The 50,496-nt window shown below is 70.8% G+C and carries 49 protein-coding genes (1 of these 49 running past the window's edge); 25 read left to right on the top strand and 24 right to left on the bottom strand.

Annotated features, from left to right (window positions below; all coding sequences use genetic code 11):
• Nucleotides 1-109: 109 nt before the first annotated feature.
• The 7 genes from ACZ5CW_RS32805 to ACZ5CW_RS32775 are packed head-to-tail and all read right to left on the bottom strand — an operon-like array spanning nt 110 to nt 5,287.
• Nucleotides 110-442: a TcmI family type II polyketide cyclase gene (locus ACZ5CW_RS32805; RefSeq protein WP_468607824.1), complete on the bottom strand. Its 333-nt coding sequence runs from the start codon at nt 440-442 to the stop codon at nt 110-112.
• Between the two features lie 21 nt (nt 443-463).
• The gene (locus ACZ5CW_RS32800; protein WP_468607822.1) at nt 464-943 is read right to left on the bottom strand and encodes an SRPBCC family protein; all 480 of its coding nucleotides are present in this window, start codon (nt 941-943) and stop codon (nt 464-466) included.
• Between the two features lies 1 nt (nt 944).
• On the bottom strand, nt 945-1,199 hold the full coding sequence (locus ACZ5CW_RS32795) for an acyl carrier protein (protein WP_468607820.1): 255 nt from the start codon (nt 1,197-1,199) through the stop codon (nt 945-947).
• 21 nt (nt 1,200-1,220) lie between these two features.
• Nucleotides 1,221-2,465, bottom strand: a complete 1,245-nt coding sequence (locus ACZ5CW_RS32790) for a beta-ketoacyl synthase N-terminal-like domain-containing protein (protein ID WP_468607818.1) — start codon at nt 2,463-2,465, stop codon at nt 1,221-1,223.
• A 7-nt stretch (nt 2,466-2,472) separates the two neighbouring features.
• Nucleotides 2,473-3,732 carry a beta-ketoacyl-[acyl-carrier-protein] synthase family protein gene (locus ACZ5CW_RS32785; RefSeq protein WP_468607816.1) on the bottom strand — a complete coding sequence of 420 codons (1,260 nt, stop codon included), beginning with the start codon at nt 3,730-3,732 and terminating at the stop codon, nt 2,473-2,475.
• On the bottom strand, nt 3,729-4,166 hold the full coding sequence (locus tag ACZ5CW_RS32780; RefSeq protein WP_468607814.1) for a cupin domain-containing protein: 438 nt from the start codon (nt 4,164-4,166) through the stop codon (nt 3,729-3,731). The genes ACZ5CW_RS32785 and ACZ5CW_RS32780 overlap by 4 nt, the downstream gene beginning before the upstream one ends.
• A 35-nt stretch (nt 4,167-4,201) precedes the next feature.
• The gene (locus tag ACZ5CW_RS32775; RefSeq protein WP_468607812.1) at nt 4,202-5,287 is read right to left on the bottom strand and encodes a SchA/CurD-like domain-containing protein; all 1,086 of its coding nucleotides are present in this window, start codon (nt 5,285-5,287) and stop codon (nt 4,202-4,204) included.
• A gap of 201 nt (nt 5,288-5,488) precedes the next feature.
• On the opposite strand from ACZ5CW_RS32775, the gene ACZ5CW_RS32770 reads away from it, so the two are divergent.
• Nucleotides 5,489-7,135, top strand: coding sequence for an FAD-dependent oxidoreductase (locus ACZ5CW_RS32770; protein ID WP_468607810.1), 1,647 nt, complete (start codon nt 5,489-5,491; stop codon nt 7,133-7,135).
• Nucleotides 7,136-7,208: 73 nt separating this feature from the next.
• Here the strand turns inward: ACZ5CW_RS32770 and ACZ5CW_RS32765 are convergent, their stop codons facing one another.
• The gene (locus tag ACZ5CW_RS32765; protein ID WP_468607808.1) at nt 7,209-7,679 is read right to left on the bottom strand and encodes an RDD family protein; all 471 of its coding nucleotides are present in this window, start codon (nt 7,677-7,679) and stop codon (nt 7,209-7,211) included.
• A gap of 210 nt (nt 7,680-7,889) precedes the next feature.
• On the opposite strand from ACZ5CW_RS32765, the gene glnA reads away from it, so the two are divergent.
• Nucleotides 7,890-9,299: a type I glutamate--ammonia ligase gene (glnA, locus tag ACZ5CW_RS32760; protein WP_468607806.1), complete on the top strand. Its 1,410-nt coding sequence runs from the start codon at nt 7,890-7,892 to the stop codon at nt 9,297-9,299.
• Between the two features lie 155 nt (nt 9,300-9,454).
• Here the strand turns inward: glnA and ACZ5CW_RS32755 are convergent, their stop codons facing one another.
• Both ACZ5CW_RS32755 and ACZ5CW_RS32750 read right to left on the bottom strand, forming a co-directional pair.
• Nucleotides 9,455-9,889, bottom strand: a complete 435-nt coding sequence (locus ACZ5CW_RS32755) for a DUF7144 family membrane protein (RefSeq protein WP_468607804.1) — start codon at nt 9,887-9,889, stop codon at nt 9,455-9,457.
• Nucleotides 9,890-10,042: 153 nt separating this feature from the next.
• Entirely contained in the window at nt 10,043-11,032 is a 990-nt protein-coding gene (locus ACZ5CW_RS32750; RefSeq protein ID WP_468607802.1) for a GlxA family transcriptional regulator, read from the bottom strand.
• A gap of 85 nt (nt 11,033-11,117) precedes the next feature.
• On the opposite strand from ACZ5CW_RS32750, the gene ACZ5CW_RS32745 reads away from it, so the two are divergent.
• The 4 genes from ACZ5CW_RS32745 to pspAB all read left to right on the top strand — a co-directional run bounded on the left by ACZ5CW_RS32745 (nt 11,118) and on the right by pspAB (nt 13,761).
• On the top strand, nt 11,118-11,708 hold the full coding sequence (locus tag ACZ5CW_RS32745) for an isochorismatase family protein (protein ID WP_468607800.1): 591 nt from the start codon (nt 11,118-11,120) through the stop codon (nt 11,706-11,708).
• Nucleotides 11,709-11,853: 145 nt separating this feature from the next.
• The gene (locus tag ACZ5CW_RS32740) at nt 11,854-12,108 is read left to right on the top strand and encodes an SCO2583/SCO2584 N-terminal domain-containing protein (RefSeq protein WP_468607797.1); all 255 of its coding nucleotides are present in this window, start codon (nt 11,854-11,856) and stop codon (nt 12,106-12,108) included.
• Nucleotides 12,109-12,211: 103 nt separating this feature from the next.
• Complete coding sequence (gene htpX / locus ACZ5CW_RS32735) at nt 12,212-13,141, top strand: zinc metalloprotease HtpX (protein ID WP_468607795.1); 930 nt, start codon at nt 12,212-12,214, stop codon at nt 13,139-13,141.
• 35 nt (nt 13,142-13,176) lie between these two features.
• Nucleotides 13,177-13,761 (top strand): PspA-associated protein PspAB, encoded by a 585-nt coding sequence (gene pspAB / locus ACZ5CW_RS32730; protein WP_468607793.1) that lies wholly within the window; start codon nt 13,177-13,179, stop codon nt 13,759-13,761.
• Between the two features lie 16 nt (nt 13,762-13,777).
• On the opposite strand, the gene ACZ5CW_RS32725 is transcribed toward pspAB, so the two are convergent.
• A complete protein-coding gene (locus tag ACZ5CW_RS32725; protein WP_468607791.1) occupies nt 13,778-14,047 on the bottom strand; it encodes a hypothetical protein in 270 nt (89 codons plus the stop codon).
• A gap of 163 nt (nt 14,048-14,210) precedes the next feature.
• Here ACZ5CW_RS32725 and ACZ5CW_RS32720 point away from each other — a divergent pair, with 163 nt between their 5' ends.
• A complete protein-coding gene (locus ACZ5CW_RS32720; protein WP_468607789.1) occupies nt 14,211-14,969 on the top strand; it encodes an alpha/beta hydrolase in 759 nt (252 codons plus the stop codon).
• 49 nt (nt 14,970-15,018) lie between these two features.
• Here ACZ5CW_RS32720 and ACZ5CW_RS32715 read toward each other — a convergent pair whose 3' ends face one another.
• On the bottom strand, nt 15,019-15,333 hold the full coding sequence (locus ACZ5CW_RS32715; RefSeq protein WP_468607787.1) for a hypothetical protein: 315 nt from the start codon (nt 15,331-15,333) through the stop codon (nt 15,019-15,021).
• Nucleotides 15,334-15,497: 164 nt separating this feature from the next.
• On the opposite strand from ACZ5CW_RS32715, the gene ACZ5CW_RS32710 reads away from it, so the two are divergent.
• Nucleotides 15,498-15,866 carry an arsenate reductase family protein gene (locus ACZ5CW_RS32710; protein WP_468607785.1) on the top strand — a complete coding sequence of 123 codons (369 nt, stop codon included), beginning with the start codon at nt 15,498-15,500 and terminating at the stop codon, nt 15,864-15,866.
• A gap of 119 nt (nt 15,867-15,985) precedes the next feature.
• Nucleotides 15,986-16,747, top strand: coding sequence for a hypothetical protein (locus tag ACZ5CW_RS32705; RefSeq protein WP_468607783.1), 762 nt, complete (start codon nt 15,986-15,988; stop codon nt 16,745-16,747).
• 3 nt (nt 16,748-16,750) lie between these two features.
• On the opposite strand, the gene ACZ5CW_RS32700 is transcribed toward ACZ5CW_RS32705, so the two are convergent.
• Nucleotides 16,751-17,608 (bottom strand): alpha/beta fold hydrolase, encoded by an 858-nt coding sequence (locus ACZ5CW_RS32700; protein WP_468607781.1) that lies wholly within the window; start codon nt 17,606-17,608, stop codon nt 16,751-16,753.
• A gap of 69 nt (nt 17,609-17,677) precedes the next feature.
• Here ACZ5CW_RS32700 and ACZ5CW_RS32695 point away from each other — a divergent pair, with 69 nt between their 5' ends.
• The 8 genes from ACZ5CW_RS32695 to ACZ5CW_RS32660 all read left to right on the top strand — a co-directional run bounded on the left by ACZ5CW_RS32695 (nt 17,678) and on the right by ACZ5CW_RS32660 (nt 25,878).
• Nucleotides 17,678-18,151 (top strand): MarR family winged helix-turn-helix transcriptional regulator, encoded by a 474-nt coding sequence (locus ACZ5CW_RS32695; RefSeq protein WP_468607779.1) that lies wholly within the window; start codon nt 17,678-17,680, stop codon nt 18,149-18,151.
• A 196-nt stretch (nt 18,152-18,347) separates the two neighbouring features.
• Nucleotides 18,348-19,379: a glutamine synthetase gene (gene glnII / locus ACZ5CW_RS32690; protein WP_468607777.1), complete on the top strand. Its 1,032-nt coding sequence runs from the start codon at nt 18,348-18,350 to the stop codon at nt 19,377-19,379.
• A gap of 84 nt (nt 19,380-19,463) precedes the next feature.
• The gene (locus ACZ5CW_RS32685; RefSeq protein WP_468607775.1) at nt 19,464-19,769 is read left to right on the top strand and encodes a hypothetical protein; all 306 of its coding nucleotides are present in this window, start codon (nt 19,464-19,466) and stop codon (nt 19,767-19,769) included.
• Between the two features lie 730 nt (nt 19,770-20,499).
• A complete protein-coding gene (locus ACZ5CW_RS32680) occupies nt 20,500-21,084 on the top strand; it encodes a winged helix-turn-helix domain-containing protein (protein ID WP_468607773.1) in 585 nt (194 codons plus the stop codon).
• A 63-nt stretch (nt 21,085-21,147) separates the two neighbouring features.
• Nucleotides 21,148-22,194 (top strand): NAD-dependent epimerase/dehydratase family protein, encoded by a 1,047-nt coding sequence (locus ACZ5CW_RS32675; RefSeq protein ID WP_468607771.1) that lies wholly within the window; start codon nt 21,148-21,150, stop codon nt 22,192-22,194.
• A gap of 31 nt (nt 22,195-22,225) precedes the next feature.
• The gene (locus tag ACZ5CW_RS32670; protein WP_468607769.1) at nt 22,226-23,512 is read left to right on the top strand and encodes a sensor histidine kinase; all 1,287 of its coding nucleotides are present in this window, start codon (nt 22,226-22,228) and stop codon (nt 23,510-23,512) included.
• Nucleotides 23,497-24,150 carry a LuxR C-terminal-related transcriptional regulator gene (locus tag ACZ5CW_RS32665; protein WP_468607767.1) on the top strand — a complete coding sequence of 218 codons (654 nt, stop codon included), beginning with the start codon at nt 23,497-23,499 and terminating at the stop codon, nt 24,148-24,150. Before ACZ5CW_RS32670 ends, ACZ5CW_RS32665 begins: the two co-directional genes overlap by 16 nt.
• 174 nt (nt 24,151-24,324) lie before the next feature.
• Entirely contained in the window at nt 24,325-25,878 is a 1,554-nt protein-coding gene (locus ACZ5CW_RS32660; protein WP_468607765.1) for a DUF1996 domain-containing protein, read from the top strand.
• A 79-nt stretch (nt 25,879-25,957) separates the two neighbouring features.
• On the opposite strand, the gene ACZ5CW_RS32655 is transcribed toward ACZ5CW_RS32660, so the two are convergent.
• Nucleotides 25,958-26,350, bottom strand: a complete 393-nt coding sequence (locus ACZ5CW_RS32655; protein WP_468607763.1) for a hypothetical protein — start codon at nt 26,348-26,350, stop codon at nt 25,958-25,960.
• Nucleotides 26,351-26,468: 118 nt separating this feature from the next.
• Here ACZ5CW_RS32655 and ACZ5CW_RS32650 point away from each other — a divergent pair, with 118 nt between their 5' ends.
• From ACZ5CW_RS32650 to ACZ5CW_RS32630, 5 genes are all read left to right on the top strand, one after another.
• Nucleotides 26,469-27,035, top strand: coding sequence for a tetratricopeptide repeat protein (locus ACZ5CW_RS32650; protein WP_468607761.1), 567 nt, complete (start codon nt 26,469-26,471; stop codon nt 27,033-27,035).
• Between the two features lie 48 nt (nt 27,036-27,083).
• A complete protein-coding gene (locus ACZ5CW_RS32645) occupies nt 27,084-28,994 on the top strand; it encodes a hypothetical protein (protein WP_468607759.1) in 1,911 nt (636 codons plus the stop codon).
• Nucleotides 28,995-29,070: 76 nt separating this feature from the next.
• Nucleotides 29,071-29,967, top strand: coding sequence for a metal-dependent hydrolase (locus ACZ5CW_RS32640; RefSeq protein WP_468607757.1), 897 nt, complete (start codon nt 29,071-29,073; stop codon nt 29,965-29,967).
• Complete coding sequence (locus tag ACZ5CW_RS32635) at nt 29,967-31,016, top strand: PDR/VanB family oxidoreductase (RefSeq protein ID WP_468607755.1); 1,050 nt, start codon at nt 29,967-29,969, stop codon at nt 31,014-31,016. Before ACZ5CW_RS32640 ends, ACZ5CW_RS32635 begins: the two co-directional genes overlap by 1 nt.
• 60 nt (nt 31,017-31,076) lie before the next feature.
• Nucleotides 31,077-31,769: a TetR/AcrR family transcriptional regulator gene (locus tag ACZ5CW_RS32630; RefSeq protein WP_468607842.1), complete on the top strand. Its 693-nt coding sequence runs from the start codon at nt 31,077-31,079 to the stop codon at nt 31,767-31,769.
• A 4-nt stretch (nt 31,770-31,773) separates the two neighbouring features.
• On the opposite strand, the gene ACZ5CW_RS32625 is transcribed toward ACZ5CW_RS32630, so the two are convergent.
• From ACZ5CW_RS32625 to ACZ5CW_RS32615, 3 genes are all read right to left on the bottom strand, one after another.
• Complete coding sequence (locus ACZ5CW_RS32625; protein ID WP_468607754.1) at nt 31,774-32,136, bottom strand: 5-carboxymethyl-2-hydroxymuconate Delta-isomerase; 363 nt, start codon at nt 32,134-32,136, stop codon at nt 31,774-31,776.
• Between the two features lie 32 nt (nt 32,137-32,168).
• On the bottom strand, nt 32,169-37,568 hold the full coding sequence (gene pulA / locus ACZ5CW_RS32620; protein WP_468607752.1) for a pullulanase-type alpha-1,6-glucosidase: 5,400 nt from the start codon (nt 37,566-37,568) through the stop codon (nt 32,169-32,171).
• Between the two features lie 456 nt (nt 37,569-38,024).
• Entirely contained in the window at nt 38,025-38,369 is a 345-nt protein-coding gene (locus ACZ5CW_RS32615) for a hypothetical protein (RefSeq protein WP_468607750.1), read from the bottom strand.
• Here ACZ5CW_RS32615 and ACZ5CW_RS32610 point away from each other — a divergent pair.
• Nucleotides 38,347-39,384 (top strand): hypothetical protein, encoded by a 1,038-nt coding sequence (locus tag ACZ5CW_RS32610; RefSeq protein ID WP_468607748.1) that lies wholly within the window; start codon nt 38,347-38,349, stop codon nt 39,382-39,384. The genes ACZ5CW_RS32615 and ACZ5CW_RS32610 overlap by 23 nt on opposite strands.
• On the opposite strand, the gene ACZ5CW_RS32605 is transcribed toward ACZ5CW_RS32610, so the two are convergent.
• The 6 genes from ACZ5CW_RS32605 to ACZ5CW_RS32580 form a co-directional block, all read right to left on the bottom strand.
• Nucleotides 39,359-40,825: a hypothetical protein gene (locus ACZ5CW_RS32605; protein WP_468607746.1), complete on the bottom strand. Its 1,467-nt coding sequence runs from the start codon at nt 40,823-40,825 to the stop codon at nt 39,359-39,361. The two genes, ACZ5CW_RS32610 and ACZ5CW_RS32605, sit on opposite strands and share 26 nt — an antisense overlap.
• 168 nt (nt 40,826-40,993) lie before the next feature.
• Complete coding sequence (locus ACZ5CW_RS32600) at nt 40,994-42,370, bottom strand: alpha-amylase (RefSeq protein WP_468607744.1); 1,377 nt, start codon at nt 42,368-42,370, stop codon at nt 40,994-40,996.
• Nucleotides 42,371-42,504: 134 nt separating this feature from the next.
• Entirely contained in the window at nt 42,505-44,190 is a 1,686-nt protein-coding gene (locus ACZ5CW_RS32595; RefSeq protein WP_468607741.1) for a glycoside hydrolase family 13 protein, read from the bottom strand.
• A 166-nt stretch (nt 44,191-44,356) separates the two neighbouring features.
• Complete coding sequence (locus ACZ5CW_RS32590; RefSeq protein WP_468607739.1) at nt 44,357-45,262, bottom strand: sugar ABC transporter permease; 906 nt, start codon at nt 45,260-45,262, stop codon at nt 44,357-44,359.
• Between the two features lie 19 nt (nt 45,263-45,281).
• Nucleotides 45,282-46,286 carry a carbohydrate ABC transporter permease gene (locus ACZ5CW_RS32585; protein WP_468607737.1) on the bottom strand — a complete coding sequence of 335 codons (1,005 nt, stop codon included), beginning with the start codon at nt 46,284-46,286 and terminating at the stop codon, nt 45,282-45,284.
• Between the two features lie 106 nt (nt 46,287-46,392).
• Nucleotides 46,393-47,667 carry an extracellular solute-binding protein gene (locus tag ACZ5CW_RS32580; RefSeq protein ID WP_468607735.1) on the bottom strand — a complete coding sequence of 425 codons (1,275 nt, stop codon included), beginning with the start codon at nt 47,665-47,667 and terminating at the stop codon, nt 46,393-46,395.
• A gap of 377 nt (nt 47,668-48,044) precedes the next feature.
• Between ACZ5CW_RS32580 and ACZ5CW_RS32575 the strand changes: the two genes are divergently transcribed.
• Nucleotides 48,045-49,079, top strand: coding sequence for a LacI family DNA-binding transcriptional regulator (locus ACZ5CW_RS32575; RefSeq protein WP_468607733.1), 1,035 nt, complete (start codon nt 48,045-48,047; stop codon nt 49,077-49,079).
• Nucleotides 49,080-49,147: 68 nt separating this feature from the next.
• On the top strand, nt 49,148-50,008 hold the full coding sequence (locus tag ACZ5CW_RS32570) for a phosphatase PAP2 family protein (RefSeq protein ID WP_468607731.1): 861 nt from the start codon (nt 49,148-49,150) through the stop codon (nt 50,006-50,008).
• On the opposite strand, the gene ACZ5CW_RS32565 is transcribed toward ACZ5CW_RS32570, so the two are convergent.
• Nucleotides 49,990-50,496, bottom strand: the final stretch of a protein-coding gene (locus tag ACZ5CW_RS32565) for a bifunctional [glutamine synthetase] adenylyltransferase/[glutamine synthetase]-adenylyl-L-tyrosine phosphorylase (protein WP_468607729.1). 2,493 nt of this gene lie beyond the right edge of the window; the window shows 507 of its 3,000 coding nt (coding positions 2,494-3,000); its start codon lies off the right edge, out of view; its stop codon occupies nt 49,990-49,992. The two genes, ACZ5CW_RS32570 and ACZ5CW_RS32565, sit on opposite strands and share 19 nt — an antisense overlap.

The raw sequence follows: 50,496 nt of genomic DNA, 5'->3' as shown, positions 1-50,496 counted from the left end.
CCCCCCCCCCCCCCCCCCCCCCCCCCCCCCCCCCCCCCCCCCCCCCCCCCCCCCCCCCCCCCCCCCCCCCCCCCCCCCCCCCCCCCCCCCCCCGGTGGCCGGACGGGGTTCAGGCGCCGGCGTCGCGCTCCCAGAGGTAGAAGCGCTGCGCCATGGCGTCCTTCGGGGACCGCCAGGTCTGAGGGTCGTACGCGCTGACGTACGCCGAGAGACGCTCGCTGACCCCCTTGAACTCCGGGTGCGACGTGACCTTGGCGATCGCCGGTCCCGGTTCGCGCTCGGACTCGATGAGGTGCATGTACACATCGCCGAACTGGAAGAGGCTGCGCCGGACGACACCGACGAGGTGCGGCAGCTCTCCCCGGTCGGACTCCGCGAACACCTTCGCGATGTCGGGGGCGGAACCCGGGGCCATACGGGCGACGATCAGGGCCTGGTGCACGGTCTTCTCCTGTCGTCCGGCTCAGTCGGCCAGGGCCGGCGCGGGCCGCTGACCGGCGGCCGCCTTCTCGATCTTGTCCCGGATCAGGGCCATCTGGACCTTGGAGTTCCTGTTGATGTTGTCGGTCATCCAGGCGTCGTCGACGGGCGCGTCCGGCTTCATCGCGAAGTCCTGCGTCCAGACCATCCGGGTGCCGGCGGGGACCTCCTCGTACCGCCAGTGGATGTCCATGTGGGCGAAGGGCCCGGTCTCGACCCGGCGGGCCTTGACGGTGAGGCTGTCGCGGTGCGGCTCGCGCTCGGAGACCCAGCTCCACACCGTGCCGTTGTCGTCCGGGTGCATGGTCAGCCGGAACTTCGTTCTGTTGCCCACCTTCTCGAGGACCTCCACGGACGCGTACTCGCTGAACAGCTGCGGCCATCGCTCCAGGTCGTTGGTCATGTCCCAGACCAGGTCCAGCGGGGCGGCGATGACGATCTCGTTCTGGGTGTGTCCTGCCATCTCAGGCTCCTGCCATCAGGGTGGTGTTGACGAGGTTGAGGAACTGCTGGGGCGTCTTGCAGCGCTCCGCGTCGACCGGCATCGGGGTGCCGTGCGCGTTCTCCAGCTCGCCGACGATGCCGAGCAGGCCCAGCGAGTCGACGCCGAGGACGTCGAAGCCCGTCTCCGGCTTCTCCTGGAGCTGCTGCGGGCTGACGGTGACCCCGGCAGCCTTCTTCATCAGCAGGGCGAGTTCTTCCACGGTGATCTGGGGCATTGCCTTCCTCCTTTGCTGTACTCACTGCGCGGCGCCGTGCCGCAGCACCAGCGCCGAGTTCGACCCCATGAGTCCTCGGCTGAGGACCAGCGCCGTCCGCAGTTCGGCGACCCGGGCGCGGCCGGTCACGAGGTCGAGGTCGTGGCAGACGTCGAAGACGTTCGGCGTCGGCGGGATCAGGCCGTGCTCCATCGCGAGCACGGCCGCCGCGGTGTCCAGCACGGGGGCCGCGCAGTACCCCCGGCCGGTCCCGGTCTTCGGTGCCGTGACCGGCACCCGGGTGCCGTGGCCGCCGAGGGCGTCGGCGAGCGCCAGCGCCTCGGCCCGGTCCGCCTCCGGCACCCCGAGGGCGTCGGCGAAGACCACGTCGACCTCCTCGGGGGCGCAGTCGGCCTCCTTGAGGGCCTGCCGGATGGCCTGGGCGAGGCCCTCCCGGGTCGCCGCCCAGCGGGAGGCACCGGTGAAGGTCGCCGCGTGGCCCGCGACGACCGCCCGGATCTCGGCGCCGCGTTCCCGGGCGGCGCACGCCGCCTCGACCACGAGCATCGCGCCGCCCTCGGCGGGTACGAACCCGCACGCCGCGGCCGTGAACGGGCGGTACGCCCGGGACGGATCCGCCTCACGGCTCAGTTCCTCGTAGCCGAGCTGGCAGACCATCGAGTACGGCGCGAGCGGCGCCTCGGTGGAGCCGGCCACGATCACGTCGGTGCCGCGCCCGACCGCCCGTGCCGCGTGCGCGAGGGCGTCCAGGCCGCCGGCCTCGTCGGAGGCGACGACGGAGCAGGGTCCCTTGAAGCCGCGGCGGATGGAGACCTGGCCGGTGCTCGCCGCGTAGAACCAGGCGATGGACTGGTAGGGGCCCACGAACCGGCTGCCCTTACCCCACAGTCGCTGCAGTTCGCGCTGGCCGAACTCGCCGCCGCCGGACCCGGCGGCGGTCACCACGCCGATGGAGTACGGCGCGTCGGCGGTGTCGGCCTGCCCGAGCCCGGCGTCGTCCAGCGCGAAGTCGGCCGCGGCCATGGCGTAGTGCGTGAACCGGTCGGTCTGGACGAGGAAGCGCTCCTCGATCGTCGCGGCCGGGTCGAAGGCGCGCACCTCACCGGCCACCCTGAGGGGAAGGTCCTCGCAGCCCTCACGGGTGACCCGGTCGAGGACGCTGAGGCCCTCCTGGGTGGCCTTCCAGAAGGTGTCGGTGCTGGTGCCGTTGGGCGCGACCACACCGATGCCGGTGACGGCCGCACGCCGGTCCTGGGGTTCGCTCATCGTGTCCTCACTCCCTCGGCCGGGTCAGGATCACCGCGGACTGGAAGCCACCGAACCCGCTGCCCACGGACAGCACGCTGTTCAGCTTCCGTTCGCGGGCGACGCGCGGGACGTAGTCCAGGTCGCACTCGGGGTCGGGGATCTCGTAGTTGGCGGTCGGCGGTACGACCTGCTTGGCGAGAGCCAGCACGCAGGCGACCAGCTCGATGGCGCCGATCGCCCCGAGGGAGTGCCCCACCATGGATTTGATGGAACTCATCGGGGTGTCGTAGGCGTGGTGGCCCAGCGCACGCTTCACGGCCGCCGTCTCGTGGCGGTCGTTCTGCCGGGTGCCGGAGCCGTGCGCGTTGACGTAGTCGATCGCCGTCGGGTCGAGCCGCGCCTGGTCGAGGGCGGTCGATATGGCTCGCGCCATCTCCAGGCCCTCCTTGGTCAGACCGGTCATGTGGTAGGCGTTGCCGAAGGTGGCGTAGCCGCCGAACTCGCAGTACACGTGGGCACCGCGGGCACGGGCGTGCTCCAGCTCCTCCAGGACGAGCACCGCACCGCCCTCGCCCATGACGAAACCGTCACGGTTGTTGTCGAAGGGCCGGGAGGCGTGCGCGGGGTCGTCGTTGTTCGGGGACGTGGCCTTGATCGCGTCGAAGCAGGCCATGGTGATCGGGGAGATCGGGGAGTCCGAGGCGCCCGCGATGCATATGTCGGCCCGGCCCTCCTGGACGGTGTGGAAGGCGTACCCGACGGCGTCCAGGCCGGAGGTGCAGCCGGTGGAGACGGTCTGCACGGGACCCTGGGCGCCGAAACGTTCCGCCACCGCGGAGGCCACGGTGCTCGGCGAGAACGCCCGGTGCAGCTGCGGCTCCGCCTCGGTGTGGTCGACGTCCCAGCGCTGACCGCGATGGCTGACCAGGACGTAGTCGTGCTCCAGCCGGGTGGTGCCGCCGACGGCGGTGCCCAGGGAGACCCCGACCCGCCAGGGGTCCTCCCGGCCCAGCTCGAGACCGGAGTCCCGCACCGCCTCGTCGCCGGCGGCCAGGGCGAACTGTATGTACCGGTCCGCCCGCTCCACCTGTTCGGCGTCCAGGCCGTGCGCGGCGGGATCGAAGTCGCACTCGGCCGCGATCCGCGACCGCAGCCCGGCCGGGTCGAAGAAGGTGATGCCCCGCGTCGCGGTACGGCCTTCGGCCAGCAGATTCCAGAACGCCGGTACGCCGATCCCGCCCGGAGCCACGATGCCTATGCCGGTGACCGCCACGCGCCGGTTCATGAACGGACCTGCCCCCGGCCGGCCGGCTCGGCGGCGACGGCGGCGGGCTCCGTCTCCTCCGTGTCGACGTGGCCCAGGTTCGGGCGCGGGGCGAGCGGGCCGAGGTGGAAGACGATGCGCGCCTCCACGTTGCCCACGTTGCGGAACCGGTGCCGCATGTTGATGGGGATCATCAGCCCCTGCTCCGGCCGGAGCGGGTGCGGCTCGCCGTCCAGGTCCACCTCCAGCTGCCCGCACACGACGTACACGAACTCCTCGGAGTGCGGGTGGTAGTGCTCGCCGATGCGGTCGCCCGGGCCGATGATGGCCACGCCCATGAATCCGCTGGTGGAACCCACCGTGGCCGGGGTGAGCATGGCGCGCAGGTCGCCGCCGCGCCGGGTGTTGGGCTCGACCTCGCTGAGGTCCACGATCTTCGGAAGGGGTTTGATCACGACGTTCCTCCGTGGGTGTGCTGCGCCTGACGGGGTCAGGCGTCCGGCGAGCGACGGTCGGTGATGAGTTCCATGCCGACGGCTTCGCCGTCCAGCAGGGCGTTCAGCGGGGCCTGGGCCGCGGACTTCGGCAGAGCGGGGTCGGCGCCCAGGCCGGGGCGGACGTCGACCAGCCGTACGACGACGTCGTCCCGCTGGAAGATCGTGCTGCCCAGGACCGGGCCGGCCGGGTCCTCCACCGCCGCCTCGTCCTGCCGGGCGAGCAGTTCGGCCAGCTCCATCCCGCGGCCCGGCCGGGCCGGGTAGTACAGCGCGTACCGCTCGCCCTCGGGCAGCTCGTCCGCGGTGACGTGGTGCACGGCGGGCAGCGCCGCCCGGGTGAAGAACACCCGTGCGGACTCCTGGTCGTTGAGGTCCCGGTCCTGCTCCAGGTACGGGTTGATGGCCTCCTCGACGGCCCGCACCTCGGGCTGCCGGGCCACGTGCCGCAGCGCCGCGAGCAGGTCGCCGCGCACCTCGATGGCCCGCACGACCCGGTTGCCGTGCATGAACAGGGAGGTGCGGCACAGGCGGGTGGTGTCGTCGACCCGCGCCTCGGGCGAGGCGTAGTTCGCCAGGATCTGAGCGACCTTCTTCTCGCTGCCCGGCTTGACGGTGAAGGTGAGCGCGTGCCGGATCACGCCGTCGCCGATGCGCGGGGACGACTGGAGCCGGCGCTGCGTGTCCGCCGCGCCGGCCGCCTCGCCACCGGTCTCGCGGACGATGTGGAAGCGCAGCGACCTGGTGTCGCGGATGCAGCTGTGCATCGGCTGCACCATCCGCACGTGCTCCTCGCTGTTCACCCAGGCGAGAAACGGCGGGGCGCTCTCCCACTCACTGGTGATGAGCCATTGGGACGGATTCTCGATCGACTGGCACAGCTGGTCGCTGACGTGCCCGGGAACGGTCGAGACCTGTTTGCCCATTTCCTCGTAGGCCTCCAGGAACTGCTGCTGGGCGCCGTCGTACACGTCCACCAGAAGGACGACCCGGAGGCGGGAACCGTCGAACACGGACTGGGAGACCCGCTTCGACACCTGACGCGTCAACTGCTGCGAAAACTTTTCCGACGTGGTGGTCATGCTGCGCACATCTCCTTCAGGGGGGCAGAGGCGAACGCCGGCCGCCGTGACGCGACGTCAGCGCCTTTTGATCCTGTGCCGGTCCCCCGATGCGCGCGACTCGCGTGAACCACGCGGGTGATTGAGCACGCGGAAGCCCTCCCAGAGGGCATGGAAACTCCGACACACCCCGCACCCCCACCCCTGCCTCAGGAGTCCTTGATGCAGCAGAAAGCCGATCACCAGGTGCCCGTCCTCATCGTGGGCGGCTCTCTGGTGGGCCTGTCCCTCTCCCTGTTCCTGGGCCGTCTCGGCGTACGGCACATGCTCGTCGAGCGGCACTCCGGGACCTCGATCCACCCACGCGGCCGCGGCAACAACGTGCGGACGATGGAGCTGTTCCGGGTGGCCGGCGTCGAGCCGGACATCAAGACGGCGGCCTCGCTCCTCGCCGACAACCACGGCATCCTGCAGACCCCGACCCTGGTCGGCGACGCCGGCGAGTGGCTGTTCAAGGAGATCGACCCGGGCGGCGGCCTCGCCAGGTTCAGCCCCACGGGATGGTGCCTGTGCAGCCAGAACGACCTGGAACCGGTCCTCCTGAAGGGGGCCCGCGCCCTCGGCGGCGACCTCAGGTACTTCCACGAGCTGGAATCCTTCGAACAGGACCCCGAAGGAGTGACGGGGTACGTCCGGGACCGCGACAGCGACCGGCTCTACACGGTGCGCGCGGACTACCTGGTCGCGGCCGACGGCCCGCGCAGCCCCGTCCGGGGCCGGCTCGGCATCGGGCACAGCGGGCCGGGCGACCTCTTCGCCAACGTGAGCGTCACCTTCCGGTCCAAGCTGCTCGCCGACGTCGTCGGCGACCGGCGCTTCATCTGCTGCTACCTCACCGACCCCGGGGCCGACGGGGCGCTGCTGCCCGTCGACAACAAGGAGAACTGGGTCTTCCACGCCCCCTGGCACCCGGAACACGGCGAGACGCTGGAGGAGTTCACCGAGGAACGGCTCCAGCGGCACATCCGTCATGCGGTCGGCGCACCCGACCTGGACGTCGAGATCACCGGGAAGGCGTCCTGGCGCGCCGCCGAACGCGTCGCCGAACGGTACGCGGCCGACCGGGTCTTCCTCGCCGGCGACTCCGCGCACGAGATGTCCCCGACGGGCGCGTTCGGCTCCAACACCGGCATCCAGGACGCCCACAACCTCGCCTGGAAGCTGGCCGCAGTCCTGGGCGGCTGGGCCGGACCCGGACTGCTGGAGACCTATGACACCGAGCGCCGGCCCGTCGCCCTGGCCACCAGCGCCCGTGCCTCGGCCCGCTCCGTGGAGCACAGCCATCCCGGTTTCGCCCCGGCCCCCGGCATCGGCGGCGGCAAGCGCGGCGGCATCCTCAACGTCGTCCTCGGCTACCGCTACCCGGAGGGCGCCGTCCTGGGCGCCGACCCGTCCCAGCCGGTCGTGCCCGACGGGATGCGCCTGACCGGGGAGCCGGGCTCCCGGGCCCCGCACCTGTGGCTGCGCCGCGCGGGAGAACGGCTCTCCACGCTCGATCTCTACGAGCGGTCACTGGTCCTGCTCAGCGGCGCCGGGTCGAGCGCGGGCACCGCCTGGCACGCCGCCGCCCGCCGCCTGGCCGACACGGACGGCGTACCACTGGAGGCCTACCGGATCGGCGCGGCGGCGGATGCCGATCTGGTATACGACACGGAGGGCGACGACTGGGCGGCGGTCCACGGCACAGCGGACGACGGGGCGGTGCTGGTGCGGCCGGACGGGTTCGTGGCCTGGCGCTCCGCGGGCGCCGTCGGTGATCCGGAGGCCGAGCTGCGGAAGGTGCTGGCGGAGGTCCTGCGGACGCGGTGAGGCCCCGTTCACGGCCCCGTGACACGGCGAAGGCCACCCGCACCGGCCGGTGGGGTGGCCTTCGGGCCGTGCGTCAGATCCGTACCTCGACCGTCCTCGCGAGCCGGTCGTGCAGGCCGCGGCCGTCCCGGTCCCAGATCAGGGCGGGGATGGCGAGGCACAGCAGGACCGTGCGCAGCAGGGAACGCAGCGGGTTGACGGTGCCGGTCTCCAGGGACAGGACCCGGATGCCGAAGAGCCGCTTGCCCGGGGTGAAGCCGATGGTGCCGACGGTCAGCGCGCTCATGACGAAGAAGACGCCGAGCGCCCAGTTACTCGTCGCGGGCACCTGATAGCCGTTCGTGACCAGGCCGTATGCGATCAGGAGACTCAGGGCCCAGTCCACGACCAGAGCGCCGAGCCGCCGCCCGGGCCGTGCGATCGAGTTCGGCCCCTGCTCCGGGAGACCCAGCTGCTCGCCCCGGTACCCGAAGTCGGCACCGGCCTCTTCCAGGGCCGCGCGCGGCCCGGAGAGCCACGATCCGATTGCCTGCCTGTTGTCCACCCGTCCACGGTACTGTGCCCGGTTCCGGGCAGTACACGGAGGGGTGTGCGGGAGCTACGGTGGACACGTGGCCGGTTAACTTCTGCGAAACAATCGGGTCACGCCCGAGAAATCACCCGTCCCTAGGGTCGAGACCAGCGTGTGCCACCGCACTGGCCGCACGAACGATCTACCACCCCGGCGAGGACGGTCGGGAGTAGGAGGAGCTGGATGTTCCAGAACGCCGACGAGGCCAAGAAGTACATCGCGGACGAGGACGTCAAGTTCGTCGACGTCCGTTTCTGCGACCTGCCGGGCGTCATGCAGCACTTCACGTTGCCCGCCGAGGCGTTCGACCCCGACGACGAGCAGGCCTTCGACGGGTCGTCGATCCGCGGTTTCCAGGCCATCCACGAGTCGGACATGGCCCTGCGCCCCGACCTGTCCACCGCGCGCATCGACCCGTTCCGCCGGGACAAGACGCTCAACATCAACTTCTTCATCCACGACCCGATCACGGGCGAGCAGTACTCCCGTGACCCGCGCAACGTGGCGAAGAAGGCGGAGGCGTACCTGGCGTCGACCGGTATCGCCGACACCGCGTACTTCGGTCCTGAGGCCGAGTTCTACGTCTTCGACTCGGTCCGCTTCTCGACGGGCGCGAACGAGTCCTTCTACCACATCGACTCCGAGGCGGGTGCCTGGAACACCGGCGCCCTGGAGAACAACCGTGGGTACAAGGTCCGCTACAAGGGCGGCTACTTCCCGGTCCCGCCGGTCGACCACTTCGCCGACCTGCGCGCCGAGATCTCCCTGGAGCTGGACAAGCAGGGCCTGAAGGTCGAGCGCCAGCACCACGAGGTGGGCACCGCCGGCCAGGCGGAGATCAACTACAAGTTCAACACGCTGCTCGCCGCCGCCGACGACCTGCAGCTCTTCAAGTACATCGTGAAGAACGTGGCCTGGCGCAACGGCAAGACCGCGACCTTCATGCCGAAGCCGATCTTCGGTGACAACGGCTCGGGCATGCACGTGCACCAGTCGCTGTGGAGCAACGGCGACCCGCTGTTCTACGACGAGGCCGGTTACGCGGGCCTGTCGGACACCGCCCGCTACTACATCGGCGGCATCCTCAAGCACGCCCCGTCGCTGCTGGCCTTCACCAACCCGACGGTGAACTCGTACCACCGCCTGGTGCCGGGCTTCGAGGCGCCGATCAACCTGGTGTACTCGCAGCGCAACCGCTCCGCCGCGATGCGCATCCCGATCACCGGCTCGAACCCGAAGGCCAAGCGCGTCGAGTTCCGCGCCCCGGACTCCTCCGGCAACCCGTACCTGGCCTTCTCCGCCCTGCTCCTCGCGGGTCTGGACGGCATCAAGAACAAGATCGAGCCGGCCGAGCCGATCGACAAGGACCTCTACGAGCTGGCTCCCGAGGAGCACGCGAACGTGGCCCAGGTCCCGACCTCGCTGAACGCCGTTCTCGACTCGCTCGAGGCCGACCACGAGTTCCTCCTCCAGGGCGACGTCTTCACGTCCGACCTGATCGAGACGTGGATCGACTTCAAGCGCACCAACGAGATCGCGCCGCTGCAGCTGCGTCCGCACCCGCACGAGTTCGAGCTGTACTTCGACGTGTGATATCGCCCCAGGTCAGAGCGGGTAACCGCTCCCCTGGGCCGTCTGTGGGCCGTCGGCCGGCTCTCCCAGCGCGGGAGAGCCGGCCGACGGCTTTTCGGCTCGCGGCCTCAGCGGCGTGGACACGGGGAAGGTCGCGGCCGGTGGGCGTGTTCGGGTCAGTCGTGGGCCTCCCTGTGCATGCCCATGCACAGGGCCCAGACGATGAAGATGTTGATGGCGACCAGTGCCAGGGCCCATAGGGGGTAGTACGGCACCCACAGAAAGTTGGCGAGCGCGCCCAGGCCGGCCACGAGCACACCGAAGAAGCGTGCCCACAGCGCTCCGGTGAGCACGGCACAGCCTGCGATGACGACGACGATTCCCAGAATGAGGTGGACCCAGCCCCAGCCCGCCAGGCTGAAATCGAACACGTAGTGACGTGTCGCGAGGAACAGGTCGTCCTCAGCGACGGCAGCGATTCCCTCGAAGATCGCCATTGCCCCGCCGAAGATCATCAGTGCTGCGGCGAATACGGTGGTACCGGACGTGGGCCCATGCCAGGGGCGCGGGGCGGAGTTGGCCCATTCGGGTTGGGGGGCGTCACGCGCCATGTCGGCCTCCTCGGGTCGCAGAGCCATCCGGTCAGCCGGGCCTCCTGGACTGACTCGATCCCTGATCTCAGCGTGGCACGACGGCACTCCGTCGGCATTCCGACGCCGTGGCGCCCGAGTCGCCGTCCCGCGGAAAGGGGCCCGGGTCGTGGCTCAGCGGGTGTGCCGGAACCGGCTGCGGTACTCCGTGGGTGTCGTGCCGAGCTTGCGGCGGAAGGCGCGGATGAGGGTGTCGACCGTGTGGAAGCCGCAGGCGGTCGCCACCCGGTCCAGGGTGTCGTCGGTGGACTCCAGCCGGTTGCGAGCCGCCTCGACGCGGGCCGACTCGACGTAGGAGGCGGGGGTCGTCCCGAGTTCCGTCTTGAACAGCCGGGTCAGCTGGCGCTCGCCGACATGGGCGAAGGCGGCCAGATCGGCGACCGTGAGCGGTGCGGTGACGTTCCGCGTGACATGGCGGCGCAGCTCGTCCATGCGCCGGGTGGTCGAGACGGGCTCGATGGGCACGCTGAACTGGCTCTGGCCACTCGGCCGCTTCAGGTACATGACGAGCTGCCGGGCGACGCGCAGCGCGACGGCCTCGCCGAAGTCCTCGGCGACGAGGGCCAGGGAGAGGTCCAGGCAGGCGGTGATGCCCGCGCCGGTCCACACCGTGCCGTCGCGGATGAAGATGGGGTCGGCGTCGACCTCGACCGAGGGGTGGTCGGCGGCCAGCTGCTGCGCGGTCGACCAGTGGGTGGTGGCGCGCTTGCCGTCGAGCAGTCCGGCGGCGGCGAGCAGATGCGCCCCCACGCAGACGGACGCCACGCGCCGGGCCCGGCCGGCGAGGATCTTCACCCACTCGACCACGCCGGCGTCGGTGAGGGCGTGGACCCGGCGCCGGTCGTCGACCTCGACCGCGCCGGGGACCAGCAGGGTGTCGATGGCGCGCGCCACGGCCTGGGCGAAGGTGAGGTCGGGCAGGATCCGCACCCCGGCCGAGGTGGTGACGGGGTCCAGGGTCTCGGCGGCCAGGACGACGTGGCAGCCGGCGGCGTCGTCCGTCTCCCGGCGCAGCAGCGCGAACACCTCGGGCGGGCCGGTGACGTCGAGCAGGTCGACCCCATCGAAGAGAAGCACGACGATGAACCGTTCGATCCCGCTCACCAGGGCTCCCGTCCCCCTTGGATGTCCGAATCTGCAAGTTACACGACATTGCCGCCATAGGGAGAGCGCTCATAGCGTTGCGGCCATGGGAACGACAACTCTGCGTGAACTCAACGGCTTTGATCAGACCCCGGCCTCGCTCGCGGACTCGACGCTGATCCTGATCGACTACCAGAACACCTACACCCGGGGCGTGATGGAGCTGGCGGGCTGGCAGGCCGCGCTCGACGCCGGCGCCGAGCTGCTGGCCCGGGCCCGGGCCGCGGGCACGACGGTCATCCACGTCGTCAACGACGGCGGCGCGGGCACGCCGTACGACATCCGCGCCGAGATCGGCCGGATCCACCCGAAGGTCGCTCCCGTCGAGGGCGAGGCCGTGGTCGTGAAGCAGGTGCCGAACGCGTTCCTCGACACCGATCTGGCCGACCGTGTGGACGCCGCCGGGCACCAGGACGTGATCATCGCCGGTTTCATGACCCACATGTGCGTGGCCTTCACCACCCAGGGCGCCTTCCTGCGCGGCAACCGGCCCACCGTGGTCGCCGACGCCAGCGCCACCCGGCCGCTGCGGACGGCCGTCGCCGAGGTGTCCGCCGAGCAGGTCCACCACAGCGCGCTCGCGACGATCGAGGACCTGTACGGCGTCGTCGTCCCCACCGCCGCGGCGCTGGGCTAGGGCCTGGCGTCACATCCCCGTCGCCGCCCGAAGGGCGGCCCCGCGGCCGCCGGCGATCGGCGTGCAACCTTTCCCGCTTCCCAGCCTTCCTATTGTCGGGGGATCATGCCTCCTGACTCTGTCGGACGAGAGAGGTTGAACGGGGATGGCGGAACAGGACGACTGGAAGGGCGAGTTCGATCATGCCTGGGCGAACTCGGCCGAGCACAAGGAGCCCTCTGCCCGGGCCCGGATGCTCGCCGCCCGCTGGCGGGAGAGCCCACCGGACCCGGCACCGTTCCGCGCCGACCCGGACCCGGTGGCACGGCGCCGGTCGTCCTGGGCGTCGACGGCCATGGTGATCGGCTGCGTGGCCGTGGTGATGATCCTGATCGGGTACGTCCAGCTGCGCTCCTCCTAGCGGGAGGCTTTGCTGCTCCTAGGGCCGATCGCGACCTTCTCATGGCATCCGGCAGGTGCACACTGGACAGCGGGACGAGTGCCTGACTGCGGGGTGATGCAAGATGCAGAGCCGCTTCCGGAGCGATCGGCGGCTGACCGTGCGCATGGGTCTCACGCTGTTCCTGCTCGGGTTGCTGTACGTGGGATTCGTCGGCGCGCTGATCGTGCTGCTGAAGTCCTGGCTGCTGGTCGTCGTCCTGGTCGGGGCGATGTTCGTGGCGCAGTTCTGGTTCTCCGACCGGATCGCCATGTTCGCGATGCGCGGGCGGGTGGTGGAGCGGGAGGAGTCTCCCGAGCTGCACGCGGTGGTCGACCGGCTGTGCGCGCTCGCGGACATGCCGAAGCCGGTGGTCGCCCTGTCGGAGATGGACATGCCGAACGCGTTCGCGACCGGACGCAATCCCGATCATGCGGTGGTCTGCGTGACCACGGGGCTCCTGCGGCGGCTGGAGCCGGCCGAGCTGGAGGGCGTGCTCGCGCACGAGCTGTCGCACGTGGCGCACAAGGACGTCGCGGTCATCACGATCGCGTCCTTCCTCGGGGTGATCGCGGGGCTGATCGTGCGGTTCGCCTTCTACTCGCAGCTCCTCGGCGGGGGCCGCAGGGACCAGAACGCCGCCGTGGTCTTCGCCGCCGTGATCGGCGTCTCCGCGGCCGTGTACGCGATCAGCTTCCTGCTGATCCGGGCGCTGTCCCGGTACCGGGAGCTGGCGGCCGACCGGGCCGCCGCGCATCTGACCGGCCGGCCCTCGGCGCTGGCGTCGGCGCTCACCAAGGTGTCCGGGGACATCGCCCGGATCCCGACCAAGGACCTTCGCACGGCCCAGGCGTTCAACGCGTTCTACTTCACCCCGGCGACCGGCAAGGAGCCCGGCATCGAGCGGTTCTTCTCCACCCACCCGTCCCTGGAGCAGCGGCTGGACCAACTGGGGCGGATCTCCGCGGAGCTGGGCGAGGCCGCCGCCGGCGGACGGCCGGCCGGGGAACGCTGAAGAAGGACATGGCGCTGCGGAAGGCGGGCTGAGCGTTGGGGCTGCTGGACATCCTGCTGGGGCGTACGAAGCCGGTCGCGCCCGACCTCGACCAGCTGTTCGCGTTGCCCTCGGCGGCCGTCACCCTGCAGGCGGCGGCCGGTTTCACCCCGACCGGGTGCGGGGCGGTGTGCTTCGCCACGGTGGAGGGCGCGGCCTTCGAGCAGACCCACCGGGAGGTCCAGGCGCTGCTCGACGCGGACGCCGACCGCACCGGCCCGCCGGTGGAGCTGCGCGAGGACGACTACGGCTACTCGTGGCTGGTGTCCCGGCGGGCCCCCGACCAGCTGCCGCAACTGGTCAACGACCTGCACGCGGTGAACAGCTCGATGGAGATCAACGGTTTCGGCCCCCAGCTGCTGTGCTCGCTGGCCGCGTTCGCGGACGACGCCGGACGGCCGCTGGCGCTCGTCTACCTCTACAAGCGGGGCGCCTTCTACCCGTTCGCTCCGCTGCCCGGTGCCGCCGAGCGGCGGGACAACGCGCTGGAGCTGCGGGTGAAGGCGGCGCTCGGGAACGATCTGCGGATCGAGCAGGACCTGGGCCGCTGGTTCCCGGTGTGGGGCGCCCCCGGCCTGTGACCGGGGACGACCTGGCTCACTTCGGCCGCTCCTGGCGCCGGGCCTCGAAGGGGCGCTCCCGCCGGTAGCGGCGCTCCCACCGGGCCTGCCGGTCCCGGCGCTCGCGGTAGGCCCGGTAGCTGTCGGGGGCGGCGCCCGCACCGGCGGGCGGGGGTGGCGCGCCGGGCGAGCCACGCCCGTGCGTCGCGTACAGGCAGAGCAGCGCGACGGCGACGAGCCACCAGAGGTGGTTTCCGCATCCGAGAATCACCAGGACGACGGTCCCGGTAGCGACGATGCCACGCATGTCGGACCTCCGTGGGGTGAGTGGGGCAACGGGCAGGGGTGTGGTGTGCGGGTGACGGGGGTGGAGTGTGTCGGCTTCGCGCCGTTTGTACAGCGTAGGGAGGCCGCACCCGCGGCCGCATCCCGTTTTCGGGGCGCGGGCCGGCCGTGAGTGAATGGCGCGCATGGCCGAACTCTCCCCTTTCACCTACGACTACGACGGCGAGCGCCTCAGCGGAGCCGTCGCCGGCTCGCCGGGCCGGGCCACCGTGCTCCTGCTGCACGGCGCGGGCAACGGCTGCAAGGAACGGCTCCTGCCGCTGCTCGAGGAGTTCGCCGGGCAGGGCTGCCACGCCCTGGCGTTCGACTTCTCGGGGCACGGCGGCAGCAGCGGCGCGCTGGCGCAGTCGAGTCTGAAGCGGCGGTTCGAGCAGGCGGTGGCGGTGCTGGACGCCCATGCCCCGGCGGGCGACCCGCTGGTGCTGGTCGGGTTCAGCATGAGCGGCCAGACGGTCGCCGACCTCGTACGGCGCTACGGGCGCCGGGTGGCGGCGGTCGGGCTGTGCGCGCCCGCCGTCTACGCCCCCGAGGCCTGGGACGTGCCCTTCGGTGACGGCCGGGGCCGGTTCAGCGCGATCATCCGCACCCCGGACAGCTGGCGCGGCTCCCCCGCGTTGGACGTCTACGCGGCGTACGAGGGCCGGGCGGTGCTGGCGGTGCCGGGCACGGACGCGGTCATCCCGCCGGCCGTGACGCGGGCCGTGCAGGACGCGCTGTCGGCCCGCGCCGAGTACACCCGCCTCGCGCTTCCCGATGCCGAGCACCGGCTGGGCCTGTGGTTCCGTGACCACGCCGGGGACCGGAGGCGGTTCGTGGCCTCGTTGCTGAGGGAACCCGACCCCGCGGAGGACGGGCGGAACGGCCCTGTGCGCGGGGTGCGGTGAGCGAGGGGTGCCGGGTGCCCCGGTGGTCGCGGGGCACCCGGCGCCGGGCTCACCGGCTGTAGCGCATGAACGCCCGCACCATGTGGCACGTCGTGTCGGACGGCGGACGCATCCCGATCTCCTCCGCCGTGCTGCGGATCGTCTCGTTCCGGGCCTGGTCCGGCAGGTGGATCCCGGAGTCGAGCAGGGCTATGGCGAGGCGCATGGCCTTCAGGCGCCGGTTGTGCGTGACGTACCACTCGCGCGGCCGCCCGGCCGGCAGCGGCCGCTTCGCCACGGGCTCGTAGGGCGAGTCGAACAGCACGGAACGTCTGGCGGTGGACTGGGTCGGCAACGGCTTCGTCTTCAGGGCGGCAGCGGGCACGGGCATCCTCCTGTCGCGGTCAGGACATCATCGGCAGAGTCCGGAGATGTCCTCGAACACTGCTTCTATTCTACGGCCCACCACTGACAAAAGCCCCTGGCCACAAGGGCTTTCGAGACCGCTGTGACGCAGGTGGAAGACGGTTTTCGCGTACCGTGTGACCCATGGAAATCTGGATCAATCCGGCCTGCTCCAAGTGCCGCAGCGCGATCAGCCTGCTCGACGCCGAGGGGGCCGAGTACACCGTCCGCCGGTATCTGGAGGACGTTCCGGGCGAGGACGAGATCAGGGCCGTGCTCGAGCGACTGGGCCTCGAGCCGTGGGACATCACCCGCACCCAGGAAGCGGACGCCAAGGAGCTGGGGCTCAAGGACTGGCCGCGGGACGGGAGCGCACGGGACCGGTGGATCACCGCGCTCGCCGAGCACCCGAGGCTCATCCAGCGCCCGATCATCACCGCGGACGACGGAACGGCCCTGGTGGCCCGCACCGAGGACGCCGTGCGCGAGGCTCTCTCCCACAACAAGAGCTGAACGGATCTCAACTCCACTGTGATCGAGGTTACTTCGACGACTCCCGTAACCGCTGAGTAACCCCGTTCGGCATCTCGTACATAGCGGCGTACGCTCCCCTACCTCTTCAGGAGGCGCGCATGTCGCGCAGGAGAACTCTCGGCACGAAGAAGAAGATCGCGCTGTTCGTCACCGCCGCGGCGGTGGCGGGCGGTGGGGCCTTCGCACTGGCGGCCACCTCGAACGCCGCGCAGAGTCCGCAGAAGGCGAAGACGCTGTCCGCCGGTGAGTCGAACGTCTGTCAGGGGCTGGCCACGGCCCATGGCAACAACGACAAGTTCATCGCGGACCAGAAGGCGAACCCGGACGCGCAGTCGGCGGCCCGGATCGCCAACCGCGAGGCGGTCATCAAGCAGATCGAGGTCCAGCAGAAGGCCTCCGGTTGCACCGTTGGGGAGTCGGCTCAGGGCTCCCAGGCGGCGCAGGGCGCGGACCAGCAGGGCGCGGGCCAGCAGGGCGCGGACCAGCAGGGCGCGGACCAGCAGGGCGCGGGTCAGCAGGGCGCGGACCAGCAGGCCGGGGGCGCCCAGGAGAGCGCCGCGCCCGGTCAGGCCGGCGCCGCGGGCGACGACGGCGCCGGCGCCGCGGCCTCCGGCCAGCAGGTGTGCAAGGGCTCCACGGTGACCCTCTCCGGTGAGGGCGGCGCCCCGGCCGCGTCCAGCAACCAGTTCCCGGCGGGGACGACCCTGAAGGTCACCAACCTGGACAACAACAAGTCCACGACGGTGAAGGTCGCCTCGGTCTCCGGCAGTTGCGTCCTGCTCAACAACGCGGCCTTCGAACAGGTCCGGGAGCCGGGCAAGTTCCTCATCCGCCGTGCGGTGATCGAGAAGGTGGGGTGAGGCTCAGGAACCGGACAGGAAATCGATGAGGTGGCGGGTCAGGTCGGGCGGTGCCGTCTGCGGCAGCGCGTGATGCGAGACATCCGGCAGTACGGCGGTCTCCACGCACGGCAGCATCGCGCCGGCCCGGCTCACCACCCTGGTGGGGTCATGGGTCCTGCTGTTCGCGGCCACGAGCAGCAGGACCGGCACCCGCAGGGCGCGCAGCGCGTCCGGCGCCGGGCAGGGTCCGGTCACCGGCCGCGCGGCCGGGAATCCGGCGGCGGCCTCCTGCAGCTCCAGCCAGTCGGGGTCCAGGAACGCACCGCCGGTCTCCCAGGCGAGGAACGCGCGGACGCGGCGGGGCGTGGGGCGCAGCAGCATCGGCAGGGCGTGACGCAGGTACGCCGCCTCGAACCCGGCGAAGCACCGGGTCGGGTCCAGGAGGAACAGGCGGCGTACCCGGCCCGGGGTGCGCAGGGCGTGGTGCAGCGCGATCCAGGCGCCGTAGGAGTGTCCGCCCACGTCGGCTGCGGTGACGCCCAGCCCGTCCAGGACGGCGTCCAGCCAGTCGGCCAGGTCGGCGACCGCACGGGGGTGGCGGTCGCCGGCCGGCGCGCTCAGGCCCGGGGCGCCGATCAGGTCGACGGCGTAGACCCGGCGCAGCCGGGAGAGGGCGGCCGCCTGGGCGTACCAGGAGGCGGAGGTCGCTCCGCCGCCGCCCGGGAGCAGGAGCAGCGGGGGCGCGTCGCGCGGACCGCAGGCGTTGACGCGGGTCTCGCCGAAGGGCGTGGGCACGGTGCGCGACTCCCGGTCCCCCGGCCACTTCGCCATGACCTTGTCGTACGCAACCCGGAACCTGTCCCGGTCGTATCCGGTCATGGCAGCGCCCCCTTATTATCTCGGTCAGCAAGATATTCGCTGAGCGAGATAGTAGTCCGGAGGGCCTTCATGTCCACCCCGCCCGACCCCGCCTCGGCGCCCGAGCTGGAGATCGTCCATCTGCTGCGGGCCGCCACCGTCGAACTCGGCCTGCACAGCGCCCGCTTCGCGCAGCGCCACGGCATGCACCCGACGGACGTGCGCGCCCTGATCGCGCTGATGGACGCCCGGCGGGCGGGCGAGGAGATGAGCGCGGGGCGGCTCGGGGCCGCGCTCGGGCTCAATTCGGCGGGTACGACCGCTCTCGTCGACCGGCTGGAGCGGGCCGGGCAGGTGCGCCGGGTGCGCGGCGCCCGGGACCGGCGGAAGGTCGTCGTGGAGGTGGAGGACCGCGCCGTGGACCTCGGCTGGACGTTCTTCGGGCCTCTGATCGAGCGTTCGGTGGAACTGCTGCGCGGGTACGACGACCACCAGCGGGACGCGATCCGGGATTTCCTGCACGGGGTGCGGGAGGCCGCGGCCGGGCCGGAGCGGGCGGAGTGAGCCGCCCTGCCCGGGCCGGCGTGACCTCACCAGGTGACCCGCGCCACAGCATGACCAGGTAACACGGGGTTCACATACGGGCAACGGACGGGAAACCGCCTGTTGACAAGCTGCGCGGCAGATCGAGCGGCGCCCCAGTGCCGCAGCGCCGCAGCACCCCGCGTGCACCTAACCCACCCCCGAAGGATGTGGCCCCGTGACCTTCAAGGCTGAGTACATCTGGATCGACGGCACCGCGCCGACGGCCAAGCTGCGTTCCAAGACGAAGATCATCACGGGTGCCCCGGCCGGTCTCGAGTCGCTTCCGATCTGGGGCTTCGACGGCTCCTCCACCAACCAGGCCGAGGGGCACTCCTCGGACCGCGTGCTCAAGCCGGTCTTCACCTGCCCGGACCCGATCCGCGGCGGTGACGACATCCTCGTGCTGTGCGAGGTCCTCGACATCGACATGACCCCGCACCGGTCCAACACGCGGGCCGCGCTGGCCGAGGTCGCCGAGCGGTTCGCCGCGCAGGAGCCGATCTTCGGCATCGAGCAGGAGTACACCTTCTTCGACGGCTCCCGCCCGCTGGGCTTCCCCGAGGGCGGCTTCCCGGCCCCGCAGGGCGGCTACTACTGCGGTGTCGGCGCCGACGAGATCTTCGGACGCGAGATCGTCGAGGCCCACCTGGACAACTGCCTGAAGGCAGGCCTCGCCATCTCCGGCATCAACGCCGAGGTCATGCCCGGCCAGTGGGAGTTCCAGGTCGGCCCGGTCTCCCCGCTGGAGGTCTCCGACCACCTGTGGGTGGCCCGCTGGCTGCTGTACCGCACCGCCGAGGACTTCGGCGTCTCCGCGACCCTGGACCCCAAGCCGGTCAAGGGCGACTGGAACGGCGCGGGCGCGCACACCAACTTCTCCACCAAGGCCATGCGTGAGGGCTACGACGCGATCGTCACCGCGTGCGAGTCGCTCGGCGAGGGATCCAAGCCGCTGGACCACGTCAAGAACTACGGCGCCGGCATCGACGAGCGCCTGACGGGTCTGCACGAGACCGCCCCGTGGGACAAGTACTCCTACGGCGTCTCCGACCGCGGCGCCTCCGTCCGCATCCCGTGGCAGGTCGAGAAGGACGGCAAGGGCTACATCGAGGACCGCCGCCCGAACGCCAACGTCGACCCGTACGTGGTGACCCGTCTGCTGGTCGACACCTGCTGCACCGCGCTGGAGAAGGCCGGCCAGGTCTGATCCGTCCCGCCACGCCCAGGGGCGCCCGCCGACACGGCGGGCGCCCCTGCCGCGTAGGGTGCGCCGTCGTGGAGACCGACCGGGGTGAAGCTCACCCCCGCCCACGGACCGGCCGACGAAGTACCGGACCTGCCGCGCGCCGTGGAGGCCGAGGACGCGGAGGCACGCGAACGGCTCGCCCTTCAGAGGCCCGGACACCGGTTGGCACCGCACTCGCTGATCGGCGGCATCGCGGACGGCGCCGGGCCGCCCGCCGAACGCGCCGCCGCGCTGTGGGCCTTGGCCGAGGCACTGCCGGCCCGGGCGCGCTCGGCCCGGCCGCCGGCGCCGTCGGCGCTGCGGGGCGCCGACCCGGTGTCCTGGCCGCCGCGCCGGCGTACCACCGGATGACCGGCGACGCGGGGCTCACGCTGGCCTCCTCGGTGCGGAACTCGCCGACCCGGCTTCGGGACGGGTGACACGGGCCGGCAAACCCGGGCCCATCGCCCCGCCGTTGCCGCCGCTCATCGAGCCGCGGCCGGCCGACGGGCGCACGGCTGCCCCGGGCCGCCGTGGAACCGCCGTGCGAGGTCGCCGAGTCGGTCCGCCGCGCCGCCCACGACCTGTTCGTGGTGGGTGACCCGCACCCCGACCGCCGCCCGCGGCCCGCCGCCCGCGGTCCGCCGTCCGCGGGCTGCCGGCCCCCGCGACGGTCCTCGACCGAGCACCCGTGTCCGGATGCCGAGACGGCGTTCCGGACACGTCGACGTGGAGAAAGCCGCTGACCAGGGCCGTATCGCCGACCCCGGAGCACACGCAACGTCAACTTCACGCCAAGGAAGCGTCCAAGCAGTGAGAGGAGGGTCCTGTCCGGCGCCCTCGTCTGCTTCAATGGGCGCATGGCCAGCTTCCAGAAGTACACCGCGACGGGTCGCCATGACCTCGAGCCCTTCTGGCCTTCCCGTCAGCACCACGACTTCGACCGGGTGTGTTGCCGCGCGATGAACGCGCGGGCCCTCTAAAGCCGTACACCCCGGCCTTCGGCCAGCGCGGAACGACGTACGTCCCCCGGCGCGCCCGACCACGAATCGCGGCCGCCGCTCCCCCCGACGAACTCCTCGCGCGAAAGAGCTGACCTCTCATGGCGACCACTCGTTCCCTCTCCACCGCCACCCTGACCGCCCCCGCCCCGAACGGCACCCGGCACCGGCTGCGCGCCGTCGACCGGGACGAGGTGGTCGACGTCGCGGACTTCCTGCCCCCGGGCGCCACCTGGCTGCCCGCGCCGCAGCACACCCTGCCCGCGCTGCCCGGCCGTCCGCCGATGGTCGGCTACCTGGTGCTGGTCCCGGCCGACCAGCAGCCGCCGTTCCTGCCGGTCGCGGTGCCGGACCAGCCGGAGGCCTCGGAGGCCGGACCGGAGGCGGGCACCGCGCCGCTGGTGCGGATCGACCCCGTGCAGCGCACCGCCAGCGTCGACGGCCGTGAACTCGACCTCACCTACCTGGAGTTCGAGCTGCTCGCGCACCTGGTGGCGCACCCGCACCGGGTGCACACCCGCGACCAGCTGGTCACCACGGTCTGGGGCTACGGCCACGTCGGCGACGGCCGCACCGTCGACGTGCACATCGCCCGGCTGCGCCGCAAGCTGGGCGTCCAGCACCGTCAGTCGATCCAGACGGTGCGCCGGGTCGGCTACAAGTACACCCCGCCGACCGGCCGCTGAGCCCGCTCTGCCGTCGGCAGATTCCCGTACCGGTCCGCGCCCCGACCGGGCATGATCACCGGCATGAGACTTCTTGTGCTGGGCGGTACGGAGTTCGTGGGGCGGGCCGTCGTGGAGGCAGCGCTGGGGCGCGGCTGGGAGGTGACCGTCTTCCACCGGGGACGGCACGAAGCTCCTTCGTCGGTACGGTCGCTGCACGGCGACCGCACCGCTCCCGACGGCCTCGCCGCCCTCGCCGCCGACGACGGCACCTGGGACGCCGTGGTCGACACCTGGTCGTCGGCGCCGCGCGCGGTGCTGGACGCGGCACGGCTGCTGCGGGGCCGTGCCGGACGGTACGTGTACGTCTCCAGCCGGTCCGTGTACGCCTGGCCCTGGCCTCCCGGAGCCGGCGAGGACGCCCCGCTGGTCGAGGGAGCCGCGGCCGGTGCCGGGGCGAGCGACTACCCACGGGACAAGCGGGGCGGCGAGCTGGCGGTCCTGGAGACCTTCGGCGCGCGGGACTCGCTGCTGGTCCGGGCCGGGCTGATCCTCGGCCCGTACGAGAACGTCGGCCGGCTGCCCTGGTGGCTCACCCGGATCGCCCGGGGCGGCCCGGTCCTCGCCCCCGGGCCGCGGGATCTGGCGCTGCAGTACATCGACGTGCGCGACCTCGCCGACTGGGTCGCCGGCGCGGTGGAGAAGGAGCTGAGCGGGCCGTACGACCTGGTGAGCCCGCCCGGCCACACCACCATGGGGGAACTGCTCCGGGCGTGCGTCCGGGCCACCGGCGCCGAGGCCGAGCTGCGCTGGACCGACCCGGCGGTGATCCTGGACGCCGGGATCGAGCCGTGGACCCAGCTGCCGGTGTGGGTGCCGCCGGGCGGCGAGATGTACGAGGCCGTGCACCGCGCGGACGTGTCCCGGGCGGTGGCCACCGGACTGCGGTGCCGGCCGGCGGGCGAGACCGTCGCCGACACCTGGCGGTGGCTCACAAAGATCGGCGGCGTCGCCCCCCAGCGGCCCGACCGCACGGTGAAGGGGGTCGACCGGGACGTGGAGGCGAAGGTGCTGGCCGCAGCGGGGGGTGTACCTGGCACCACCCCCGAAGAGGGGGCCTCGGACGACTGATCCGTCCCCGGCCGTCGGCAAGACTGACGTCATGAACACCGACATGAAGCGCGGCGCTTTCCGGGTCCGTGCGCGAGAAGTCCTCCTGGCCGCCGTACGGGGGCTCGCGCTGGCGCTGGCGATGCTGCCCATCGCCGTGCTGTGCTTCACGCTGAGCCTCGTGTCCATCGCGCTCGTCCCGCTCGGCCTCGGCATCGTCACGACCCCGGGGATCCTGGGCGGAGTGCGGGAATTCGCGGACACGCGGCGGCGGCTCGCGGCGGAGTGGTGCGGGGTGGCGATCCCGTCGGCCTACCGGCCGATACCCGAGGGCGCCAACCCCTGGACCCGCACGGTCGTGATGCTCGGCGACCCCGCGACCTGGCGGGACATGCGGTGGCTGCTGGTCGACATGACGGCCGGATTCTTCACCGCGCTGCTCCCGGCCGTCCTGTTTCTCTACCCCTTCGAGGGGTTCGCGCTGGCGGCCGGGCTGTGGCGGGCCATGACCGGCGGCGCGTACGGGCAGTACGGGCCGTACTGGTACGGCTTCGTGCCGGTGAGCGGGCAGGCGACCGCGTTCGCCGCCGCCGGGCTCGGGGCCGTGATCCTCGTCGTCGCCTACCGCTTCGCCCCGCGCCTGCTGACCGTCCACTTCCGGCTCACCCGGGCCGTCCTCGGCGCCGAGAAGGGCGAACTCACCGAGCGGGTACGCGTGCTGACCGAGACCCGGCGGGACGCGGTGGACACCTCGGCCGCCGAACTGCGCCGCATCGAGCGGGACCTGCACGACGGCGCCCAGGCCCGGCTCGTCGCCATGGGCATGGATCTCGGCACCATCGAGATGCTGGTCGAACGGGATCCGGCCCAGGCGAAGACACTGCTCGCCCAGGCCCGCCGGAACTCCGCCGAGGCCCTGGAGGAACTGCGCGACCTGGTGCGCGGCATCCATCCGCCGGTCCTCGCCGAACGCGGACTGGGGGATGCCGTACGGGCGCTGGCGCTGCGGCTGCCGCTGCCCACGGAGGTGACCGTGGAGCTGCCCGGCCGGGCGGACGCGCCGGTGGAGTCGGCCGCCTACTTCGCGGTCAGCGAGGTGCTCACCAACGCGGTCAAGCACTCCGGCGCCGACCGGATCTGGGTGGACGTGCACCACGCCGACGGCAGGCTGCGGATCACGGTCACCGACAACGGCAGGGGCGGCGCGGCGGTCGGGGCCGGCTCGGGCCTCGCCGGGGTCGAGCGGCGGCTCGGTACATTCGACGGCGTCCTGGCCGTCAGCAGCCCCGCCGGCGGCCCCACCATGGTGACCATGGAGATGCCGTGCGTGTTGTCCTAGCCGAAGACCTCTTCCTGCTGCGTGACGGTCTGGTCCGGATGCTGGAGGCCTACGGCTTCGAGATCGCCGCCGCCGTCGAGTCCGGTCCCGAACTCACCCGTGCGCTGGCCGAGGAGCGGCCGGACGTCGCCGTGGTCGACGTCCGGCTGCCGCCCACGCACACCGACGAGGGCCTGCAGTGCGCGCTCGCGGCCCGCCGGGAGCGGCCCGGGCTGCCGGTGCTGGTCCTCTCCCAGCACGTGGAGCAGCTGTACGCGCGCGAGCTGCTCGCCGACGGCAACGGCGGGATCGGCTATCTGCTGAAGGACCGGGTCTTCGACGCCGAGCAGTTCGTGGACGCCGTACGACGGGTGGCGGCGGGCGGTACGGCGATGGACCCGCAGGTGATCCAGCAGCTGCTGTCCCGGCGGGCCGCCGACGACCGGCCGCTCGGCCGGCTCACCCCGCGCGAGCGGGAGGTGCTGGAGCTGATGGCACAGGGCCGGTCGAACGCGGGCATCGCGGCGCAGCTCGTGGTGACGGAACGGGCCATCGCCAAACACACCTCCAACATCTTCACCAAACTGGGTCTGGAGGTGTCGGACGACGACAACCGGCGCGTTCTGGCCGTGCTCGCCCACCTCGACCGCGACCGGTGAGATTTACCGAACTTCCGCTGCTCAAGCGGTGGTTGGGGCCCCCGTGACACGGGGAACCCGTGATGAATTCGTGAGTGGGCTGAACACCTCCGCAGCGGCGTCCGTATGGAAGGACGCCGCTTCACTCCTGTCGGGCGCCTCGATGCTGCCCCGCAAGGAAGTCAGAGGAGTTCCATGGGACGCAACACACGAAAACGCCGTACGCCGCTGGCCACCAAGGCCATAGCCGCATCGGCGGCCCTAGCGCTCGGTGGGGGCGGGCTGATCTGGGCAAACTTCTACGCCTCGGCACACGAGTCGAACCACCAGACGTGGGGAGGCAACCAGACGAAGGCCGCGACGGCTCAGGTCGCGACGATCTCCTGCCCGGACGTCGGCCAGAAGCTGACGAACGTGCCGAACGCGGCCCGTCAGGGCGTGGCGACGGAGCTGGCGAACCTCGACAAGCAGATCACCGAGGCCTACGCCCGGCTCGCCTCCACCCGGCAGGCGCAGACGAACGACACGAGCTTCGTGCAGAACGCGATCGTCGGCCCCCTGAAGGAGAAGCGTGCCGCGACGATCGACCGGATCCGTATCGACATCCAGCGCGTCGGCGGCTCCTTCGACAACGCGCTGAAGCAGCTCGCCGCCTGCACCACGCAGACCGCCAACCAGACCACCGCCGGTGGCCAGCAACAGAACGGCGGCCAGCAACAGAACGGCGGGCAGCAACAGAACGGCGGGCAGCAGCAGAACGGCGGGCAGCAGCAGAACGGCGGGCAGCAGGGCAACGCCGGGCAGCAGCAGAACATCGGCGGGCAGGCCGGCAACGGCCCGGTCGCGGCGGACTTCGTCGACATCACGAAGGTCCCGGCGAACGTCCAGGGCAAGCCGAACAGGTCGGGCAACGCCTCGACGGGCTCGTTCACCACGCGCTGCGGTGTGAACGCGAACAAGAACTTCAACACCGACAACGTGATCGTGGCGCCCGGCGTGACCAACGGCGCCCACCACCTGCACGACTACGTCGGCAACCAGAAGGTCAACGCGTTCTCCAGCAACAACACGTTCCTGCAGGGCGGCACCAGCTGCCAGAACAGGAACGACCTGTCGTCGTACTACTGGCCGGTGGTCCGCATCCAGGACGGTACCCAGGACTTCGACCAGAACAAGGACGGCGGCGGCAAGGAAGGCAACGTCGGCAAGATCCTGACCCCGGTGCAGGCCCAGATCAAGTACGTGGGCAGCCCGGCGAGCAAGGTCGTCGCGATGCCGCAGTTCCTGCGCATCATCACCGGTGACGCCAAGACCACCACCAACGGTCTGGCGAACGCCAACGCGCACTGGAGCTGCACCGGCTTCGAGAACAAGGTGCAGCTGACGACGCAGTACCCGATCTGCCCGCAGGGCAGCAAGGTGGTGCGCACGTTCGCCTTCCAGAGCTGCTGGGACGGGCAGAACGCCGACAGCGCCAACCACCGCACGCACGTCGCGTTCGCGGACCCCGCGAGCGGTGTCTGCGGGAACGGGTTCAAGGCGATCCCGCAGCTGACGATGCGCCTGGTGTACAACATCACCCCGCCGACCATTCAGAACGGCCAGGTGAAGAACGCCTACGCCGTGGACGGATTCCCGGAGCAGCTGCACAAGGCGGCCACGGACCACGACGACTTCATCAGCGTCACGAAGAACGGCCTGGCCAACAAGATCGCCAACTGCATCAACCGAGGTCAGAACTGCTCCTGACCCCGCAGTAGGCCCATGACAGAAGGCCGGTGACGGAACCCCCTCCCGTCACCGGCCTTCGCCGTGCCCGCCGAGCGCGTCAGCCGCTGTGCGCGTGATGGTCGACGCCGGTCTCCATCTCGCCGCCGAGCGTGCCGCGCAGCGCCTTGACCACCCCGTCGTCGCCGACGGCCACCCATTTGCGGCCCACGAGGTAGTGACCGCCGTAGTCCTTCGCGTCGTTGATCCACTCGCGCTGGCCGCGGTCGGTGGCGAAGGTGGCCAGGATGAACCTGCCGTCACCGTTCCTGCAGATGGCCTGGCGGATCTCGTCGGCGTCGGTCTGTATGTTCGGCTTGCACTTCACCTCGGCCGCCAGGCTCTCCAGGCTGCCGGTCGCGGTGGGCGGCGCCGCCTCGGTGTCCCCGCCCGCGCCGCAGCCCGCCAGCGCGCACACGGCTACGGCGCCGAGCAGCACTCTCGTCAACCTCATCTGTTCCTCCGGTCCTGGTGGGCCAAGCATGCCGCGTGGAGCCCCGGCGCGGGACCCCGTCCAACGGATACGGCTCTCGCGCGGGCTGCGCTCAAATCCGCTGACCGGACGCGCACGCGTGTGCGAAAGTGCCCTGGTGAACCAGAACTGGGAAGACCGCGTGACCGCCGCCTGGGCCTCCTTCGACGACTGGCCGGAGGAGCGCGCGCACGAGTTCCGCGCGGTGATCGACACGCTCGTCGCCGAGTTGCCGGACGACAGCCCGCTGGGCCCCTTCGAGCAGGCCTGCGCCTGGGACTCGACCGGGCACTCGGACAAGGCGGTACCGCTGTACCGGGAGGCGCTCGCGCGGGGACTCGCCGGCTACAAGGGGCGGCGGGCCAGGATCCAGCTGTCGAGTTCGCTCCGCAACATCGGGCAGGCCGAGCAGGGCGTGCAGCTGCTCACCCCCGAACTGGACGCCCTCTCCGACGAGTTGGACGACGCGGTACGGGCCTGTCTCGCACTGTGCCTGTCCAGTCTCGGCCGCGACCGCGAGGGCCTGTCCCTCGTCCTCGGCGCCCTGGCTCCCCATCTGCCGCGCTACCAGCGGTCGATGGCCACCTACGCGCGCGCACTGGTCGGCCCGGAGACGGGACCGGAGACCGACCCGAAGGCGGAACCGAAGGCGGATCCGGAGGCATAACCACCCGTCCGGCGGTGACCTCCCACCGGTTCGCTCGTTCTCCCGGACGTGCAGTCACAGGATGTAGCCCAGCGTCACGCACCCGCCTCCGCCGGACCGGTCGACGTCGAGCAGGCCGAGGCCGCGCTCGTCGAGCACTACCCCCGACTGGTCCGGATCGCCTACCTGGTACTGCCACCCGGCCTCGGCCGCAGCCGCCGGGTACTGACCGCACACTCCCTCACCCAGCGCGCCCTGCCGCGGGGCCGCAAGCAGCCGTCCGGGCTCCCGGCCCAGCCTTCGGGGCGGGAGGACGACCCCGGGTACGCCTACCTCCGCGAGCGCGTTCTGCGTACGGCCCTGGAGGCGGCCCGTCCCCGCCGGCGCCTGCCCCGGCTGTCCGCACTGCCGCCGTCGCTGCCCCAGGTGTGGGGGCTGAGGCTGTTCCCGCGTTCGGGCGGCGCCGACGAACTCGCCCTGGACCAGCGGCTGTCGGCCCTGTCCGGCCCGGCCCGTGCCGCCTATGTGCTGCGCGGCCTGGAGGGGCTGCCCGACGCCGACGTCCACGGGATCCTCGAGGCCGCCGGCGTCGACGACCCGGGCGGAGCGCTGGCCTCGGCGAACGGAGTGCCCGCGCAGCCCGCACTGCTCCGCTCCCCCGAGTTCGACCCCTGCACGCTGCAGGCCCGGCCCACCGACCTGATGCGGCGCCGCCAGCACGCCAAGGCCGTCCTCACCGCGGCCGCCGCCCTCGCGGTGTGCGGGGTGCTGGCCGCCCTGCCGAGCGGCGGCTGGGAGCCCGACGGTGCCGCCGCGCCCGCCTACGCCGGGAACCCGGCCGCTCAGGCCGCCCTCGACCCCGGAAAACTGACCCGCGTCCCCGCCGCCGCCTGGGAGTCCGCGGCACGCACCGACTTCTCCGTGTGGCCCGCGCGCGGCCCGCTCACCGGCGACCTGGCCCTGCTGCGCCGCGCCCTGGCTGTCTGGGCCCGCCCCGGCGAGGCGGTCCACGTCTCGGCGACCCCCGGCACCCAGACCGGCGGCCCGGCCGGACCGCCCCAGCTGCTGTACGCGGGTGTGGTCGACAACGCCCGCGTGGTGATCCTCTACGACGGCCTGCGCATCGCCCGCTACGCCGAGCCGGAGAACGGCACCCAGGGCGCGGCCCTCGACTTCGCCCGCGTCGACGGCGCGACCGATGCCGAGGCGAGCGCGCTGGTACTGGGCCGCTCCGACAGCAACGTCCGCTATCTGTTCGCCCCCTGGGTGCGCAAGGCGGCCGCGCGGGACCTGATGAAGCCGGACTCGGCGGCGACGCCGCTGACCCTCACGGACGGTGTCACCGCACCACTGGCCAGCTCCGCGCTGCAGCCCGGCGCCTGCGCCTCGTGGAACGTGCTGGAGCTGACCGACGCCTCCGGCACCCGGCTCGCCACCGACCTCGGCGAGCTGGTCCCGGCCCACCTCACCGCGGGCCGCCCGGGCTCGGCCGGTGAGGTGTCCGGTGTCGAGGGGCTGCGGGCGTGGGCGCCGTTCGCCTGCTCGCTGGCGGCCGAGCGCTCGGCGGGCATCCGCAGCGTCAACGCCTGGGCCTACGCCCGGCAGCCGCTGCCCGACGGCAGCGGGGCGGGCGACTGGGTGTGCACCCGGGCCGAGACCTGGCGGGGCCGGGGGACGGCCGCGCTGGCCCAGTTCCGCATCCCGGGCAGGCCGGCCGCTACGGTCGTCGCCAAGGGCACCAACGTGCCGGCGTGCGGGCCGCGTGATCCCCATGTGCTGGCCGGGGTGCTGTGGAAGTCCGGCGCCGGGAACTGGTACCTGCTGGCGGCCGGCAGCGAGGGGACCTCGTCGGTCTCGGCGACGGGTGGGGTCACCGCCGCCGGGCGGGGGCCGTTGCTGGCCGCTCGGGCCGAGCAGGGGGCCCGGGCCGACCTGACGGGCACCCTGGCCGACGGGCGGCGCATCCGCGGGCTGCACTGAGCGGTTGCTGACACCAGCGTAAACAAGCTTGGCCGCAGGGGTTCTCAGGCGCCCTACCCATCAGTACATTGACGCCATGTCTCACACGCAGGCCCGGCCGGTGGAGTCCGAGCGCGTCCCGCTCAAGGCCCGCAACGTGTCCTTCTCGTGGGAGGACACCCCGCTGCACTGGGTGCCCGGCGACCCGTTCACCACGCACACCATCAACGTGCTGCACCTCCTGCTGCCCGCCGGTGAGCGGTGGTTCGTGCACGTGTACAAGCAGGCGCTGCCGCTGATCCGGGACGACCGGCTCCGCGAGGACGTCGTCGGCTTCATCGGGCAGGAGGCCATGCACTCCCAGGCCCACGACGAGGTCCTGCCGCACCTGCGCGAGCTGGGCCTCGACCCGACGCCGTACACCGCGCAGGTCGACTGGTTCTTCGAGAAGCTGCTCGGCGACCGCACATTGCCGCCGGGCAAGGCCCGCCGCTGGTGGCTGCTGGAGCGGGTGGCCCTCATCGCGGCCATCGAGCACTACACCGCCTTCCTCGGCGACTGGGTGCTCAACGCGGCCGAGCTGGACCGGCGCGGTGCCGACCCGACCATGCTGGACCTGCTGCGCTGGCACGGCGCCGAGGAGGTCGAGCACCGCTCGGTCGCCTTCGACCTGTTCGAGCATGTCGACGGCAGCTACCGGCGCCGGGTGCGCACCTGGGCCGCGGCCTTCTCCGCGCTGGTGTTCCTGTGGCAGCGCGGGACCCGCTTCTTCATGGAGAACGACCCGACGCTGGCCGACGGCAAGGCGTCCTTCAGGGACTTCCACCAGCGCGGCCGGCAGGGCACCCTGCCCGCCACCGGGGACATGCTGAAGTCCATCCCGCGCTACCTCAGCCGCGCCTACCACCCCTCCCACGAGTGCTCCACCGCCCAGGCCGTTGCCTACCTGGCCTCCTCCCCCGCCGCGCTCGCCGCGGAGAAGGCGGGGTCGTGATGCCGAAGCTGCGTACCGTCGCCCTCGTCGCGGGCGCCGCCCTGCTGACCCGGCAGGCCCTGCGCCGCCGCGTCCAGGTCTCCCCGCTGTGGCCGATGCCCGCCCTCGACCAGCCGATCTCCGGCCGGCCGCGTTCGCGGGCCCTGCGGCTGCTGCTCGCCTCCCACGAGACGATCGCCGACGGGGTCGTACAACTGCGTCTGGAAGGCCGCGGTCTGCCGGGCTGGGAGCCCGGAGCGCACCTCGATCTCGTGCTGCCCTCCGGACTCGTGCGGCAGTACTCCCTGTGCGGGGACCCGGAGGACGCCTCCTCCTACACGGTCGCCACGCGGCTGGTCGAGGACGGCCGGGGCGGCTCCCGTGAGGTGCACGGGCAGCTCGCCGAGGGCATGGAGCTGGAGGTGCGCGGGCCGAGGAATCGTTTCCCCCTCGTGCCGGCACCCTCGTACGTCTTCGTCGCGGGCGGCATCGGCATCACCCCGATCCTGCCCATGCTGCGGGCCCTGCCGCACGGCACCGACTGGCGGCTGCTGTACGGCGGGCGGAGCCGGGCCTCGATGCCGTTCCTGGAGGAGGTCCGCAAGCTGGCCGGGGACCGGCTGACGCTGGTCGCCGAGGACGAGGACGGACGGCCGGACCTGGCCGCGCTGTTCGCGGGCGTGCCGCGGGGGACGGCGGTCTACTGCTGCGGTCCCGAGGGCCTGATGACGGCGGTCGAGGCCCGCCTGCCCGCGGGCGCCACGCTGCACCTGGAGCGGTTCGCGCCCCGGACGTCGGCCGACGGGAACGCGGAGTTCGAGGTGGAACTGCGGCGCAGCGGACGGACGTTCACGGTGCCCGCCGACTCCACCCTGCTGGCCGCCGTGCGCCGCGAGCTGCCGAACACCGCCTACTCCTGTGAACAGGGCTTCTGCGGCACCTGCCAACAGCGCGTGCTGGAGGGCGAGATCGATCATCGGGACGAGCTGCTGACGGACGCGGAACGGGCCGACTCCCTGCTCATCTGCGTGTCGCGGGCCAGAAGCGATCGCCTGGTGCTCGACATGTGAACATCGACGGCCGGATCCGATCGGTAAGGTGTTCGCATGAGTACCGGGGTTCGCCGCAGGATGGGCGTCGAGGAGCGGCGGCAGCAGCTCATCGGCGTCGCCCTCGAACTGTTCAGCAGGCGCTCGCCCGACGAGGTCTCCATCGATGAGATAGCGTCGGCGGCGGGCATCTCACGCCCCCTGGTCTACCACTATTTCCCCGGCAAACTCAGCCTGTACGAAGCCGCGCTCAAGCGTGCCGCGGAGGACCTCGCGGGGCGCTTCGCCGAGCCGCACGAGGGCCCGCTCGGCGCCCGGCTGCTGCGGGTGATGCGCCGCTTCTTCGACTTCGTCGACGAGCACGGCCCCGGTTTCTCGGCGCTGTTGCGCGGTGGCCCGGCGGTCTCCGTGGACGGCGTCCACACGAAGGACCACGTCTCGGCCACCAACGCGCTCATCGACTCCGTGCGGCAGGCCGCCTACGAACAGATGCTGTCGCACCTGGGCGTGACCGGGGCGTCCCCGCGGCTGGAGCTGGTCGTCCGCTCGTGGATCTCGCTCGCCGAGTCCACCGCGCTGCTCTGGCTGGACGGCCGGCGTGTCCCGCGCGCCGAGCTGGAAGTCCAGCTCGTGCACGACTTCGCGGCGCTGGCCGCCGTCAGCGCGGCCCACGACGAGGACATGGCGGCCCTGCTGCGCACGATGGTCGAGAACGAGCCGGCCGACGGCCCCTTCGCGGAGCTGGTCGGCCGGCTCATGTCCCTCGCGACCTGACCGCCTACCGGTCGAACTTCCGGTACGACGCGTCGAGGTCCCGGATCTCGGCGGAGGCGTGCAGGGTGAACGCCGCCTCCTCGACGTGCTCGCGGAGCAGCTCCAGTGCGGCCTCCGTCAGCTTCGCCTTGGTCTCGTCGCTGCGTCCGGCGAGGAGCCCGATCGTCACGTGCACGATGGCGTGCCCGCGCGCCCCGGGATCCTCGTACCCGAACACCGTGTACGCGCTCGGCCGGAACTGCGTCTTGCAGGCCTCCGGCTTCGCCGCCGCGATCTCCACGGTCGCCTCGTGCAGCGCCCTGGCGAAGCCCTCGCGGTCGAAGGCGTTCTCCATGGTGTCGGAGTAGTCGACGGTGATCTGCGGCATGCGCACTCCTGTTCTACGGCAACGGCCTCACCCTAGTTCCCCACCCGGGTGAAGACCGCCACGGTCCGCGCCGGCACGGTGAACGTGCCCGAGCCCGCCGCGTAGGAGGAGGTCCGCACCACCGCGTCCGCGCCCGCGGCCTGCACCGGGTGCAGCCGGTACCGCGTCCCGGCGAGGTCGCCGATCCGCTGCTCCTGCTGCTGCGGGGTGGCGTTGAAGACCACGACCAGGTCACCGAGCCGCATGGTGATCACACCGGGTGTCTCGTCCTTGCCGGACAGCGGGAAGGACAGCCGGTCCTGCACCCGCGCGGCCGTACCGAGGGAGAAGGCCTTCTCGCTCGTACGGATCTTCAGCAGGTCCTGGTACGCGGCCGAGGCCCCGGTGATCTGCGGGCAGCCCACCGTGACCGTGCCGAGCAGCGGCCTCGCGTAGTCCCACTTGGACGCGTTGTCGGCGGCCGGGGGCAGCCCGCGCCCGAAGCCGTTGCCGTCGGCGCAGTCCCAGTGGATGGCGTTGAACCAGTCCCCGCTGTCGAAGGAGTTGCGGTCCAGCGACTTCGAGCGGAGCAGGTCGGTGCCCGCCTGGGACAGGGACGGCCCCTGCGAGAGCGCGGCCGTGGCCATCGCGAGCACCTGCATCCGAGCCCGGTCGGCGGCGGGCGTACCCTTCGAGAGCTTGTAGGTCAGCGCGTCGAACAGCGACTCGTTGTCGTGGGCGTCCACATAGGCGAGGGCGTCGCCAGGAGCGTCCGCGTATCCGGCGGGCGCGCCGTTGTAGTCCACCTGCGCGCCGGTGACCTCCTTGCCGTCCGTGTCCGTGAAGCGGTACCGGGCGAGGTTGCCGGTCAGCCCGACCTTGATCAGGTCCTGGTAGTGCAGCAGCCGCGCCTTCTGCTCCGCCGACGTGCCGTTCGCCGTCGTGGCGTTGGGGTCGGTGTACAGCCCGGACGCGAAGCCCTGGACGCCGGGGTCCGCGTCGAAGGGGCCGCCGCCGCGCACGGCGTCACGGGCGCGGTCGGAGAAGGTGGCGATCCCGGTGCCGGCCATGTTCTTCTGCGTGGCCTGCACGAAGCGGGCGTCGTCCGCGACCTCGCCGAAGTTCCAGCCCTCGCCGTAGAGGATGATCTTCTTGCCGTCGACGCCGTCCTTGGCGGGGGTCAGCGCGTCCAGGGCCTTCCTGACCGCCAGGATGTTGGCCTTCGGGTGGTGGCCCATGAGGTCGAAGCGGAACCCGTCGACCTTGTACTGCTTCGCCCAGGTGACGATCGAGTCCACGACCAGCTTGCCCATCATCGCGTTCTCCGGCGCGGTGTTGGCGCAGCAGGTGCTGTTGGCCACCGAGCCGTCGGCGAGGAGCCGCTGGTAGTAGCCGGGCACGATCCGGTCCAGGACGGAGGTGTCCGCCTGGCCGCTCGCGGCGGTGTGGTTGTAGACGACGTCCATGACGACCCTGAGGCCGTCCTGGTTGAGGGCCTGGACCATCTTGCGGAACTGGACCGTACGGGCCGTGCCGTCGGGGTCGGTGGCGTACGAGCCCTCGGGGACCGTGTAGTGGAACGGGTCGTAGCCCCAGTTGTAGGCGTCCTTCGCGGCGATCTTCGCCACGCACTCCTGCTGCTTGTCGGAGTCGGCGGGGTAGGACGCCAGATCGCAGTCGGTGGTGGCCTGGTCGGCCTTCTTCTCGGGGAGGGTGGCGATGTCGAAGGCGGGGAGCAGGTGCACGTAGGAGGTGCCCGACTTCGCGAGCCGCCTGAGGTGCTCGGAGCCGTCGCTGTTCCTGTCCGTGAAGGCCAGGTAGGTGCCCGGGTGCTTCGAGGTGCGGTCCTCGACCGAGAAGTCCCGGATGTGCAGCTCCTGGATCTGCGCGTCCTTCAGCGGTACGGCCGTGGGCTTGCGCAGGGTCGGCCAGCCGTTCGGCGCGAGGGACCTGTCGTCCAGGTCGACGACGAGACTGCGCTCGGAGTCGGCGGTGAGGGCGACCGAGTACGGGTCGGTGACCTGGTTGGTGACCATCTTCCGGACGCTGGGCGCCCAGACCTTCACGACGTACCGGTAGGGCTTGCCCTTCCAGGACGCCGGTCCGGTGACGGACCAGACGCCGGTGGCGTCGTTCCGGTGCATCGGGACGTCACGGCCGTCCAGGTCGAGCCGGACGGACCGGGCCGTCGGCGCCCAGACGGAGAGCGTGGGCCTGCCGTCGTGGAACACCGGCCCGAGCGCGGCCTTCCTGGCGCCGGGGTAGAGGTCGTCCAGCACGCCGGCGGTCTGCACCCCGGTCGCGGCGAGCACGGCACCGTTGGCCGCGCGCTGCGAGGCGACGAGCTGCCCCTGGACGGCCTCCCGCACCCGGTCCCGGTCGCGCGGGTCGACGGACCAGGCGGTGTAGTCCTTCAGGTGCGGGAACTTCGCCTTCTGGGCGTCGCTGAGGGTGGTCTTCGCCAGTCGCAGCCAGCGCTCGTCGTCGCTGGTCAGCGTCCCGTCCTTGACGGCGATCGAGCCGTTGCCGGAGTACAGCAGCTGGGTGGAGGCGGCGCCGTCGACGCCGTTCCAGGCGAGGGTGTCCCGGTCGATCCAGACCGCCTTGGAGGTGGTCAGGTCGAGGGCGGCGGCACTGCCCGCGGGCTGCGGCAGCAGGTGCTCCTCCTGGCCGTTCAACAGCCACACCTCAGTGCCGTCGGCCTTGAGGTCCAGGGACTGGTCGGTGGGCAGATCCTTGTCGTCGCCCTTGTGGATGATGTAGCTGAGGCTGGTGGCACCCGCGGTGAGCGGTACCTCGTAGACCGCGCCATAGGCATCAGTCTTCACCGGCTTCAGCGGGTCCGACCAGTCGGTGGGGTGCGCGGCACCCGTCCAGACGTGCAGGCCCCAGCCGTCGTAGTTCCCGTCGGCGCGGTGGTAGTGGAGGACGGCCTTGGTGGTGTCCTGGGCCGGGAGGTCGGGCCTCTCGGTGAGCACGTCGGCCTTGCCCTGCTCGACCCACACCTCGCCCGTCCTGGTGACGTCGATGCTCCGGTCGGCGGAGACGTCCTTGGTGCCGTCCTTGTCGATGACCAGGAAGCTGACGTTCGAGGCACCGGGCCTGAGCTTGACGTAGGCGAAGGCTCCGTAGGCGTCCCGGCCGGTGAAGGGGTGGCTGGCCGGCCAGTTCGTGGCCTCGCCGTCGGCGAGGTCTCCCCAGGCGTACAGGCCCCAGTCGGCGTAGTCGCCGTCGGTGCGCTGGTAGTGGACGATCGCGTAGTCCCGGGAGGAGGCCGTGGGGACCTCGGGCGCGGGCGGGGTGCCGGTGGTGCTGCCCGCAGCGGCGCTCGCGGTGTGCCCGGCCGAGTCGATCACGACGGCCTTGTAGCGCAGGGCGGTGCCGGCCGGCACGTCCTTGCCGATGGTCTGGGTGACCTTGTAGGGGGCGTGGTCGGCGGAGCCGAGCGTCTTCCACGAGCCGTCGCCGACCTGGGCGGCGAAGACGACGCGGTTGAGCTGTCCGCCGTCGACGTCGGCGGTGACGTCCACGGTCCCGGTGGCTCCGGTGGCCGGGGCCTCGAGGGTGATCGTCGGCTCGGTGGCGGGCGCGGCGAGGGTGCCGGTGGCCTTGTAGACGACGGCGGAGCCGGCCGGGACGGTGACGGTGACCTTGCGGTCGGCGTCGGACGTCAGCGTGCCGGTGGCCCCGTGGATGCCCCGGTACGACGCGTTCGCCGAGCCGGTCGCGAAGGTGGCCGTCTTGGCCTCGCCCGCGTTGTTGAAGGCGACGACGTATTCCTGGCCGGTCCTGGCGTCCGTACGGGTGAAGGCGTACACACCGGCGCCGTCGGCCGCGTACCGCTCGCTCTGCACGCCGTCCGTCAGGGCCGGCTCGGCCTTGCGGAGCTTGGCGAGGGAGGCGATCTCCCGGTACAGCGGGGCCTTGGTGTCGTAGGCGTCGCTCCCGTGGGTGCGGTCGGTGCCGATCTCGTCGTCGTCGAGGTAGTCGGCGACCCGGGAGGCGAACATCGTCTGGCGGGCGTCCTTGTCACCGCCGGAGCCGGTGAAGCCCTGCTCGTCGCCGTAGTAGACGACCGGGTTGCCCCGGCTGAGGAACATCAGCTCGTTGGCGAGCCGGTCCTTGGCGAGGATCTCGGCGTCGGTCGCCTTCGGGTTGTCCTGCTTCAGGAAGTACCCGATGCGGCCCATGTCGTGGTTGCCGAGGAAGGTGACCTGCTCGTACGCGTTGGCCTTGTCGGTCGTGTACCGGTAGTCGTCACCGAAGACGCTCGCGAGCTTCCGCGCGCTGCCGCCCTGGGAGGCGTAGGCGCGGGCCGCGTCCTGGAAGGGGAAGTCGAGGGTGGCGTCCAGTCGGCCCTGGGTGACGTACGGGGAGGTGACGGAGGTGTCGGCGGAGTAGACCTCGCCGAACATGAAGAAGTTCTTCCGCCCGTGCGCGGCCGCGTACTTGTCCAGCGCGGTCGCCCACTGGGTCCAGAACTCCATGTTCACGTGCTTGACGGTGTCGATCCGGAATCCGTCGATGCCGAAGTCCCGCACCCACCGCTCGTAGATCTTCTCCATGCCGTGGACGACCTCGGGACGCTCGGTCCACAGGTCGTCGAGGCCGGAGAAGTCTCCGTACGTGGTCGACTCTCCGGCATAGGTCGAGTCGCCCCGGTTGTGGTACATCGTCGGGTCGTTGAGCCAGGCCGGGACCTTGCTCTGGCCGGCGACCTTCGGCGTGCGCGGGAAGGAGCCGGTACCGACGGCCGGGAACTTCCCGCCGCCGTCCGCGTAGTCGCTGTCGTCGAACGGCTTCCCGTCCTTGGTCAGGTACGGGAAGGCACCCTTGGAGAGGTAGTCGTACGACTTCTCCTCGTAGTCCACGACGTCGGCGGTGTGGTTGGTGATGACGTCGAAGAAGACCTTCATGCCCTTGGCGTGCGCCTTGGAGATGAGGGTCTGCAGGTCCTTGTTGGTGCCGAAGTGCGGGTCGACCCGGGTGAAGTCGGTGATCCAGTAACCGTGGTAGCCGGCGGAGGCGTTGGCGCCGGTGCCCTGCACCGGGCGGTTCTCGAAGATGGGGGCCATCCAGATGGCGGTGGTGCCGAGGCCCTTGATGTAGTCGAGCCGCTTGGCCAGACCCTTGAGGTCGCCGCCCTGGTAGAAGCCCTTGTCGGTGGGGTCGTAGCCGGTGCTCAGCCGTGAGCCGGTGAGCCCGCCCTTGTCGTTGGACGTGTCGCCGTTGGCGAAACGGTCCGGCATGACGAAGTAGAACTGCTCGCGGGTGTCGTCGTGCCGCGCGGGCTGTGCGGCGAGCCTCGCGTCCGAGGGGGGCGGGGGCGGGGTTGCGGCGTGGGCGGCCAGTGGCTGGATCAGTGCTGCGGTGAGGGCTGCGGCGGTGACGGCCGCGGCTCGTCTCGCTCGTGGGGTACGGCGCGTCCGTGGCGCCGGCCATCTGGGTATCACAGGCGGTAACTCCTAGCGAAAGCGGCTCTCTTGGGTCCGACCCCAACGCCGCGACACGCCATCGCCGCCGGGCGCCCGCGTGACCGTATCGCTGACGAAAGGCTTACAGCAAGAGTCCTGAAAGCGATGGCAACAACTTTCACCCGCTGCGTCGACCCGGAGACGTCCAGGGGCCCGCCGCGGCGCTCGGGCTCCCGTTGCGTGATGCGCCGAACGGGTGAAGAGTGGGTCTTGCAGCGGCTTTTGCAGCGGCGCAGCGGACCTCAGCGCGGACCAGACCGTCGGACCGCCCTCGGAGCGTTCTGTCCGCCACCGACCCAGCAGTGCGACGCACAGCCCGTCCGGATGCACTATGTCCAGAATCACCAGGCGACACGTCTTCCACTTGACCAGCGCATCAGCCCTGACCGCGGCACTCGCGTTGCCCGCGGCTCCCGCGACCGCTCTGCCGGTTCCTCAGGTCCACAGCGAGGCCGGGGCGGAGCTGTCCCTCCGGTCGACTCCTCCTTCACCCTCGCCTCCGTCGCCGACGTCTGCTCCCCCGTCGACGCCGAGCGCTCCGTCGGCCACGGCCTCACCTCCCTCGCCGACGCCGAGCACTCCACCCTCGACGACATCACCTCCTCCTTCCCCACCGAACGGGACCACTTCCACACCGAACGGGACCACGAGCCCGAGCGAGACGCCGCAACCGAGCGAGACGTCGCAACCGAGCGAGACGTCGGACACCGAGGAGCCGCCCAGTCCCGGCGAGAGCGGTACGTCGGCGTCCCACGCCGTGACGCAGCAGAAGGAAGACATCGACGAAGTGACGGGAGACCTGGACCAGCAGGGGGAGGAGGTTCCGGAGGAGCTGGCCCCGAGCGTGGACCAACTGACCACCGCCCTGGAGGCGGTGGAGGACCCGGGGACCTCCCCGCAGGAGCGTGACGGCGTCATCAGGACCGCACAGGCGCTGAGTTCCACGCTGGACGTGATCGCCGATCCACAGACGCCTCCGGCGCTGCAGGAGCAGTTGACCGGGCTCGTGAAGCAGGTGACCACGACGCTGGACGCGGCGAACCAGGGAGGGACATCGCCCGAGCAGCGGCGCGCGTACGCCTTGGTCGCACAGAGGTCGGCATCCGTCCTGGACATGATCGGCGACCGCGATACGCCGCAGGGGCTGCGGGGACAGCTGATCGGGATCGTGAACGACGTGAACTCCGCCGTCACCCGTCACCCTGATGCGAAGACCTTCGAGCTCGCGAGGGCGATGACCGCTTCGCTGGCCATCATCAGCGACCCGGACACATCCGACGAGGACCGGAAGGATCTCGCGACCACCACGCGCGACGCCGGTTCGCCTCGGGAGGATCAGGACGACTCGGACGAGCGGATCCGCCGGATGAAGGAGAAGCAGGAGGAGGCCGCCTCCGCTCAGGGCCTGCCGGACGAACCGCTCCCGAAGGCGGCCAGGGTCTGCACCAACGCGGTCTTCGACGCCGTCTCGGACGACACCCTGAACAGCGATCTGAAGAGTGTGATACCCGAGAAGTGGGAGAGCGAAGGCGTCAATGATTTCTGGAAATCGAACGAAACAGGGAACGACGATTCTCTCGACGTACTCGTCCAGTTGCTGAACGAGCAACCCGACGACGCTCCACTGGAAATCAGACTCCTCATCCCGAAGCTCGCCGATTCCCTGCCGGCCGGTGAACTCTTCGGGGCCCTCGGCCCTCCGGGGCGTGATTGCCTGCGGGCGGCCCTGCAACTCGACCGGGATCTCGGGGTCGAATCGGGCTCCTGGGTCAAGATGGCCGAGGAGAAGGAATAGACCTCAGCAGCTCCGCCACGGACACCTCCGAAGAGGCGTAGACCGTGGAGGCACCGAACCTGTCCACTTCTCTGCTTTCTTCGGCAGGATCACCCGCACCCCTTCCGCCGGCGAAGTCATAAGAGGAGGAAATGGAGTACTTGGGGCCTGTCTTCGGCGACCACTCCGCTGTCACATACCGTGGCCTGCGCGTCACGTTGACCAGATTGCTGTTGTGGCGCACCGCGCCGTGATATCTGAGCGTTTCCCCGCACAACGCCGGATGGCAGTAGTACCGGCTCCCCTTGATCCACGAGGCGTGTGCCTCACTGAATTTCCCCACGTCGATCCGCCCCCGGTCCTGCCTCATGTATGTGATCTGCAGGTCGACGCGGAGCAGGTCGTACTGGACGTTCTCGGGGATCTCGAACACGTGCACCCGAGCGTCCTCCTGCCCGCTGCCGAGGACTTCACCAGGCCTGTAGAACCGCCCGCTGCTTATCGGCGTGTATCCGAGTCGATCGACGTGGCGTTCCGCCTCCTCTTTCGTCTCACCGCCCTCCTCGAAGCTCTTCTTCCACTGTTCCTTGAGCAGATTACCCCGCTCGGAATACTTGGCAGTTCTGCCGTACACCGTGAAGTCATTGATGATGATGTACACCGAGACCTCTCCGGTGTTCTTGACGGAGAGCTTCAGCGGGATCTGGACGTAGGGGCGCCCACGGTCGGCCCGCGCCGTCCCGAATCCCGCCTTCAGCGCGAAACGCATGGGGGCCACTGCTGGTTGGTACATGGTCGAGTACGCCAGACTGAGAGAAGTCAACAGGGCCGACACGAATACGCCGGCCGCAAATCTCTTGGGTTGCGGAATTCCCTTCCATGATTTTTCCCGGACCAGCAGGAAGAGCGCCCAGAGCGACCAGCATCCGAGCGGCATGAACGCCAGCATGTAGGGCGTGTATTCCCGTTCCTCGAGCCACATCAGAAGGAGGATGCCGTCGGTGACGAATGATATGAGGACACCGAGCAGGACGATCGCACCGGAGATTTTGTACTGCCGTCTTCCCCAGTGGTCGAGTACCGAGACCGCTGCCGCGGCCTGCACCAGAGCGGACAGGACGAACAGGGCCCCGGTTATCCGTTGGGCAAAAGTCAGGGCGCCGAAGACGTCCGGCCATCCGATCACCGCGTTGAGGACCGCGGACGCGACCAGCCCCAGCGCCATGAGAACGCCGGTCGCGCGCCTTCGCCAGGACCGGGCGGGCCAGGTACCGCTGTCCCCGCCGCGCCAGCACACGGACGCCGGGTCCTCGACGTCCACGTCCGGGTGACCGCGGCGGTCCAGCAGCTTTCGCAGTTCGCGCAGCGACCAGGCACTGCCCACGGTCTCCCCGTCGATGGTGACCCGGCGAAGACCACGACCGTCCGGTGCCTCGACGACGACCCATGGACGGATGCTCATGGAGCCAGCCTCGAACGGGTGCCGGAACCGCGCACACGGAGTTGCTCCGGTCGGCCCCGTGCGGACGGCCCTGCCCGGCCTCTCCCACCCGGGGTCACCGGGGGCCGGCACCCACCTCGCGCTACGCAGGCCGCGAGCAGGACGAGGTGGGCCCGGCCGTCGGTACGGTCAGCAGCTCGACTTGCCCGCATAGACCGCCAGGGCCGTGTCGGACCCCAGCGTCGCCGTGAACTGCCCGCTGGAGTTCACCGTCACCGTCGTGTTGTTCTGCACGTTGCAGTACGCGCCCGCGGGCAGGGAGGTCTGGTAGGTCCTGGTCAGGCTGCCGGTCTCGTGGTTGATCGCCACGAAGCCCTTGCTGCCGCGGCCGAACGCGATCGCGTCGTTGCCGTTGTCCCACCAGTCGGAGACCGCCTGGCCGCGGGTCGCGTTGCGGAAGGCGACCATGGACTTGATCTCCGGCCAGGCGTGCTGGCACTTCCAGCCGTCCTGCCAGCAGGCGTTGACGGTGCCGCCGTTGGGCGGGCCCGCGTCGGCGTCCGACCACTCGTAGCCGGAGTTGACGTCGGGGGCGCCGTAGGGGTACGCCAGCATGAAGACGTTGGCCAGGGTGTAGGCGGCGCCCGACTTGTAGTTCAGGGTGCTGCCGCCCCGCTCGGTGTCGTGGTTGTCCACGAAGACCCCGGCCACCGAGCTGCTCAGGTAGCCCCAGCCCTCGCCGTAGTTGCTCAGGTACGCCAGCTTCTCGCTGCTGAAGACGCGCTTGAGGTCGTAGGCGTAGCGGAACTCCTGGACGTCTCCGTTGCCGGTGTACTCGGACGGCTGGACGGCCTCGTTCGCGCCGTAGATGACCTCCTGCTTCCAGTAGACGGAAGGGTTGGTCAGGCGGGTCTTGATGTTCGCCAGGTCCGCCGCGGGGATGTGCTTGGCCGCGTCGATGCGGAAGCCGTCCACGCCCAGCGTCAGCAGGTCGTTCATGTAGCCGGCGATGGTCTTGCGGACGTACTCCTCGCCCGTGTCCAGGTCGGCCAGGCCCACCAGTTCGCAGTGCTGGACGTTCCAGCGGTCCTGGTAGTTGGTGACCTGGGACGTGCAGTCGTCGAAGTCGTGGGAGGAGTACAGGCCGGGGTAGTCGTACTTCGTGTACGACGAGCCGCCGGTTCCCGTGCCGCCGCCTGCCGACATGTGGTTGACGACCGTGTCGACCACGACCTTCACGCCGGCCGCGTGGCAGGTGTTCACCATGTTCTGGAACGCGGTGCGGTCGCCGAGGCGGCCCGCGATCTTGTACGACACCGGCTGGTACGACGTCCACCACTGCGAGCCCTGTATGTGCTCGGCGGGCGGGGAGACCTGCACGTAACCGTAGCCGGCGGGGCCGAGGGCGCTGGTGCACTCGCGGGCGACCGAGGAGTACTTCCACTCGAAGAGGACGGCGGTGACGTCCTTGGTCCCGGGTGGGGAGGCCTGCGCGGTAGTCGGGTTCATGCCAACCGCTGCCGCGGCCGCGAGGGCGAGTGCCATGGGGAGTGTTCTGCGTGCCATGTGGGGGTCCTTCGTCCTTGAAGGCGCTTGCTGAAATGTTTCAGCAAACTTGCGGTGACGCAGATGTTAAAGGCCCGCTGTCCGGAAGACAGCGGGCCGTTGTGAAGTTGATGCAAGAAGTTTCAGACAGACCGTCAGGCCACCGTCGTCCACCACACCGTCGTGTCGGCCGGCACCTTCGCCTCGCCGTCGGCCTCGGTCACCTCGCCGCTGGTCAGCAGGACGCGGCCGTAGGACGGGGTGGTCACGGACTCGCCGCTCGTGTTGGCGACACACACGAACTCACCGCGGCGGAAGGCCAGGACGCCCTCGGGGGCACGGAGCCACTCCACCGCGTCACCCGCTCCCAGGTCGGGCTGTGAGCGGCGGGCGCTCAGCGCCGAGCGGTACAGCTCCAGCGTCGAGCCCGGCACGCCCGTCTGCGCCTCGACGCTCAGCTCGGCCCAGGCCGACGGCTGGGGCAGCCAGCTGCCGCTGCTGCCGAAGCCGTACGAGGAGCCCGCGCGGGTCCACGGGATCGGCACCCGGCAGCCGTCGCGGAAGCCGTCCTGGCCGGCGCCCCGGAAGAACGCGGGGTCCTGGCGCACCTCGTCGGGGAGGTCCACCACGTCCGGCAGGCCCAGTTCCTCGCCCTGGTAGATGTACGCCGAGCCGGGCAGCGCGAGCATGAGGAGGGTGGCGGCGCGGGCCCGGCGCAGGCCCAGTTCGCGGTCGCCGGCCGTGCGGATCTGGGTGCCGAGGCCGGGCGGGTTGGCGAAGCGCGTCGCGTGCCGGGTGACGTCGTGGTTGGAGAGCACCCAGGTGGCGGGGGCGCCGACGGGGCGCATCGCCTCCAGGGTGCGGTCGATGACCGTACGCAGTTCGTCCGCGTCCCACTCGGTGCCCAGGTACTGGAAGTTGAAGGCCTGGTGGAGTTCGTCGGGGCGGACGTAGTTGGCGGTCCGCTCGACGGTCGGGGTCCAGGCCTCCGCCACGAAGATGCGCTCGCCGGCGTACTCGTCGAGGATCGTGCGCCACTGGCGGTAGATGGCGTGCACGCCGTCCTGGTCGAAGAACGGCATGACATCGTTGCCCAGCAGCTTCAGCTGGTCGTGGGAGCCGAGGTCCGGGAGGCCGTCGGCCTTCACCAGTCCGTGGGCGACGTCGATGCGGAAGCCGTCCACTCCCATGTCCAGCCAGAAGCGGAGGATGGAGCGGAACTCGTCGCCGACCGCCGGGTGCTCCCAGTTGAAGTCGGGCTGCTCGGGGGCGAAGAGGTGCAGGTACCACTCGCCGGGCGTGCCGTCGGGCTCGGTGACCCGGGTCCAGGCCGGGCCGCCGAAGATGGACTCCCAGTCGTTGGGCGGGAGTTCGCCGTTCTTCCCCTTGCCGGGGCGGAAGTGGTAGCGCTCGCGGAGCGGGGAGCCGGGGCCGTCGGCGAGGGCGCGCTTGAACCACTCGTGCTGGTCGGAGGAGTGGTTGGGGACCAGGTCGACGATGATGCGCAGGCCCAGTTCGCGGGCGTCGCGGATCAGCGCGTCGGCGTCGAGCAGGTTGCCGAACATCGGGTCGACGGCACGATAGTCGGCGACGTCGTAGCCGGCGTCGGCCTGCGGGGAGGCGTAGAAGGGGCTGAGCCACACGGCGTCGACGCCGAGGTCGCGCAGGTAGGGCAGGCGGGAGCGTACGCCCTCCAGGTCGCCCATGCCGTCGCCGTTGCTGTCGGCGAAGCTGCGCGGATAGACCTGGTAGATGACCGCGTCCCGCCACCAGTCGCGGCGCGGGGCGACGGTGGCGACGGCTGAGTCGGTGGCCGGGGCTGCAGGGTGCTGCTGGCTCATGGCGTCCTTGGTACGTAAGGGAGTTCGGGTCATGGTGGGCGTGGGTGCGGCGGCGGATCCGGGGACCGGGTGTGCGAGGCGGCCGCGGTGTCTGCGGGGTCGGATGGGCACCGCGGCCGCCTACCCGCGCGACCAGGCGCGCGGGAGCCTCTTTCCCAGGAGGGCGTCAGCCCTTCGTGCCGCCGGCGGTGAGACCGGTGACGAGGTTCTTCTGGACGAGGTAGAAGAACACGGACACGGGTATCGCGATCAGCACCGCGGTGGCGGCCATGTAGTTCCACTGGGCGTCGTGCTCGCTGACGAAGCTCTGCAGACCGACGGCGAAGGTGTACTTCGAGTCGTCCAGCATGAAGGTGGTCGCGAAGGCCACCTCGCCGACGGCGGTGATGAAGTTGTAGAAGGCGGCCACGGCCAGCCCGGGCCGGGCCAGCGGGAGGATCAGCCGGAAGAAGGTGCCGAAGGGGCTGAGCCCGTCCACCCGTCCCGCCTCGTCGATCTCGAAGGGGATGGTGTCGAAGTACCCCTTGAGCAGCCAGGCGCTGTAGGGCACGGCCGTGGTGCAGTTGATGACGATCAGCGACCAGTAGGTGTCGATGAGACCGAGTTCGCTGAAGATCTCGTACATCGGCACGATCAGGATGGCGATCGGGAAGGCCTGGGTGAGCAGCAGCACCCACATCAGCGACTTGTAGCCCGGGAAACGCATGCGCGAGACCGCGTATCCGGTGGTGGCGGCGACGAGGACACCGATCAGGGTGGTGCCGCCGGCCACGATCATCGTCGACTTGAACCAGTCGAAGAAGGCGGTGTGCTGCAGCACGAAGCTGTAGTTGGAGAAGGTCAGCTTGCCCAGGATCTCGCCGGGGTGCAGGTAGTCGTCCTTGTCCGGGCCGAGGGACAGGAAGAACAGCCAGGCCACCGGGGCCAGCGCGATCAGGCTCGCCACGGCGAGGCCGCCGTGCAGGAGGGCGGTGCCGAGCGGGCCGCGCTCGCCCCGTCCGCGGGTGCGGCGCCGGGGCTGGGTGGCGGGGGCCGGCTCCGTCTGTGTCTTTTCGAGGGTCGTGGTGCTCATGGCGGCGGCTCCTGCGGCGTCAGACGGCGAGCTGGTCATTGCGCTTCAGCCAGCGGAAGTAGAAGGAGGTGAACACGGTCAGGATCGACAGCAGCAGTACGCCGTACGCGGCGGACTGGGCGAAGTCGCGCGGCTGCTGTCCGAAGCCCAGGAAGTAGGCCCAGGTGACGAGGATCTGGGCGTCGGGCGCGCTGGTCGGGCCGAACAGCAGGAAGATGATCGCGAACTGGTTGAAGGTCCAGATGATGCCGAGCAGGACGACGGTGGAGCTGACCGAGCGCAGGCCCGGCAGGGTGACGTGCCGGAAGCGCTGCCAGGCGCTCGCGCCGTCCATCTCGGCGGCCTCGTAGAGGGAGGGGTCGATGGACTGCAGGCCGCCGAGCAGCGACAGCATCATGAAGGGGACACCGCACCAGGTGTTGACCATGATCGCGGCGAACCGCTGCCAGAAGGTGTCCTCCAGCCACTGCGGCTGAGGCAGGTGCATGGCGCCGAGCACCTGGTTGAGCACGCCGGAGTCGGCGAGCATGATCCGCCAGGAGAAGACGGTGACGAAGGCCGGCACGGCCCAGGGCAGGACGAGGACCAGCCGGTACAAGGTGCGGCCGCGCAGCTTCTGGTTGAGCATGAGCGCGAGGCCGAGGCCGATGGTGTAGTGCAGGACCACACAGGCGGCCGTCCAGAAGACGGTCCACAGGAAGTGCGACCAGAACCGGTCGTACGCCGTCGGGCCGAAGAGGATGTCCTGGTAGTTGTCCAGGCCGATGAACTTGTAGGTGGCGTCGATGTGGTTGACGCCGATCGTGCGCGCCGAGTTGAGGCTGTTGGCGTCGGTGAGGGTGAGGTAGAAGCCGCGCAGCAGCGGATAGGCCACGATGCCGCCGAGCACGACGACCACCGGGGCGATCATCGCGTAGGCGTACCAGTGCTTGTGGAAGCCGTTCTTCAGGCGCTGCCCCAGCCCGGGCCGAGGCGCGCGGTCACCGCGGCGCTTGCCGGTCGCGCGGTCGATGGCGACTGTCATGGTTCGACACCTTCATTGGATCAAGGAGTTGGGCTGGGCACAGGGCGGTGGCCGCCGGATCCTTCCCCCCCTTCTTGTACAGGGAGGATCCGACGGCCACCCGGGCTCACTTGCTGAAGTCGGGCACCAGCTTGGCGATGGCCAGCTCGGCGTTGCTCAGGCCCTTGTCCAGCGACTCCTTGCCGCCGGCGACCTTGGGCAGCTCGGTGTCGAGCGGACCCCACAGGGAGCTGTACTCGGGCAGGGCCGGGCGGGGCTGGGCGGCGGGCAGGACGCCCTGGTAGCCGGCGATACCGGGGTCGGCCTTGACCTGGGCGGTGTAGGCGTCGTCACGGGTGGGCAGCGTGGAGTTCTTCAGGGCGATGGCCTCCTGGGACTTCGCCGAGGTCATGAACTTCACGAACTTCAGGGCCGCGTCCTGGTGGGCCTTGTCCGAGCCGGCGTAGACCGAGAGGTTGTGGCCGCCGGTCGGGGCGCCCGCCTTGCCGGCGGAACCGGCCGGGACGGTGGCGATGCCGAGGTTGGACTTGTCCTTGAAGGCGCTGCCCTTGTAGAAGTTCGTGATCTCCCAGGGACCCTGGATGATCGCGGCGACCTTGCCGTTGACGAACGCGTCCTGGATGTGGGCGTAGGCGTCGGCGGTGGTGTCGGCCTTGTGCAGGCCCTTGCCGGAGAACGTGCTCAGCCAGGTGCCGTAGGCCTTCTTGGCGGCGGCCGAGTCGACGGTGATCTTCTTGGCGGAGGCGTCGACGGTGTCCGCGCCCTCGCCGTAGAGGAAGCTCTGGGCGTAGTAGGCCTGGGTGGAGCCCCAGTAGCCGTCGATCTTGGTCTTGGCCGTGATCTTCGCGGCGTCGGACTTCAGCTCGTCCCAGGTCTTGGGGGCCTCGCTGATGCCGGCCTTCTTGAACAGGGCCTTGTTGTACACCAGGGCCAGGGTGTCGGTGACCAGCGGCACGCCGTAGGTCTTGCCCTCGTACTGGGCCTGCTTGATCAGGTTCGGCTGGAACTTGGCCTGGTCGGCGAGGGCCTCGGTGCCGTCCAGCGGCAGGAAGAAGCCCTTCTTGGCGAAGGCGGGGGTCCAGCCGACCTCGGAGCGCAGGATGTCCGGGGCGCCCTTGGCGCCGGCGGCCGTGTCGAACTTGTTCTGCGCCTGGTCGAAGGGGACGTTGACGTACTTGACCTTGATGTCCTTGTTGGCGGCCTCGAACTGCTTGACCAGGGCCTGGTACGTCGGTGCCTCATTGGTGGCGTTGGAGGTGTCCCACCAGGTGATGGTGACCGGGCCGTCCGCCTTACCGCTGTCGCTGTCGCTTCCGCCGCACGCCGTCGCCGTGAGGGCGAGGGACGCCACCAGCGCGGAGGCCGCTATGCCACGCCGCATGAGTTCTCCTTGAGGGTTTAGCCCGTGTGGTGCAGGAGCGGTCCCGTCCGTCCCTGCCGTCTTGCCGACTGCGCCGTTGCGGCCGCCGGGCGAGTGGGAACGTAACAGCCATGTAAGCGTTGCGAAAGACCTTGCAGAAAAAAAGTGCAAGGGAACACGATGGTTACCCGCCCGTGACCGGCCGTCGACCGCGACGCAACCGTGGAGTGAAGCCGTTGAGCGGGCAAGACGACAGTTGTGCAAGACTTTGCAGGCTCTTGCCACCATGAATCCGAGGGAGCGCGATGAGGCAGCAACCCACGGCAGGCCGTTCGGTCGCCCGCCCCCGGCGTCCGGCCGGTGTGCAAGGCGGCAGACGACCGGTACAGTCCAGTGCCGTGACCACACGGCTTGCCGACATCGCTGCGCAGGCGGGGGTGAGCGAAGCGACTGTCAGCCGGGTCCTCAACGGGAAGCCGGGCGTCGCCGCCACCACCCGCCAGTCCGTGCTCGCCGCGCTGGACGTGCTCGGCTATGAGCGCCCGGTACGGCTGCGGCAACGCAGCGAGGGCCTGGTGGGCCTGATCACGCCGGAGCTGGAGAACCCCATATTCCCGGCCCTGGCCCAGGTCATCGGCCAGGCGCTGACCCGCCAGGGCTACACGCCGGTGCTCGCCACGCAGACCCCGGGCGGGTCGACCGAGGACGAGCTGACCGAGATGCTGGTGGACCGCGGGGTCGCCGGGATCATCTACGTCTCCGGGCTGCACGCGGACACCACCGCCGACATGCAGCGCTACGACCGGCTGCGGGCGCAGGGCGTGCCGTACGTGCTGGTGGACGGGTTCTCGCCGAAGGTGCAGGCGCCGTTCATCTCCCCCGACGACCGCGCCGCGATGACGCTGGCGGTGACGCACCTGGTGTCGCTGGGGCACACCCGGATCGGGCTGGCGCTCGGGCCGAAGCGGTTCGTGCCGGTGCAGCGCAAGATCGAGGGTTTCGTGCGCGCGGTGCACGACCAGCTGGGGCTGGCCGCGCAGACCGTCGAGACGGAGCTGATCCAGCACTCGCTGTACACGCTGGAGGGCGGCCAGGCGGCCGCGACGGCGCTGATCGACCGGGACTGCACGGCGGTGGTCTGCGCCAGCGACATGATGGCCCTCGGGGCGATACGGGCGGCGCGGCAGCGGGGCCTGGAGGTGCCGCGGGACGTGTCGGTCGTCGGGTTCGACGACTCCCCGCTGATCGCCTTCACCGACCCGCCGCTGACCACGGTCCGCAAGCCGGTCCCGGCGATGGGGCAGGCGGCGGTGCGCGCGTTGCTGGAGGAGATCGGCGGGACGCCCGCGCCGCACAGTGAATTCGTGTTCATGCCGGAGCTGGTGGTGCGTGGTTCGACCGCTTCGGCCCCGCATGTCCTCCGTACGCCGTAGAAGGTGCGTGGCGAACCCGACCTTGGGATGATCGGGCGAGGAAGCCTTGTCTGGCAGACTTGATGCCTATGAGTGACTCGACCGTGACAGAGCAGGAAGGTCGCGAGGAGGCGGCCGATCCGCGGGCCGTCACGGGCGAGGACGGACGGGGCGTACTGGACCGGCTGCGCCGCCCGCGGCGGCCCCGGCTGTGGTTCGAGGCCCTTCTGATCGCGGTGAGTTACTGGACGTACTCACTGATCCGCAACGCCGTCCCGGAGCAGCGGGACGCGGCGCTGCGCAACGCGGACTGGATCTGGCGCGTCGAGCACGCGCTGGGCATCGCCGTCGAACGCTCGGTCAACCACACCGTGAACTCGGCGTCTTGGCTGATCGTGGGCATGAACTACTACTACGCCACCCTGCACTTCGTCATCACGCTGGGCGTGCTGGTGTGGCTGTACCGGTGGCATCCCGGCCGGTACGCGGCAGCCCGGCTGGTGCTGTTCGCGACCACGGGTGTGGCCCTGGTCGGTTACTATCTGTTCCCGCTCGCGCCGCCCCGGTTGATGCGCGGCGGGTACTTCGTGGACACCGTGATGGTGCACCACACGTGGGGCTCCATGGCCTCCGGCGACCTCAAGCACATGTCCAACCAGTACGCGGCGATGCCGTCGATGCACATCGGCTGGTCGCTGTGGTGCGGGCTGACGATCTTCGCGCTGGCGTCGGTGCCGTGGGTGCGGCTGCTGGCCCTGCTGTATCCGGCGGCCACCCTGCTGGTGATCGTCGCCACGGCCAACCACTTCTGGCTGGACGCGGTGGGCGGCGTCCTCTGCCTGGCCTTCGGCCTCACGGTGGCCCGGCTCTGGTACGGCGCCCTGCCCCACGCCCTGCCGGCTCCGGCGCCGGCCAGGGCGCCGCGGCCGGCTCAGGCCCCGTCGCCGTAGAACAGCTCCTCCACCACCGTGCGCGCCCTGCGGGTGGTACGGCGGTAGGCGTCCAGCATGTCGCCGACATGCCCTTCTCCGTAGCCCAGGTAGCGGCCCACCGCGGCCAGCTCGCGGGGCTCGGTGGGGAAGGTGTCCCCGGCCCGCCCGCGGACCAGCATGACCGCGTTGCGCACCCGGGTGGCCAGCACCCACGCCTCGTCCAGGATCTCCGTCTCCTCGGCGCTCAGGAGCCCGGCCGCGCGCACCGCGGACAGCGCCTGGCGGGTGCGGGTGGTGCGCAGGCCCGGCACCCGGTGGCCGTGCCGGAGCTGGAACAGCTGCACGGTCCACTCGACGTCGGACAGCCCGCCGGGTCCCAGCTTGGTGTGCAGCTTGGGGTCGGCGCCGCGCGGCAGGCGCTCGGACTCCATGCGCGCCTTCAGCCGGCGGATCTCGCGGACGGACTCGTCGCCCAGCCCCTGCGCCGGGTAGCGCAGCGGGTCGAT

It is taken from the genome of Streptomyces sp. NPDC031379 (assembly GCF_055569615.1).
Note: the sequence above shows the minus strand (reverse complement) of the source record. Positions and strands in the feature narration are given on the sequence as shown.

Coding starts and splice junctions, on each gene's coding strand:
- glnA (WP_468607806.1), top strand. CDS start 7,890: ATGTTCCAGAACGCCGACGAGGCCAAGAAGTACATCGCGGACGAGGAC.
- ACZ5CW_RS32615 (WP_468607750.1), bottom strand. CDS start 38,369: ATGTCTTCCTTCTGCTGCGTCACGGCGTGGGACGCCGACGTACCGCTC.
- ACZ5CW_RS32570 (WP_468607731.1), top strand. CDS start 49,148: ATGAGTGACTCGACCGTGACAGAGCAGGAAGGTCGCGAGGAGGCGGCC.
- ACZ5CW_RS32680 (WP_468607773.1), top strand. CDS start 20,500: ATGGCGACCACTCGTTCCCTCTCCACCGCCACCCTGACCGCCCCCGCC.
- htpX (WP_468607795.1), top strand. CDS start 12,212: ATGCAGAGCCGCTTCCGGAGCGATCGGCGGCTGACCGTGCGCATGGGT.
- ACZ5CW_RS32775 (WP_468607812.1), bottom strand. CDS start 5,287: ATGACCACCACGTCGGAAAAGTTTTCGCAGCAGTTGACGCGTCAGGTG.
- ACZ5CW_RS32795 (WP_468607820.1), bottom strand. CDS start 1,199: ATGCCCCAGATCACCGTGGAAGAACTCGCCCTGCTGATGAAGAAGGCT.
- ACZ5CW_RS32755 (WP_468607804.1), bottom strand. CDS start 9,889: ATGGCGCGTGACGCCCCCCAACCCGAATGGGCCAACTCCGCCCCGCGC.
- ACZ5CW_RS32785 (WP_468607816.1), bottom strand. CDS start 3,732: ATGAACCGGCGCGTGGCGGTCACCGGCATAGGCATCGTGGCTCCGGGC.
- ACZ5CW_RS32605 (WP_468607746.1), bottom strand. CDS start 40,825: ATGAGCATCCGTCCATGGGTCGTCGTCGAGGCACCGGACGGTCGTGGT.
- ACZ5CW_RS32740 (WP_468607797.1), top strand. CDS start 11,854: ATGGCGGAACAGGACGACTGGAAGGGCGAGTTCGATCATGCCTGGGCG.
- ACZ5CW_RS32800 (WP_468607822.1), bottom strand. CDS start 943: ATGGCAGGACACACCCAGAACGAGATCGTCATCGCCGCCCCGCTGGAC.
- ACZ5CW_RS32630 (WP_468607842.1), top strand. CDS start 31,077: ATGGGCGTCGAGGAGCGGCGGCAGCAGCTCATCGGCGTCGCCCTCGAA.
- ACZ5CW_RS32720 (WP_468607789.1), top strand. CDS start 14,211: ATGGCCGAACTCTCCCCTTTCACCTACGACTACGACGGCGAGCGCCTC.
- ACZ5CW_RS32585 (WP_468607737.1), bottom strand. CDS start 46,286: ATGACAGTCGCCATCGACCGCGCGACCGGCAAGCGCCGCGGTGACCGC.
- ACZ5CW_RS32700 (WP_468607781.1), bottom strand. CDS start 17,608: ATGACCGGATACGACCGGGACAGGTTCCGGGTTGCGTACGACAAGGTC.
- ACZ5CW_RS32595 (WP_468607741.1), bottom strand. CDS start 44,190: ATGAGCCAGCAGCACCCTGCAGCCCCGGCCACCGACTCAGCCGTCGCC.
- ACZ5CW_RS32670 (WP_468607769.1), top strand. CDS start 22,226: ATGAACACCGACATGAAGCGCGGCGCTTTCCGGGTCCGTGCGCGAGAA.
- ACZ5CW_RS32790 (WP_468607818.1), bottom strand. CDS start 2,465: ATGAGCGAACCCCAGGACCGGCGTGCGGCCGTCACCGGCATCGGTGTG.
- ACZ5CW_RS32625 (WP_468607754.1), bottom strand. CDS start 32,136: ATGCCGCAGATCACCGTCGACTACTCCGACACCATGGAGAACGCCTTC.
- ACZ5CW_RS32725 (WP_468607791.1), bottom strand. CDS start 14,047: ATGCGTGGCATCGTCGCTACCGGGACCGTCGTCCTGGTGATTCTCGGA.
- ACZ5CW_RS32745 (WP_468607800.1), top strand. CDS start 11,118: ATGGGAACGACAACTCTGCGTGAACTCAACGGCTTTGATCAGACCCCG.
- ACZ5CW_RS32600 (WP_468607744.1), bottom strand. CDS start 42,370: ATGGCACGCAGAACACTCCCCATGGCACTCGCCCTCGCGGCCGCGGCA.
- ACZ5CW_RS32660 (WP_468607765.1), top strand. CDS start 24,325: ATGGGACGCAACACACGAAAACGCCGTACGCCGCTGGCCACCAAGGCC.
- ACZ5CW_RS32635 (WP_468607755.1), top strand. CDS start 29,967: ATGCCGAAGCTGCGTACCGTCGCCCTCGTCGCGGGCGCCGCCCTGCTG.
- ACZ5CW_RS32770 (WP_468607810.1), top strand. CDS start 5,489: ATGCAGCAGAAAGCCGATCACCAGGTGCCCGTCCTCATCGTGGGCGGC.
- ACZ5CW_RS32675 (WP_468607771.1), top strand. CDS start 21,148: ATGAGACTTCTTGTGCTGGGCGGTACGGAGTTCGTGGGGCGGGCCGTC.
- ACZ5CW_RS32580 (WP_468607735.1), bottom strand. CDS start 47,667: ATGCGGCGTGGCATAGCGGCCTCCGCGCTGGTGGCGTCCCTCGCCCTC.
- ACZ5CW_RS32705 (WP_468607783.1), top strand. CDS start 15,986: ATGTCGCGCAGGAGAACTCTCGGCACGAAGAAGAAGATCGCGCTGTTC.
- ACZ5CW_RS32655 (WP_468607763.1), bottom strand. CDS start 26,350: ATGAGGTTGACGAGAGTGCTGCTCGGCGCCGTAGCCGTGTGCGCGCTG.
- ACZ5CW_RS32710 (WP_468607785.1), top strand. CDS start 15,498: ATGGAAATCTGGATCAATCCGGCCTGCTCCAAGTGCCGCAGCGCGATC.
- ACZ5CW_RS32695 (WP_468607779.1), top strand. CDS start 17,678: ATGTCCACCCCGCCCGACCCCGCCTCGGCGCCCGAGCTGGAGATCGTC.
- ACZ5CW_RS32640 (WP_468607757.1), top strand. CDS start 29,071: ATGTCTCACACGCAGGCCCGGCCGGTGGAGTCCGAGCGCGTCCCGCTC.
- ACZ5CW_RS32590 (WP_468607739.1), bottom strand. CDS start 45,262: ATGAGCACCACGACCCTCGAAAAGACACAGACGGAGCCGGCCCCCGCC.